Source organism: Nonomuraea sp. B19D2 (assembly GCF_040137845.1).
Classification (GTDB): Bacteria; Actinomycetota; Actinomycetes; order Streptosporangiales; family Streptosporangiaceae; genus Nonomuraea.
Genome location: NZ_JBEFAK010000055.1, coordinates 1 through 52529 on the forward strand (window position 1 = coordinate 1; position 52529 = coordinate 52529).

Here is a 52529-nt window from a genome sequence, read left to right on the forward strand (position 1 = left end):
GTTCGTGCGCAAGGTCACAGCCACACGGATCAATATACGGAGTTGATCTATCTACCGCTCAAAGATTCGACAGAAGGGCTTACCCCCATGGCTGAAGCCAGGGGTCCGCGCCCTAGATCTCCGATCGCTCCGCCAACGGGTACGTCCGATCGATGACCGGGGTGATCTTCCCCTGCTCGATGAGGCCGCGGAGGGCTGCCAGATCGTTCCGGTCAGAGCCGGCCGGCGGTGAGATAGATCGGATTGCCCGCTTCCATGCGGGTGCCGGCCGCCGACGCCGGCCTCCTCCTGGGCAGGCGCCGAGCACCCCGAGACTCACCGTGCTGGGGTGCCCGGCTCAGTCCCGAGCGTACGGCGCTGCTTCACGCATGCCGCGCCACGTTAGGGCAGGAGGAAGAAGATCTTTGCGCGGGTGCGATGCGCCCGCCGTACGGACTGCAGCGTATTGCCGCTGGTCAGGGGGTTGAGCGCCACCCGCCTGCGCGGGTGGCGGTCCTGCCCGTTAGGGTGAGTGAGTATTCACCAACCGAGGAGGGCGACACCGATGAGACTCGCGGTCTTCGGCGCGACCGGCGGCACGGGACAGCAGCTCCTGCGCCAAGCACTCGACCTCGGCCACGAGGTCACCGCCGTCGTGCGGGACGCGTCCAGGTTGCCCGCCGAGCTGCGCGACCGCCTGGACGTCGTCGAGGCCGACGTGATGAACCCCGACGCCATCGTCTCGGCGGTCAAGGGCCGCGACGCGGTGCTGACGGCTATGGGCGCGCGCCACCGCGGCCCCACCACGGTGCTGTTCGACAGCACCGCCTCCCTGATCAAGGCCATGACGCGGGTGGGGGCCCGGCGGCTGCTGATGGTCAGCGCCAGCGGCCTGGTCACCGACGCGGGCGACGGCCCGTTCACGCGGTACGTGCTCAAGCCGCTCATCGTGCAGCGCATTTTTCGCCACAACTACGCCGACCTGGCCGCGGCCGAGCGGCTGCTGCGCGCCAGCGATCTGGACTGGACGATCGTCCGGCCCTCGCGCCTGACCGACGGCGGGCGCAGCGCCCGCTACCGCACGGCCCGCGACCTCAACATCAGGGGCGGCATGAGCACCACCCGCGCCGACCTGGCCCACTGCATGCTCGGCCTGGTCGGCGACCACACCTCCATCCGCCACGTCATCTCGGTGGCGTCCTAGCCCGGTCTATCCGGTGACGAGCGCCGAAGGGTCGCGCTCGGGCGGTCCGGCGGGCCACCACGCGCCGTCGCGCAGGGTGAAGGGGTACCAGCGGCCGTCCCGGCCGTAACGCAGTTGCAGGGGGCCGAGGGTCCAGCGGTTGCGCCACGCCTCCACCTGCGGCGGGTGCTCGCCCTCCCATCCGGCCTCCAGCAGGGCCTGCGCTCTGGCCAGGTCCGGGCGGGGCGGCGTCCAGGGGCGCTCGAGCACGTCCAGGCCGTGCGTGCCGCCGTACCTCCATGCCTGCACGGCCGCCTCGAGTCCGAGGTCGAGGTCGTGGTCGGCGGCCAGGCGTACCCGGTCCTGGTACTCGGTGAGCTCCGGCAGACGCCCGTGCAGCAGCAGCTCGCGTGCCCGGGAGGCGGCCGAGGCGGCCAGCACCCGCAGGGCGGCCACGTCCACGCCCGGCGTCCGGTCCGCGGGCGGGTCCAGGGCGGGCGCGGCGAAGGCGACCTCGAGCGGCGGGGGCTCGGGCAGCGGTGGCACGCCCGCCGCGAACGCCTCGCCCGCCGCCACGCCCTCAGCCTCCTGCGCGGCCGGTGTGTCGTCGCCGGGAGTGCCGCGGCGCTGGAGCGCCTCGACCAGCTCCCGCTCGCCGCGCCCGCGCATCAGCAGCAGCACGAACGGGTCCGCGTCCAGCAGCCACGACGCCTGGTAGCACAGCGCGGCGGCGTGCTTGCAGGGGTGACCCCAGTCGGGGCAGGAGCACTCCGGCTCCAGGTCGCCGACGGCGGGCAGCAGCGGCACGGCGGCGTCCTCGGCCGCTTCGACCAGGTCGTGCGGCATGTCACCGTCGAGCAGGGCGGCGATGTGGCCGCTCTTGGCGGCGACCTGGTCGAGGAAGCGTTCCCAGGCGGCGTCGGTGAGCTGCTCGACGCGTACGACGGTGTCGTACTCGCTCTCGGTGACGGCGGCGATGCGCCCGGGGCTGACGGTGATGGGCCCGATCTGGCCCGTCTTGGCGTACGCGCGGCCCTTGCGCAGCAGGACGTGGTCGAGCGAGGTGTCCTCCACGGCCTTGACCCAGGCGCGCCCCCACCAGGAGGTGGCGAAGCGGGCCCCGGCGCGCTGCGGGGGGAAGGCGGGAAATCCACGTGCGGCGGTCATCTCAGCTCCACGAGAGCAGCGAGTTCGGCGTCGGTCAGCTCGGTGAGGGCGGCCTCTCCGGAGGCGAGCACGGCTTCGGCGAGCGCGCGTTTGGCGGCGAGCATCTCGGCGATGCGGTCCTCGATCGTGCCCTCGGTGATCAGGCGGTGCACCTGGACGGGCCGGGTCTGGCCGATGCGGTAGGCGCGGTCGGTGGCCTGGTCCTCGACGGCCGGGTTCCACCAGCGGTCGTAGTGGATGACGTGGTCGGCGCGGGTGAGGTTCAGGCCGGTGCCGGCGGCCTTGAGCGACAGCAGGAACACCGGTGCCCGGCCGTCCTGGAAGCGCGCGACCATCTCCTCGCGGCGGGCGACCGGGGTGCCGCCGTGCAGGAGCTGGGTGCTCACGCCCCTGGAGGTCAGGTGCCGTTCCAGGAGACGGGCCATGGTGACGTACTGGGTGAAGACCAGCACCGCGCCGTCCTCGGCGACGATGGTGTCGACGAGCTCGTCCAGCAGTTCCAGCTTGCCCGAGCGGCCGGTCAGGCGCGGCTCGCTCTCGTGCAGGTACTGGGCGGGGTGGTTGCAGATCTGCTTGAGCCCGGTCAGGAGCTTGACGATGAGGCCGCGCCTGGCCATGCCGCGGGCGTCGGCGATCTGGGCCATGATCTCGCGTACGACGGCCTCGTACAGGCCGGCCTGCTCGGTGGTGAGCGCGACGGGACGGTCGGTCTCGGTCTTGGGCGGCAGCTCGGGCGCGATGCCGGGGTCGCTCTTGCGGCGGCGCAGCAGGAACGGCCCGACCAGCCGCGACAGGCGTTCGGCCGCCGCGCTGTCGCCGGATTCGACGGGTTTCGCCCAGCGTGCCCTGAACCTGGCCAGCGGGCCCAGCAGCCCCGGCGTGGTCCAGTCGAGGATGGCCCACAGCTCCGACAGGTTGTTCTCCACGGGGGTGCCGGTCAGCGCGACGCGGGCGGCGGCGGGGATCTCCCGCAGCGCCTTGGCGGTGCCGGAGGCGGGGTTCTTGACGTGCTGGGCCTCGTCGGCCACCAGCAGGCCCCAGGGGTGCGCGGCCAGGCGGGCCGCGTCCATGCGCATGGTGCCGTACGTGGTCAGCACGAACCCCTCCTCGGCCAGCGTGCGGCTCGAGCCGTGGAAGCGGCGCACGGGCACGCCGGGCGCGAACCTGGCGATCTCCCGCTCCCAGTTGCCCAGCAGCGAGGCCGGGCACACCACGAGCGTGGGGCCGGTGCCTGAGCGGTGCAGATGCAGGGCGATGAGCGTGATCGTCTTGCCCAGGCCCATGTCGTCGGCCAGGCAGCCGCCCAGGCCGAGTGAGGTGAGCCGGGCCAGCCAGCGCAGCCCGGCCAGCTGGTAGTCGCGCAACGTGGCGGCCAGCCCGTCGGGCGGGTCGGCGTCGGCGGGCTCGGACAGGCGTTCACGCAGCTCGCGCAGCCAGGCGGTGGGCTCGACGGCGACCTGCTCGCCGTCGACCTCGACCGTGCCGGTCAGGGCGGCCCCGAGGGCCTCGATGCCGGTCAGGGGCTTGAGGTCGCGCTGGCGGGCCTTGCGGGCCAGGTCGGGTTCGATGAGGACCCATTGGTCGCGCAGCCGTACGACGGGGCGGTGCGCCTCGGCCAGGCGGTCCATCTCCTCGGCGGTCAGGCGCCGGCCGCCGAGGGCGAGCTGCCAGTCGAAGCTGGTCAGGTGGTGTCCGCCGAGGAACGACGGCATGTCGGACGGCTTGCTGTCGCGTTCGCCGATGACGGCGCGGGCGCTCAGGCCGCGTACGAGGGCCTTGGGCCAGTGCACCTCGACCCCGGCGGCGGCCAGGCGCTCGGCGGCTCCGGCCAGCAGGTCTTCGACGTCGCCGTCGGTGAGCGTGAGCTCGTCGGGCACGGCGCTGTCGAGCAGGCGCTCCAGGCGGGGCCAGGTACGGGCGGCGCGGCGCACGGCCAGGGTGGTCTCGATCCTGGCACGGGGGCCGAAGCCCGGGTCGTGGCCGCGCCACAGGTCGGCGGCGTCCACGACGAGTGCGGGGTCGGCCAGGCTGTGCAGCTGGAGGACGGCGCGGAACTCGGCGGCGGCCAGGTCGTCGGCCTCCAGCCGCAGCGACAGCCGTACGCCGGAGTCGAGCCCGGCCGCCACCTCCTCGGCCCAGGGGCGCAGGTGCGGCACCTTGACGGGCTTGGCGGCGGCGTAGGCGGTCAGTCCGGTGGCCCGCACGGCGCCGGGGGAGCGGGGCATGGCGTCGGCGACCGCGTCGAGGAACGCCCGCACGAGCGGCTCCGCCTCGGGCAGCCACACCTCGCCCGGCTGCTCGTCACCGGTCCCGGCCGGGCCGGGTGGCCCGTCGAGGGGGAGGGCGCGGGCGGAGGCGGGCATGGCGGCGGCCAGTTCGCGGATGCGCTGGGCGTCGGCGGCGTCCAGCGGGCCGGCGCGCCAGGAGTCGTGATCGCCCGCCGTCACCCCCGGCAGGATGCGGCCCCGGGTGACGAGCTGGAGTGCCACCAGCGCGACCGCGCCCCAGAAGCGGGCCGCCGGGTGGGCCTGCGCGGCCACGCGCGCCCTGGCCAGCGCCGCCACCGCCTCGCCCACCGGGACGAGCCTGGCCGCGACCTGCCGGGTGCCCCCGTGCGGCTCGGCCACCGTCACCGCGGACGGCCCGTCCGGGTCGAGGAAGACCATGTGCCCGGACCTGGGTGGGTCGCCGGGTTGGAAGACTGCCGAGTGCCGTACGAGATCCGTCATCGAGCTCACGGCCGTACAGTGTACGGTACGGCGGGGTGGGGTTTCCCACACCTTCCGATCAGAAGTCCACCTCATTCCCGGCATATCCGATCATCCCTAGCCTTGAGCCTATGACTGATTGGCTGGTTGGACTGATGGAGAGCCTTGGAGCGCCTGGGGCGGGGCTTGCGATCGCGCTGGAAAATCTGTTCCCGCCCCTCCCCAGCGAGGTGATCCTGCCCCTGTCGGGCTTCACCGCCGGCAGGGGGCAGATGGACCTGCTGGACGTGCTGGTGTGCACGACGCTCGGCTCGGTCATCGGGGCGCTGGCGCTGTACTGGGTGGGGGCGCTGCTGGGCCGCGAGCGCACGCTGGCCATCGCCGCCAAGCTCCCCCTGGTCAAGCCGTCCGACATCGAGAAGACCGAGGCGTGGTTCCTCAAGCACGGCCGCAAGACGGTGTTCTTCGGCCGCATGATCCCCCTCTTCCGCAGCCTCATCTCGATTCCGGCGGGCGTGGAGCGGATGCCGCTGGTGACGTTCACGCTGCTGACGAGCGCCGGCAGCCTCATCTGGAACACGATCTTCGTGATGGCCGGCTACCTGCTGGGTGACAACTGGTCGGTGGTGGAGACCTATGTGGGCGTCGGCACCAAGGTGGTGATCGCGGTGGTGGTGCTGGCGATCCTGGTGTTCGTCGGCGTGCGGCTGGCCGAGCGGCGCAGGGGCAGGCATGCGACTCGCCGCTGAGGGGCTGCGACTGCTGGGCGCGGTGGCGCTGGGCGCCCTCACCGCGCCGGCCGAGCTGGTGTTCCTGCTGCTGGCGCTGCCGTTCCTGGGCAATCCGAACGTCGGCGCGGCGGCCCGGCGGCTGGCCCGCCTCGAGGCGCGCCGCCTGCGCCTGGACCCCGACGCCCTGCAGGAGGGCAGGCCGTTGCCCTACCTGGCCGCCCGCGTCCCGGTGGGCGTGCTGGGCGGGCTGGTGATCACATTGCTCGTGTACGGGGCCGGCGCGGCGGTCCTCATCCTCGCGGCGTGGGGCCGCGGCGAGCCGTTCGACGGGATGCTGCCGTCGATCCCGCTGGTCGCCTACTTCGTGGTGGGCGGGGTGGTGCTGCTGTTCCTGGACCTGTCGGGCGTGGTCGGGGTGCACGCGCTGGAGCGGCGGCTGGCGCTGCGGATGCTGGGTCCCGACCCGACGCAGGCGCTGGAGCGCAGGATCGCCGAGCTGGCCGAGAGCCGGGCCGGGATCGTGGCCGCGGTCGACTCCGAGCGCCGCCGCATCGAGCGTGACCTGCACGACGGGCTGCAACAGCGCCTGGTGGCGCTGTCGATGCTGATCGGCCGCGCCCGGCGGGGCCGCCCCGAGCTGCTGGGGCAGGCGCACCAGGAGGCTCAGCAGGCGCTGGCCGAGCTGCGCGAGGTGGCCTGGCGGGTCTACCCGAGCGGCCTGGACTCCCTCGGTCTGGGCGAGGCTCTGGCGGGGGTGGCCGAGCGTTCGGGTGTTCCGGTGCGGGTAGCCTGCGACCTGCGGCGTCGGCCGCCCATGGCGGTGGAGGCTGCGGCGTACTTCGTGGTGTGCGAGGCCGTCACCAACGCCGCCAAGCACGCCGGCGCCACGCTCATCACGGTCGAGGTGCACGAGGAGGACGCCGCGGTGGTCGTACGGGTGCGAGACGACGGCGCGGGCGGCGCGCAGGCGTCGGGCGGCGGCCTGTCCGGGCTGGCCAGGCGGGTGGCGGCGCTGGACGGCACGTTCGAGGTGCGCAGCCCGGCGGGCGGGCCGACGACGATCACGGCGGTGCTGCCGTGCGGGTGATCCTGGCCGAGGACTCCACGTTGCTGCGCGAGGGCCTGGTACGGCTGCTGCTGGAGGAGGGCCACGAGGTGCCGGCCGCGGTCAGCGACGGCGACGCGCTGGTGGCGGCGGTGGCCGAGCACCGGCCGGACATCGTGGTGGTGGACGTACGCATGCCGCCGACCCACACCGACGAGGGTCTGCGGGCGGCGCTGGAGATCAGGCGGCGCTGGAGCGAGGTCAAGGTGCTGGTGCTGTCGCAGTACGTGGAGAAGAGGTACGCCACCGAGCTGATGAGCGCGGACGTCGAAGGCGTCGGCTACCTGCTGAAGGACCGGGTGGCGCAGGTGGGCGACTTCCTGGACGCGCTGGAGCGGGTGGGCGCGGGCGGGGCGGCGTTCGATCCGGAGGTGGTGCGCCAGCTGCTGGCCCGCACCACGCAGGTGGACCCCCTGGCGCGGCTGACGGCGCGGGAGCGGGAGGTGCTGGAGCTGATGGCGCAGGGGCTGACCAACGCCTCGATCGCCCAGGGGCTGCACGTGTCGCAGAGCGCGGTGGAGAAGCACGTGAACTCCCTGTTCGACAAGCTGCGCCTGTCGCACACGACCGGTTACAGCCGGCGCGTGCTGGCCGTGCTGCACTTCCTGAAGTCCTGACAATCAAAGTCGTCTTGACAATCTTATTTGTCGGTGGAATGGTTGGGGCATTCCACCGACGAAGGGAGCTGAACCCGCCATGAGCAAGACCGTCGCGGCCAAGCTGCTCATCAAGCCGGAGTCCAAGGTGTGGATCTCCGACGCCGCACACCTGCCGCTCCTCGGGCCGCTGCCCGAGGGCGCGCGCCACGTCGAGGACCTCGAGGAGGCGGATGTGGCGCTCGTCTTCGCCGCCGACGCCGCCGCGGCCCGGCAGGTCCTGGACCGGCACCACGACCAGGTCACCACGCCGCCGGTCGTGTGGGTCGCCTACCCCAAGGGGAACAAGGCGGACATCAACCGGGACACGCTGTGGCCGATCGTGGGCGAGTACGGGCTGCGTCCCAACGGGCAGGTGGCGGTGGACGAGGTGTGGTCGGCGCTGCGCTTTCGCGCGCTCAAGGACGGCGAGGCCCCCTTCACCGGCGGCAAGCAGGGATAGGCGCGCCTGGCTGGTTGACGAGTCGCGCCCCTGATCTCGTCGCGGAACCGTCCACGGGTCGGGAGTGAATCGTGGTCACGGCGGAACGGCGCTCGCACGCTGTAGACGCGTCCGCGGAATGGGTGCGGGCGGAGAGCATGCTCCGCCTGGGTTGCTTCTCGTGGGTCAGACCGGAGAAGGTCCTTTCTGGCATGCAACGCTGCTCAGGAACGGTGGTGTCGTCTCGGCCCCGCAGGTCGCACTCCGGTGAGCGCGAGGTTGAGCAGCCGGTCGGCCTGTGCCATGCCGTCGGGTTCCTGCTCGACGGCCAGGGAGATGGCGTTGGCGAGCTTGAGCAGGTCTGTGATCGATACGTCCTCCCGTACGGCGCCCGCCTGGCGGGCGCGGGCCAGCAGGCCCTCTCCGGCGTTCACGATCATGGTGTGGCAGGTGGTGCCCAGGGTGGGGTCGCCGTCTTGGGCGCCCCTCATCAGCGAGGCGGCCAGGCCGCGGTTGGACACGGCGTGTGTGGCGACGGCGCGAAGCCAGGTCACCAGCGCCTGCTCCGGATCCGGCCCGGCGGCCAGGTCGCCGGCCGTGGCGCACAGGGCCTCGACCTTGTCCCGGAAGACGGCCTCGAGCAGCCGTTGCCGGGAGGGGAAGTGCCGGTGCAGCGTGGCCGAGCCGACGCCCGCGCGCCGGGCGATCTCCTCCAGGGACGCCTCGGCTCCGTGCTCGGCGATGGCCTCGGCGGCCGTGGCCAGGATGCGGTCGTAGTTGCGGCGCGCGTCCGCACGCATCGGCCGCGCGGGCGACGTCGTACGGCTGTCCTGCGACATGTGATCTCCGGCGAGCTTGCGGAAACGGGGTGACCCTCCATATCGTACTGACCCAGAACCGGAGGGATCCCCCATTTAAGTGGGTGCCCTCCGCATGCCTACTTTCTGGAGACATTTCGTGAAGACGATCGTGGTGGTGGGGGCGACCGGCCTGCAGGGCCGGGCCGTGACGGCGCGTCTGCTCGCCGACGGCTGGCTGGTACGAGCGGTGACGCGCGATCCGGACGCCGCTGGGCCCCGAGCGCTGGCGCGGGCGGGTGCCGAGCTCGTCCGCGCCGAGATGGACGACGTCGCCTCGCTCATCGCCGTGGCTGAAGGCGCCCACGGCCTGTTCAGCGTGCAGCCCACCGTCGGCTCCCCGGGCACGCCGGCGGGCTTCTCCGCCGAGGACGAGGTCCGCTGGGGCGGCAACGTCGCCGAGGCGGCACACGCCGCCGGTGTGCGGCATCTGGTCTACGCCTCGGTCGCCGGTGCGGGCCGCCACAACACCGAGCAACTGCCGCAGAACGTGGTGAGCAAGTGGCGGATCGAACAGCACATCACCCGGCTGGGCCTGCCCGCGACCTTCCTGCGGCCGGTCTCGTTCATGGAGAACTACACCGGCTCGTACCATCTGCACGACGGCGCCGTGGCCACCGCGTTCGCCGCCGACGTGCCGCAGCAGATCATGGCCGTCGACGACGTCGGCGTCTTCGCCGCCCTGGCCTTCGCCCGGCCGGGCGAGTGGATCGGCCGGGCGGTGGATCTGGCAGGCGACGAGCTGACTCCGGTACAGATCGCCGCGGCCATCTCCACGGCCCTCGGCCGGCCGCTGCCGTACGTGCAGCTTCCGCTCGAGGTGATCGCCCAGGCCGGCGAGGAGTTCGCCTTCGCCTACACCTGGCTCAACGAACGCGGCTGGCGCGCCGACGTCTCCTTCGCCCGCGCGCTGCACCCCGGCTTGCTGGACCTGCGTACCTGGCTGGCCCGGACCGGAGCGGCCCAGATCGCCGGCTTCCTGGCCGCCCAGGACCGATGAGCGCCCCCGACCTCGGACGGGTCGGCATCTGGGCGGGCGAGATGGACCGCTGTCCCGCCCCCGTCCTGCGCCGAGCGGCCGCGCTGATCGAGGACCTCGGCTACCCGGCCCTGTGGTTCCCCGAGACGACCGGCCGCGAGGCGATGGCGCAGGCCGCCCTGCTGCTGTCGGCCACTCGGCAGACCGTCATCGCCACCGGCACCGCCAGCGTCTACGCCCGGGACGCGGTTACCACCGCAGCCGCGCAGCGCACTTTTGTGGAGGCATTTCCCGGCCGGTTCCTGCTCGGTCTCGGGATCAGCCATCCCGCCCTGGTCACCGGCGTGCGCGGCCACCGCTTCGGCCCGCCGCTGGCGACGATGCGCCGCTATCTGGACGCGATGGACGCCGCCCCGTTCGGCCCGCCGATCCTGGCACCGCCTCGGGTCCTGGCCGCGCTGGGCCCCAGGATGCTCAGGCTCGCCGCCGAACGAGCGCGCGGCGCCCACCCGCTGGGCATGCCGGTCGAGCACACCCGCCACGCAAGAAGCCTGCTCGGACCGCGGCCGCTGCTCGCGGTCACCCAGCTCGTGGTCGTGGATCCGTCCCGTTCCCGCGCGGCCGAGCTGGCCCGCACCCACGCGGCCGCCGCCCTGCCCAACCGGCTGACGCTGCTGCGCGGGCTGGGATTTCACAACGCCGGGGCCCTTGACGATCGGCTGGTCGAAGCGCTGGTGGCCACCGGCGGCCCTGAGGACATCGCCCGGCGGGTCGGTGAGCACCTCGACGCCGGTGCGGATCACGTCAGCCTGCACGTGCTCACGGCCACACCGGATCAGCCGCCACTGCGTCAATGGGAGGAGCTTGCCGCACAGCTGTTGTGAGCCGGCACTTCGTCACCTGGCCGGCGCGCTCCGGCAAAGCCGACGCACCACACGCAGGAGTGCCGGCAACGAGATCAGCGCCGCTTCAGCACGCCGACCAAGCTCGTGAGGCTGTCTTGGCCATGGCCGGCGGTGACGCCTTGGCGAAAGATCTTCAGGACGGCGGCCGGAAGTGAGCCGTCCACGCCGGATGCCTGTGTGGTGTGCAGCACGTGTTCCAGGCTCGCCACGCCCATGGAGATCCGGTCGACGTCCCCCTCGTGGTGGCCCGCGGTGATGCGTGGCGCGTAGAACTCCAGGAAATAGCGGAGGTCCATGGTCTTCACGGCGTGCGGCAGGAAATCCTCCGCCGAGATGCCGTTGGCCTCCGCCACCGCCTGGCCGTGCAGGTAGCCTGCCAGCGCCGTCCAGAACATGCCGATCCCGATCTGGTAGTACAGCGCCGCCAGTCCCTGGTCCTCGCCGAGGTATTCGATCCCGGTCAGCACCTCGAGGGCGGGCCGGTGCGCCTTGATGGCGTCTTTGGGGCCGCTGTAGTACGTCATGGCGTCCGGCGTGCCAATGCCTGGAGGCGGCACCTGCACGCCTCCGGTGATCTGCACGGCCCCGCGCTCGGCCAGCCACGCCGCCGCCTGTCGTGCCCTGTCCGGGGTGTCGGAGGTGAGGTTGGCCAGGGTGCGTCCGGCCAGGGCGGTACGCGGGGCCTGCGCGAGGATGGCATCCATCGCGTCGTAGTCGGTCAGGCTCAGCACGACCAGCTCGTTGGTGGTGAGCGCCGCCTCGACGGATTCCGCTCTCCTCGCGCCCCGCGCCACCAGCTCCTCTGACCTGGCAGGCGTGCGGTTCCACACGGTCACCTCGTAGCCGCTGTCGAGGTAGGCACTGGCCATGGCCTGCCCCATGGGGCCCAACCCGATCACCGTCACGGACTTCATCCGGCTCTCCTCGCCACTAGAACGAACGCTCTATCCAGACGGCACGGTAGCACACGACTAGAACGAACGCTCTATCCAGTACGATGGGAGCCATGCGGACCAAGCACGAGATCGGCACCCGGGAGCGGATCGTCCGGACAACCTCTCGCCTGATGCAGCGGCAGGGGTACGAGGCGACGGGCCTCAAGCAGATCTCCCAGGAGGCCCAGGCCACACTCGGCTCGGTCTACCACTTCTTCCCCGGCGGCAAGAAGGAACTGGCGGTCGAGGCGGTCCGTCACGGGGACAGAGAGTTCGCAGAATTCCTGCGCGCGGCGTTCGACCAGGAGGACGATCCGGCCGCGGCGATCGTCGCCTGCACCCGCGACCTGGCCAAGGGGCTGCGCGAGTCCGGCTGGCTGGACGGCTGTCCCGTCACCACCACGGCGCTGGAGAGCGCCGGCCGGGTGCCCGAGATCCAGCAGGCGGCAGAGAACGCCTACGACAACTGGCGCACGCTGGTCCGCGACAAACTCGGCCGCGCCGGCTTCGCCGACGACGTGGCGCACGACCTCGCCCACAGCGTGATCAACATGCTGGAGGGCGCGGAGCTGGCGGCGCAGGTGTCCCAGGACGAGGCGCCGCTGGAGATCGCCGGCAGGCATCTCGCACGGCTCATCGACTCCTACCGGCGGGGTTGAACCGGTCCGGCCGGTGCGTCAGGCGCGGCCTTGCTGGACACTTCGTTCGGGCTCGCACCGTCAGGCTTGTGCCCGTCGTGCCGGCTCTCTGAGCGCCTCGGTGGTCGCCATGCCATCATCGCCGCGCCCTTCGTCCCGGCAACCCGCGCCTCCGTCTGGCTGATCTCGAGGGGAGCCGGGCTTATGGGCTGGTTGAGGCTGTGGCGTCAGGGGACGCCGCTGGGGACGAACGCAGGTCCGGCGTGATGGCGGCCACCACGGCGACGGCGCCGAGGCACAGCAGGCCGCCGCCGATCACGGCTGCCGTCCCCGTGGTGGCGTCCGCGACGAGGCCTGCGCGCAGGTTGCCGATGTCGGGGCCGGCTTGCCCGACGATCTGTTCGGCGGCGCCGACCCGGCCGAGTAGTTCGTTCGGGGTGTGCAGCTGGACGATGGTGCTGCGGGACACCACGGTGATGGTGTCGGCGGCGCCGGCCAGGACGAGGAAGGCGAGCCCGATCCACGGGTGGGGCGACATGCCGAACAGCGCGAGGGCCGCGCCCCATGTGGCGGATCCGCCGAGCATGACCAGGCCGGGGCGGGGGAGCCGGGTGAATGTCCCGGACAACAGGGAGGCGGCGACGCCGCCGACGGCTATGGCGGTGAGGAACAGGCCGAGGGTGCGCGGATTGTCGCCGAACCGTTCTGCGTTGATCAAGGGGAACAGGCTGATCGGCATCGACAGCACGGTGGTGGCCAGGTCCGTGAGCAGGGCGCCGCGGACGACGGGAGTGCGGGCCAAGAAGAGCAGGCCGTCCGCCACTCCGCGCAGGCCGGGGCGGGAGGGCTCGGCTCCGGGGCTCATCCGCGGCAAGCCGAACGCACCGTAGAGCGCGGCGCCGAAGGTCAGCGCGTCGATCAGGTAGCAGCCGCCGACTCCCAGCCAGCCCACGATCAGCCCGCCCAGCGCGGGGCCCATCAGCATGGCGCCCTGGAAGGCGATCCGGTTCAGCGCCAGCCCGGCGGCCAGCTGGTGCTTGGGCAGCAGGTGCGGGATGAAGGTGCGCGAGGCCGGGCCGCCGCCGGCGGCGAAGCAGGATTGCGCGGCGACCAGCGCCAGAACCCCGGCGGCCGGCAGGTGCCCGAGGAAGCCCTGAAGGGCGAGCAGGAGCGAGCAAACAGCCAGTCCGCCGGTCGTGAGCAGGTAGACCTTGCGCCGGTCGACGCGGTCGACGAGCGATCCGGCGAAGAGCCCGAGCACGACCAGCGGAATCGCCCCGGCCAGGCCGACGGCGCCGGTCCAGGCGGTGCTCTTGGTCGTCTGCCAGACCTGGAACATCACGGCGACGAGCGTCATCTGGCTGCCGAACCCGGACAGGGCCTGGCCGATCCATAACCGCCGGAACTGCGGTGACGACCGTAGCGGGGTCACGTCGAGCAGGGTGTGCTTCAGCCCCATGCGGGGTCCTCCGCCAGCTTCTCGGCGATCCGGTCGTGGAAGCTCTTGCGCTCGAGGGCCTGCTCGATGTCGGCGACGACGCGGGAGAGCGGATAGGGAAGCTCTGCCTCGAGGTCGGCGACGGCGGCCTCGGTGGCCCGCCACTCCGCCGCCAGGCGGCCGATGATGCTGCGGGCGTTGTCGGTGAGTGTCACCTTCTTGCTGCGCGCGTCGTCGCCCGCGATGGTCTGCACCCAGCCGGCCGCGCGCATGGCGGCGACCTTCTGGCTGAGTGCCGAATGCGTCCGTCCGACCGACTCGGCCAGTTCGGTGATGGTCATGGGCCCGCAGGCATTGAGCCGGAGCAACTCCATCACGAAGCTCGGCTTGAGCCCTTCGATCTGCCCCTCGGAGTAGATCTGGGCGATGTCGGCGTCCATGGACGCTTGGAGAAGTCGCAGAGGGCGCCAGAGGCTCTGCTGGGTGGGATCGAGCGCTTGAGGGTCGGCCATGAGGATGATTGTAACAGAGCTTATATAAGTACTGTTGGATTTACGGTGCCGTGCAGACAAGGGTTGATCGCGGTGGCCGGGCGGAGCCTGCGGGCGGTGTCGGCGAGATCATCCGGCGGTGCGTTCGGCGTGGCGGAGCGCGCGCAGGCCCGGGAGCGTTATGGCGCCCAGGCGGGCGCCCGTGCCCGGCTCCAGGCGCAGCACCTGCTCGCCGGCCCCGGCCAGCAGCTCCCCTTCCAGGTACGCCAGCCCGCGCGTCTGCCCCGGCAGGTCCCAGGCGGCCTGCGGCGCGAGGGTGGCGCCGTCGGCGGCCAGCAGCCGGTTGCCCGCCGCCATGAACAGCCGCCCGCCCCCCGCCGCCGCGAACGCCTCACCCGGGCCGCCGGCGTCCGGGTCCCGGACCGGCGAGGAGGCCGGGGCCGGGCTCAGGAGCTTGGCCAGCAGCCCCGATCGGGTGATCGTCAGGTCCTGGGTGGAGGCCGAGACCACGCGTCCGGTGGAGGCGTCGAACACGTACAGCCGTGTGCCGTCCACCGCCAGCGCGTGCGCCTCGGGCGGGCCGAGCCCGAACGGGGCCGGCAGGTCCAGGCAGTACGCCCAGCGCTGGTCGAGGTGCAGGACGTGCACGAAGGCGTGCGCTCCTGGGCTGAGGTCCTTGCCCGCGGCCAGGTCCCGGGTGTGCAGGTGGGCGTCCTGGTGGGTGTAGAGGGTGTAGAGGATGTTCTGTCCGGGGTCGAGTACGGCCTGGCGGCCCTGGCCGTGCATCTCCTCCTCCCGCCCTGGCGGGATCTGCCGCTTGTCGCGCGTCAGCAGGGCGCCCATCGTGCCGTTGTCCAGGTCGTACACGCGTACCCGGTAGCGGTCGGGGGCCTGCGGGGGCAGGCGGTCCAGGACGTACATCGCGCTGCCGTCGGTGGAGAAGGCCTCCGGTTCGATGTTGCCGTCGAGGTGGAGCGTGCGCTGCGGTCCGGCGCCGGCCACGGTGATCGTGGTACGGGTCCGCGGGCCCGGCGGCGGGCCGAGCGCGGCCAGGTCGGCGGAGACGGCCTTGACCTGTAGAGCGGACGTCGGCAGGTCGTCGAGGAGGGTGCCGTTGCCGGCCTGGTAGGTGCGCAGGTGGCCGTCGTGCAGCTGGTAGAGCCTGGCCCAGCGGGGTTCGGCGACCGTGCCGGGGTAGGTGGCGCGGACCGTGCCGCCGGCCAGGTCGGCGACGGCCAGCCCGGCGGCGGTGTCGGCGAACAGCCGCCCGGGCAGTGGGGCCGTCGCGGGCGGAGGCTGGGGCCGCTCGTCCGCGGCGCAGGCCGACAGGACGGCGGCGGCGCCGCACAGGAGGAGCGCTTGGCGTCTGGTGTAGGGAGCCATGTCATGCCTACACCGCCCGCGCCGTCGAGGTTCCGCCGCCGGGAAGGGGTGTCAGGTCCGGGGGCGCAGGGTGGCCAGTTTGCGCAGGCTGTGGCGGACGAGGGCGGCGCAGACGGGACGGATGAGCGGCCACAGGGCCCGGCCCAGCGGCCCGAGGGGCAACTGCAGCCGCTCGGCCCAGACGACGCGGCTGCCGCCGTCTTGCGCCCGTACCCGGATGACGCCCTCGCCGCGCACGACGCGGCCGGTGTGGGTGACGCGCACCAGCGACGGCGGCTCCCAGCGGGTGATCGTCATCGTGTCCAGGAACCCGAACGGCCTCACCCCGGTGTAGGCCTCGACGGCGTGCTCGCCCACCTGCCGGGCATCGGTCATGAACATCCACTCCCGGTGCCGCTCCCAGTCGGTGATCATCGCGAACACCTGCTCCGGCGGTGCCGGCACGTGGACGGCGGCGGCCACGTGCACGGGTCTCATCGGGACTCCCCGGGGTGCGGGCCCGGTGCGGCCGGCGGCCAGTGTCTGAGCAGGACGTCGAGCGCGTCCAGGGTCCTGGACCATGAGATGTCCACGTCGCGTGGGTGGCGGCCGAACCGGCCCGTCGTCTCCAGGGACACATATCCGTGGAAGGTGCTGCCCAGCAGCCGTACCGCGTCCGTCTGGTCGGGGTCCGGCAGCTCGTAACCGCGCAGAATCGCCCGGGTCAGCTCCGCGTGCCGACCTGCCGCGACAGTGGCCGCCGTCTGCGGGTCGAGCTCGATCTGCGCCGCGGCGTACCTGCCCGGATGCTCCTTGGCGTAGTCCCGGTAGACGTTGGCGAAGGCCACCAGCGCGTCCTTGCCCGCGCGGCCGGCCAGCGCGGCGGCGGCCCGGTCGGCGAGCTCGGTCAGGGCCAGCTCGGCCACCCTTACCCGCAGGTCCTGCGCGTCCTTGAGGTGTGCGTACAGGGCGGCCGGTTTGACGCCGAATCCGCGCGCGAGCGCCGAGACGGTCACGTTCTCGAAGCCGATCTCGTCGGCCAGGTCGGCCGCCGCCCGGGTCAGGCGTTCCGCGGTCAAGCCCGCACGTGCCATCGGTCGTCCTCTCACACAAACTTACAGGCTTTAATTATTTGCATAATACCCTTAAGGATGTGTAGCCTCCCCGCCCATGAGATCAGTCACTGAGCGCGATATCCGCACGTCGTTCGTCAACTGCTCCAAGGGGGAGAGCAAGCGTCTCCACCTTCCCAGAGACTTCACCGACAGCTCGTGGGAGGACCTCGACTTCCTCGGGTGGCGAGATCCGGGCGCGCCCGAACGCGCCTACCTGGTGGCCGAACGCGACGGCGGCCTCGTCGGGATCGCGCTGCGGGTGACATCGAGTGCGTCGCGAGGTTTCACCTCGCGCAGCATGTGCTCGCTGTGCCTGACCACGCACACCAGCGGCGGCGTGGCGCTGATGACGGCGCGCCGGACCGGCGAGGCAGGCCGGCAGGGCAACTCGGTCGGGCAGTATCTCTGCACCGACCTGGACTGCTCCCTGTACGTGCGCGGCAAGAAGGAGGCCGCGGGGGACGGAGTCGTCGATGAGTCCCTTACCCCGACGGAGAAGGTCGCCCGCACCCGGGCCAACCTGTCGTCCTTCCTGGACAAGGTGGTCGGGTGACCGCCCCGTTCAGGCGGGGGCGCGTCCGGCCAGAGCGTGCTGCGCACGGTGCTGTTGAGGCCGTCCGCTCCCACGACGAGATCGGCCTCGATCTCCTGCTCGCCTTCCGCTGTCCGGTGGCGGACGCTCGCGCCGGTCGCCGTCGTGCTCACCCGGTGACCGTGGCCCCCGTACGGGCGGTCCCGGCGGGAACGTGCTCGGCCAGGAGCCGGTGCAGATCGGCGCGGTGTCAAGCTTCGGGTCGAAGCGCCGCACGTACTCCCCGTCGGGCAGGCGCAGGTTGGCAGGTTGTAGGCGGCCTGTGACGGCGTGGCGATGGCGGCGGTGATTCCGCCGATGCCGCCGCCGGACACGACCACCGACCCCTTAGACATCGCGCTCGTCGTTCCGCTGGAACGCCCCGGCCATCCACGCGAACGTCTCGCGCGCCGCCCGCAGCCGGCCCGCGCGGGCGCTGCCGGGCTCGAACATGTCCATGCCTTTCTGGGCGACGTCGGCGAACGAGGCCAGGGTGGCGATCCGCCGCTTGATCACCTCCGGCCAGGCGTCGTCGTCGACCCGGAAGTACGTGGTGCGCTCGCCCTGCCCGGCCCGGCGGCGTACCAGGCCGGAGGCGGTGAGCAGGTTGAGGTTCGTGGTCAGGGAGGCGCGGCTGGCCCCGATCGCCTCGGCGATCTGCGTGGCGGACTGCTCGGGCGGGTCGCACACCATCAACCAGCCCAGGATCCGGCCTGAGATGGGTGGGTGTCCGTACTGCTCGGCGAAGAACGTGGCCACCTCTTCGACCCAGGCACGCAGTTCGTCATGCTCCGGCTCTGCCACCGCCTCACCTCCAGGCGCGCCGTCTTATGCTAGTTGAAACTAGCATAAGACGGCATTGGGCGTTCGAGACGATGTTGACCTCAAGTTGACTTGATGTTGCAGGCTGATGGCCATGAGTCAAGAGACAGCGGTAGTGCTCGGGCCTGGTGGGATGCTGGGGACGGCCTGGATGGCCGGACTGGTCGCCGGGTTGCGACGCGAGGGACTCGACCTTGCGCAGGCCGATCTGATCGTCGGCACATCGGCGGGGGCGATCGTCGGTGCGGCGCTGGCGGCGGGGCACGACCTGGAACGGCTCGCGGTGCTTCCCGACCCGGATGGCGAGCCGGCGGCCAAGACGGATCACGAGCGGCTGGGCCAGGCGTTCGCCGTCCTCAATGACTCCGCGCTGGAACCGGCTGCGGCTCTGCGCCGGGTCGGCCGGCTCGCGCTGGCTGCCGAGACCGGTGCCGAGGAGGCGTACCTGGCGCGGATGGAGTTCCTGATCGGGGGCCGCGAGTGGCCCCAGGGCAGGAGGCTGATGATCCCCGCGGTGGACGTCGAATCCGGCGAGCCGCTGGTGTGGACCGCATCCAGCGGCGTGGCGCTGGTGGCGGCGGTGGCTTCGAGCTCCGCCTTCCCCGGCAGCGCCCCGCCGATCACGATCAACGGCCGGCGCTACATGGACGGTGCGCTCCGGTCGGGCACCAACGCCGACCTCGCCGAGGGCGCACGGGCGGCGATCGTCGTCGAACCACTGGCCCACCTGTTCCCCGCGGACACGCCAGCGCACGGCGCGGTGGTTCGGCTCGCGCCGGATCCGGCGGCGCAGGAAGCCCTCGGCGTCGATCTCGGCAACCGTGCCGCTTGGTCGCCGGTCTACCAGGCAGGCCTACGGCAGGCGCCCGAGGCCGCCAAGCTCATCGAGCCGGTCTGGGTGCGGTGACGGGCCGCGTGGCCTGTCACCGCGAGATGATGCGTTCGAGCAGGGGCGGGCTCCAGTGGGTGCCGTAGGCGGCCTGCAGTCGTGACAGTCGCCAGTCGTTGCCGGTGACGATGCGGCGGCAGAAAGGCGTGTCACAACGGCAGGTCATCGACCAGGCTTCGACGCCGGTGTGCGTGGCGTAGTCGATGGTGAGTTCCTCGCCTGGGCTGATGTCGCGCCGTGCGATCAGCGTTGTCGCGTCGCGGTGCCAGAGGCTGGGGTCGCAGGAGTGGTTGCCGTAGCGCACCGGGTGAGCGGGATCGACAAGCAGGTGGATGCCTTCCTCGACGGTGAGGCTGCTGTAGGGCGGTGTGAGGCGGGCCAGGGTCTCATCGCTGATGACGCGTCCGCCGAGCCGCATCACGACCTCGTTCTGGCGGATGTGGTTGATGGCGAACAGGCCGGTGCCGTGGATCGGGGAGAGCTGGGGCTGAGCGCTTGGGGTGAGCCAGCATTCAGCCTCGTATGTCCGGCTCATCATGGGGCGTCCTCCCTTGTGCAGTGGGCGCGGGCGGGCTCCTGGTCAAAAGCCGCCGGTCTGGCCCAGTTCAGGATGCCGCCGTGCGTGGCCAAGCGGGTGAGCGGACCGGTCAGGAATCGAGAAGCGCCGGTCAGCAGGCCGCGACTAGCGTGACCGGCATGGACTTCACCGTTCACCAAGACACACCGGGTGGATGTGAACCGCGACTTTCAGGAGTGACCATGACCGGCTCTTCCACCCAGGGGATCAAGACCGTGCTGCATCCCGTGTCCGACCTGGCAGAGGCCAGGGCGGTGTACGCCGCCCTGCTCGGCGTCCCGCCGCAGACCGACGAGTCCTACTATGTCGGCTTCGAGGCGGAGGGCCAGCACATCGGGCTGGTGCCGGGCGGCGGGCCGCAGGGCATGAGCTCGCCGGTGGCCTACTGGCACGTGCTGGACATCGAGGCGAAACTGGCCGAGGTGACCGCCGCGGGCGCCACCGTGAAGGAGCCGGCACACGACGTCGGCGGCGGCCGCCTGGTGGCCACCGTCACCGACCCCGACGGCAACGTCCTGGGGCTGCTCCAGGACCGGTGAGTGCCGGCCATGGCCCGGCGCCGTCGCGACAGCGAAGGCCACGCCTGCCGGCACCCGCAGATCAGGTGGGCAGCGGGCCGTTGCCGCGACCGCACCGACGAACGAGAACCGACATAATGCTCGAAACTGGTCACACGCCAGGCGACGCAGACGGAGGCGGAGCCCACGGACGCGGCTCCGCCTCACAGATGGAGAGACGATGAGCATGACCACGAGGACGGACACGCAGTCGCCTGCGCCGCACCTTGCCGACAGCCACGATCTGATCCGCGTGCACGGCGCGCGCGAGAACAACCTCAAGGACGTCAGCATCGAGATCCCCAAGCGCCGGCTGACGGTGTTCACCGGTGTGTCCGGCTCGGGCAAGAGCTCGCTGGTGTTCAACACGATCGCCGCGGAGTCGCAGCGGATGATCAACGAGACCTACAGCGCCTTCGTGCAGGGCTTCATGCCGACGACGGCGCGGCCGGAGGTCGACGTACTCGACGGGCTGACCACCGCGATCATCGTCGACCAGCAGCGGATGGGCGCCGACCCCCGTTCCACCGTCGGCACCGCCACCGACGCCAACGCGATGCTGCGCATCCTGTTCAGCCGGCTCGGGCAGCCGCACATCGGCTCCCCCCAAGCCTTCTCCTTCAACGTCCCCACGGTGCGGGCGAGCGGTGCGATCACGGTCGAACGCGGCGCCCGCAAGGCCGAGCGGGCGAGCTTCACCCGCATCGGCGGCATGTGCACGCGCTGCGAGGGCCGGGGCACCGTCTCCGATCTCGACCTCACCCAGCTCTACGACGACTCCAAGTCGCTCGCCGAGGGCGCCTTCACCATCCCCGGCTGGAAGTCCGACAGCTTCTGGACGGTACGGGTCTACGCCGAGTCGGGTTTCGTCGACCCGAACAAGCCGATCCGCGACTACACCAAGAAGGAGCTCGACGACTTCCTCTACAAGGAGCCGACCAAGGTGAAGGTCGACGGCGTCAACCTCACCTACGAGGGGCTGATCCCGAAGATCCAAAAGTCGTTCCTCTCCAAGGACCGGGAGGCGATGCAGCCGCACATCCGGGCCTTCGTGGACCGGGCGGTCACCTTCACCACCTGCCCCGAGTGCGACGGCACCCGGCTCAGCGAGGAGGCCCGCTCCTCCCGGATCAAGGGCGTCAACATCGCCGACGCCTGCGCGATGCAGATCAGCGACCTGGCCGCATGGATCCGCGGCCTCGACGAGCCGTCGGTCGCGCCGTTGCTCGCCGCGCTGGCGCACACGCTCGACTCGTTCGTGGAGATCGGGCTGGGCTACCTCTCGCTGGCGCGGCCGGCGGGCACGCTTTCGGGCGGCGAGGCACAGCGCGTCAAGATGATCCGCCACCTCGGCTCCTCGCTCACCGACGTCACCTACGTCTTCGACGAGCCCACCATCGGTCTGCACCCCCACGACATCCAGCGGATGAACGCCCTGCTGCGGCGGCTGCGGGACAAGGGCAACACGGTCCTCGTCGTGGAGCACAAGCCGGAGGCGATCGCGATCGCCGACCACGTCGTCGACCTCGGCCCCGGCGCCGGCACGGCGGGCGGCACCATCTGCTATGCGGGGACCCTGGGGGGCCTGCGGGCCAGCGGCACCATCACCGGCCGCCACCTCGACGACCGGGCCGCCCTCAAGGAGTCGGCGCGCAAGCCCACCGGCACGCTGGAGATCCGCGGCGCCACCCGCCACAACCTCCAGGACGTCGACGTCGACATCCCGCTCGGCGTGCTCTGCGTCGTCACCGGCGTCGCCGGCTCCGGCAAGAGCTCGCTGATCCACGGCTCCATCCCCGCCTCCGCGGGCGTCGTCTCGGTCGACCAGACGCCCATCCGCGGCTCACGACGCAGCAACCCGGCCACCTACACCGGACTGCTCGACCCGATCCGCAAGGCGTTCGCCAAGGCCAACGGCGTGAAGCCGGCGTTGTTCAGCGCCAACTCCGAAGGCGCCTGCCCCAACTGCAACGGCGCCGGCGTGATCTACACCGACCTGGGGATGATGGCCGGTGTCTCCACCACCTGCGAGGAGTGCGAGGGCAAGCGGTTCGACGCCTCGGTGCTGGAGTACCGCCTCGGCGGCCGCGACATCAGCGAGGTGCTCGCGATGTCGGTGACCGAGGCCGAGGAGTTCTTCGGCGCCGGCCAGGCGCGCACGCCGGCCGCGCACGCCATCCTCGGCCGGCTCGCCGACGTGGGGCTCGGCTACCTCAGCCTCGGCCAGCCGCTCACCACGCTGTCCGGCGGCGAGCGGCAGCGGCTCAAGCTGGCCACCCACATGGCCGACAAGGGCGGCGTGTTCGTCCTTGACGAGCCGACCTCCGGCCTGCACCTCGCCGACGTCGAGCACCTGCTCGGCCTGCTCGACCGGCTGGTCGACGCCGGCAAGTCGGTCATCGTCATCGAGCACCACCAGGCGGTCATGGCGCACGCCGACTGGATCATCGACCTGGGCCCCGGCGCGGGCCACGACGGCGGCCGGATCGTCTTCGAAGGCACTCCCGCCGACCTTGTCGCCGCCCGTTCCACCCTCACCGGCGAGCACCTCGCGACCTACGTCGGCGCCTGACCGAGGCCCTCGCGGACACCTCTGCGGGGTGGGTGGTGGACGGGGTTTACAGAGGCGCCGCGGGTGTGCGGCGGCGTGCCGTGGTCAGGTGGTGGAGCAGGGCCAGAATGGTGATGCCGGCGGCGGGCAGCCCCAGCAGGGCGGGCGCGAGGGCGAGCCACTCCTGCGCCAGTCCACCGAGGCCGCCGCCGAGGGCGACCCCGATGTAGATGGCCGAGGAGTTGAGGCCGAGCAGAACGGGGGCGGCCGCCGGGCTGAGGGCGATGAGCCGGTGCTGCTGGGGTACGACGATGACGCCCACGGTCGCACCCCAGATCGCAGCCCACACCAGGGTGGACACCAGGGCGGCGGTCACCACGGGGGTGAGGGCCAGGGCAACGGCGGCGATGACGAGGGTCCCGGTCAACACGTGCGCGGGGTTGTGCCGGTCGACCAGCCGTCCGGCGATGATATTTCCGGCCAGCGTGCCGATTCCCCAGGCCAGCAGAATGACCGTGAGCAGCGACTCGGAGCCGCCGGTCGTCCCCTGGAGGGCCGGGCCGATGTAGGTGTAGAGGGTGTAGACCCCGAGGAAGACCAGCGTGGTGACAGCCAGAAGTCCGAGGACCCGGCCCTGCTTGAGCGGGCGCAGCCGATCGCTCAACGAGGCGGCGGGGAGTTTCACGCCGGGTAGGCCGCTGACGATTCCAAGGGCTGCGATGAGACCGATACCGGCGACGGCCCACAGGGTGATGTGCCAGTCCGTGCGGCCGATCAATGTGCCGAGGGGAAGGCCCAACGCCGTCGCCAACGTGAGGCCGCCCAAGACGAAAGCGAGTGCCCTGCCTCGGCGGTCTGGGGGTGCGATGGCCGCCGCGGTGCTGGAGGCGGCGGAGGTGATGATCCCGGCCCCGATCGCGGTGACGATGCGGGCGATCATCACCACCTCGTAGCTGGTGCCCAGAGCGGTGACGGCGTTGCCGACCACGAAGACGCTCAACGCGATGAGCAGTGCAGACCGCCTGTCCAGTCCACTGGTGAGCGCCCCCATCACCGGCGCGGACAGGGCTAGCACCAGGGCGAACACCGTCACCAACTGCCCGGCGGCGGGAGTGGAGACCCGCAGGTCGGTGGCGATGGCAGGGAGCAGGCCCGCGATGACGTAGCCGTCAGTGCCGACGGCGAAGGTCGCCAGGGCCAGGGGAAGAAGTCGTTTCAACACCGGGTGGATCCCGCCTTTGCAGAGGATTCTCGGAAGTGACTGGGCGGGAGCCTAAGCGAATATATGGATGCTTGTCCATGTATCCATGTGTTGCTAGTGTGCGGGCATGGGGAACCCAAGGGGCGGCGATGCGTGAGGTGTCACAGCCGGCGACTGAGGCCATCCGACTGGTCGAGGTGCTGCGCGCGTTGGCCGATCCGGTGCGGCTGGAAATCGTCCGGCGACTCGATCAGATGGGCGAGGACGCCTGCAACTCGATCGGCGGGGAGATCGACGTGCACCAGACAACGCTGTCGCACCACTACCGGGTGCTGCGCGAGGCCGGCGTGACGTGGACGACTGTGCAGGGCCGATCCCGGCTGGTACGGCTGCGCCGGGACGACCTCGACGCATTGTTTCCCGGCCTGCTCGACTCCGTACTGATCGCAGAGCGCCGAACATGCGAAACCGCGCCCGCCGACACCGTCGGGACGCCATAGGACGGCGAGGCCCACCCGGATGAGCCGGCACAGTTCGCCGGCGAAGGCGTCACGTTCGGCCTCGTCGCCGCACAGGGTGAACAGCTCCCCGAACCGATCCACGATCAGCAGGGTGCAGGAGTCCGCCGGCCGGGGGTGCGGTTGCGCCATCGGGCGGGCCGTGGGCGTCAGGTAGCGCACCGCCGCGGCCCGGTCCCGGCCGCTGAACCGGTTGGTGCAGTGCACCTCCTCTGCGAGGTCTTTGAGTGGTTTACCCGCTTCGATGCGCCTTCGGCGGATTTCTGCCCCGAACGCAGGGGTGTCCTCGCCCTCTGGCTGCCGCATCCAGACCTCCGCCCGCGGCCGCGATCGACACGGCCGCAGAAAACCTGTTCCGTCCGGCCCGGTTCTGATCCATCATCGAGTCGACGGGAACACGCTCCGTCATCGGATCGTCACTCAGGGAAAGGGTCGCTGATGAACAAGCTCACTGTGCGCGCCTGGAGTGGCCGCTGGGCCGTCGTCGCCGCCGCCGTGGCCGCGCTGGCCGGACCGCAGGCGGCTCCACCCGCCCACAGCGTCTCCGCGGCCACCGGCGCGATCAGCGCTCAGGCCAGGAAGGCCTGCCCGGCGGACCACCTGTGCGTCTGGGAGCGCCTGATATCGGGGTGGCTCGACCGTCGCGGCAGCGACTACCTCTACCGGGACCCGTTCTCCCGCCCGCAGCTCAACAACTTCGCCGACCGCAAGCTCTACAACGTCACCGGCGCGAAGAACAACACCCGCTTCGACATCAAGCTGTTCACCGGGCCGAACGGCACCGGCGACTCGCGCTGCCTCAGCCCCGGCCGGGCGCACGCCGTTCACGACTCGCAGATCACCAACACCTGGCAGTCGGTCATCATCTACACCGACGACCGCGCCTGCGACTAGTGATCCCATGACTCCCGGCGCGGCGACCCCCCTTGCGCCGCGCCGGGACCCCTCCGGTGAAAGGGGGCGCGGTCAGGCGTGCCAGTCGGTGACCCCGCCCGGCACCGGCGCGCCCGGGTCGTACGGGGTGCGGGTGAAGATGAACGTGTTGAGGTCCAGGTGGCCGGGCGCCACCCGCAGTGTCTCCCCGGCGTAGTAGCCGTCCAGCCCCAGCCACGTCCCGTCGGGCTGGGGCACGAACCGCGAGGCCCGCCCGCTGCCGCCGACCGGCTCCAGCGACAGCCCGCGATCGGGCAGCAGCCGCAGCGTGTACGGCTTGGGCCCCCAATGCCACAGCCCGGTCAGCGCCAGCAGGTCGGGATCGGCCGCGACCGGCTGCCACTCCTCGGGCAGGCGCGGCTCGTACTGCTGCAGGATGTCCAGCAGGTCGGTCAGCAGCGTGCCGGTCATCCCGGTGGTGGTGTTGGCCATGAACAGCACTCCCACCCCGTCGGCGGGATCGGCCCACACGGTGGCCAGGAACCCCGGCATCGACCCGGTGTGGCCGGCCAGGCGCCGCCCCGAGAGGCGGGCCAGCTGCAGGCCGAGCCCGAAGCCGCCGGTCCAGGCGTCCCCGTCGTCCACGCCGGCCGGCTCGCGCATCTCGGCGACGGTGTCGGGGCTCAGCACGTCGCCGGTGTCGCCGCCGACGAACGCCGCCCACCGCGCCAGGTCGTGCGGCGTGGACCACAGCTGCCCGGCCGGTCCCATCGCGTCGGCGTCGTGCTCGGGCTCGGCCAGCACGACGTCGGCGTACGGGTGGACGGCGTAGCCGGTGGCGTGCGGGACGCGCGGCCGGGCGGTGGTGTCGTTCATGCCGAGCGGGTCGAGCACCTCCGCCTGCAACGCCTTGAGCCAGGTGGTGCCGCGTGCGCGGGCGACGAGCTCGCCGAGCAGGGCGAAGCCGACGTTGGAGTAGTGGAAGCGCCGCCCCGGCCGGTGTTTGAGCTCGCCGGGCCCCAGGCGTTCGAGCAGGTCGGTGACGGGGACGCCGGGGGTGCGCTCCCACCAGTCGGTGGGCGGTTCGGCGGTCAGGCCGGCGGTGTGCGACAGCAGCTGGGCGATGGTCAGGTGGCCCAGCGGCGTGCCGGGCAGGTGCTGCTCCAGCGGGTCGGACAGCCGCAGCGCGCCCTCGTCGCGCAGCCGCATGACCACGACGGCGACCATGCTCTTGGTGATCGACCCGATCCGGTACTGGGTGGCGGCGGTCGGCGGCGCGCCGTCCACCCGGCCGCGCCCGCCGAACCACGCCGGCCGCCCGTCGCGCACGATCGCCGCCACCAGCGACGGCACCCTGCATTCGGCCTGCTCGACGGCCAGCCTGCGCAGCAGGGCGCGCGCCGTCGCATCTCCCACCTGGCTCATGGGCGACAAGAGTAGCGCCTGGCTGGGCATCAGCCGCGGGCCGACGGATGTGTGCCCGGTCGTGGTGGTGGTGGCCGGCGTACCGGACGACGTCGGCGCCGGCGGGGGAGCGGGGCGGCGTTGACGACATTGATCGGCGATCCGATGCGCACGACGTGCCGATGAACGCTGACAATGCGAATACCAGGACACATATTACGTCGTCAATGTTATTGATGCGCCTCCTCGAGCGGCCGGGCGAACCCGAAAGCGGTGCCCAGAAAGGCGTACAGCCGACTATCATTTGGGCGCCGCCGCCGGCGCCTCAGGAACGGCACGACGAACCCCCTATTTCACCTGAGGAGAGGGTCCATTGTGCTTACTTGCGGTGCGCGGCCTCGTACTTCTCGACCACCGAGGACGCGATACGGCCACGCTCGCTGACCGGCAGGCCGTGGGTCTTGGCCCACTGCCGGATCTCGGCGGACTTCTCACGGCTCATGGCGCGCGCGGCGCCACCTGCTCCGCGCCGGCCACGGCCACGCTCGGCACGAACAGGGCGTGCGGCGTTGATGAAGGGAGCAAGTGCCTTCTCAAGCTTGTCGCGGTTCTTCCCCGACAGATCGATCTCGTAGTTGGTCCCGTCGAGAGCGAACTTGGTCGTGCCCGACGCCTCGCTGCCGTCGATGTCGTCGATGAAGATCTCTTGAATCTGCTTAGCCATGCTGACGCTCCAATGCGTTTTTGCCGCCAGGCATCTGTTACATGCTCCAATTTACGCTTCCCCATTATGAAGAAACCGGTCAGCAGGTGGTTCGTATCCTTCTCTTTACGGCTTGCAGGGCAAAGCCTTGGCGGAAGAGCGCGCCGCCTGCCGGCGGCCGGCGGGTGTTGTCGCTCTTCGGATTTCTCCGGATGGAGCACGGTCTCCGGCGCGGCGTCACCGACGCCCCCTCACGACCGGGAGCGCCTATTGTCCGGCCATTCCTCTACTCTGACCCGGGAAGCGATCCAGCAGGAGAGGGTGAACGGTGAGCGAAAGTGCGGCTAGTGCCCCCGGTACCGAACTTTCCGCCGTGCTCGAGCGCACTGTCCGCAAGTGAGTAACGTGTGATCGTGCGTACCCTCCCAGGTCAGGACTTGATCCCCGCGATCGGCTACATCCGCGTGTCGATGATGCTGGAAGAGAAGATCTCCCCGGACATCCAGCGGGCTGCGATCAAGGAGCTGGCCCGCCGCCGTGGCTACCGGATCGTCGACTGGGTCCCGGACTTGGACGTCTCCGGCCGGACTTTCCAGCGGAAGATCATGAAAGTCATCGCCGACATCGAAGAAGGCAAAGCCAAGGCGATCCTCGTCTGGAAGTACAGCCGCTTCGGACGCAACCGGACCGGCAATCAGCTCAACCTCGCCCGCGTCGAGAAGGCCGGCGGTGAGCTGGTCTCCGCGACCGAAGAAATCGACGCCCGAACAGCGGTCGGCAAGCTCACCCGCGGCGTGCTGTTCGAGCTGGCCGCGTTCGAGTCCGACCGAGCCGGTGAGCAGTGGGGCGAGGCATTTCAGAACCGTCTCGCCCGCGGACTTCCTCCGCTCGGCGCCCCCCAGTTCGGGTACATCAGGCGCGGTCGGGCCCGTCACCCGCTTTACCAGGACCGGACCCTCGCTGCGCCCGAGGACGGGCCCGAGCGCTACGAGCCCGATCATGCAAGCGGTATGGCTGGCCTGCTCGCGGAGAGCTACGACCGGTGGATTGCCGACCGGAACTTCTCCCGCCTGGCCGACTGGCTGAACGCTCGCGGTGCTCGGACGACGGTCGGCGGGCTGTGGAGACCGGGGGAGCTGGCGCGGGTGATGGACCGGGGTTTCGCAGCCGGTCTGATCTGTGTCCACCATCGCGACTGCCGGTGCGCCAAGCCGTCGAGCTGCCGCAAGAAGGAGTACCACCCCGGCGCGCACGAGGCCATGATCAGCATGGAGACGTGGGAGACCTACCGGAGGTACCGAAAGATCACCTCGGCTCTGCCACCACGTGCCAGGAATGCCGTCTACCCGTGCTCGAAGCTGCTGAAGTGCGGCTACTGCACCGGCGCTATGTACCCGCTTAAGGTCCACGCGACCGGCCGCATGGGGTGGGTGTGCAGCTCGGTCTACCGCAAGCGCTACGGCGTGCCACGCTGCGGCACCCGGTTCGTGACGATGGAGGCCGTGGAGGAAGCGATCCAGCAGGTGCTCGTCGAGTGGCTGCCAGACATCGAGGCCGCAGCCTCAGCGGCGGCGGCTGGCCTGCGGGAGATCCCGGGAGTCGAGGACTCTCGGCCGGAAATGCTTCGCCGTGAGCTGGAGCGGATCGACAGGGCCCTCGAACGGCAGACGGAGCTGCTGATCAACGAGGTGATCCCGCAGTCGTCGTACGAGCCGCTGCGTGACAAGCTGCTCAGCGAACGCGAAGAGGTTCTGGACTCGCTCACCGAATTCGAGGACCTACCGGAACCGATCGACCCGATGGACTGCGTGCCGGTGATCGAAGGGCTCGTCCAGGAGTGGGACAGCCTGCCTGCTGATCGGCTGCGGAACATCCTGGCCGAGGTGATCGGCCACGTGGACGTGTACCGGCAGGATCCCGCGACGGCGTGGATCATCGTCCACTCGGCGTGGGGGGAGACCAGGCGTCACGAACTGACCGGCCGCTTCAGAAAATGGCAAAGCCGGGAGCCTGTGGGGTAATCCGGCGACCTTCGCAAAGGAAAACTATGGGCTAAACGAGAAACGGCCCGCAGTGCGGGCCGCCCCTGAAGTAACCAACTTCATCGCGTTGCTATCCCTGCTCGCTTGCCTGGCAGCGATCCCGAGCGGGGTGCTTCGCGTTGCCCCCGTGGGGGCCTTGCTTTCGGAGTTCAAGATAACACGCCTGTCCCCGGTTTGCGAACAAACCGAAATGGGGGCGCGTCGCCGCACGTCGGCGCACGCCCCCATCGCTCCCGTCCCCATGGATGGCCGGAAAATTGCACCCACCCGCGCCGCATGGCTCGACGCGGTGGACTACCTCGCCCGTGCCGCCTGCAACCAGCAGCGGCACCGCAACCTCATGCGCCTGGCATGGCAGCTCGCCACCCGCACCGACGTCACCATGATGACCGCGCCCAAGCGTGGCGCCACCTGGGATGTGCTCGCCGAAGAGGTCGGCGTATCCCGCCGCACCATCGCCTACCTCCTCGCGTGGATGCGCGACCGCCAGCTGCTCATCACCGTCACCACCGGCTCCACCCCCCACACCCGTCCCGGCAGCCTGTGGGGCCGGAAGGACGACGGCTTAGGCAACCTCGCCGCCGAGTACGCCCTCACCATCCCGGCCGAGCTACTGGCCGACGACGTCGACGACCTCGAGGCGCGGGAGCCCGCAGAGGAGGAAGCGATCCCGTGGCCGGTCGAAACCGTCGCTAAGCGCCCCACGTTTTCCCACGTCAGCGAGGGTGTGGAAGATCTTTGCACCCCCGCTGTTTGGGGTTGCTCTTTGGGAGGATCTTTCCCCGACGCGGGCGCGCGCGACAGCTCCGAGACCACGGACCCATCCCCCTCGTGGTCACGTCTGGCAACGCCTGGCAGCAAGAGAGACCAGATCGCGGCATGCGAGCGGCTCCGCCAGGACAACCGGCTCACGCTCGGCATCCTGTCGGCGAAGGACCTGCGGTCGCTGCTGCGCCCCCTGTTCGTTGCTGGGTTTACCGTCGCCGATGTGGAGCACGCGCTGAACCGGATGCCGGACGGGCAGCGCTGGGGCGACATCGACCCCGGCCGCCTGGCGGGCACGGTCGAGCGGAAGCGGGGGATGCGGGCGCGGATCCGTCACCGCGTGGGCCTGTGGGTCGACGCCGACGGCACGCCGTTGACGCGGTCGGCATCGCAGCAGGCTGAGGACGCCGAGGTTGCGATGTGGCGGGCCCAGGAGCGTCGACTGGCCGTCATCTGGGGCACGCCCAACCCTGAGCCGGTCGACAAGGCCACGCCCATGGTTGGCCTGGCCGAGCGGCGGACACCACCCGCGGAGTACTTGTCCGCCAGGGCGGCGCTGTGGGCCCGGTTAAAGGAGGGCGCGTGACGGGCAGTTCGCCGCTGAAGGTGCCTGCGCACCTGCTGGACCTGGCTGGCCGGTTCTTCGAGGCCGGATGGACGGATGGGGACGTGCTGCACGCGCTGAACAACTCGCCGGATGGGTCGCCGCTGTGGGGCGACCCGACGCGGTGGGAGGTGGCCAAGGCCCGGCTGCGGCTCTGGATGGACGAGTCGATGCAGCCGATCCTGTCGCGATCGCAGCAGGTCGCCCGCGCTCACTCGGCGAGAATGCGAGCGCAAGCGCTTGCGCGAGCGGCGCGGGCCGAGGCTGAGCATCGGGCGTCGACGGATCCCGCGGCCGCGGCCGCACGTGCAAGGGAGATTGTGGCGAAGGTGCTGCCAGCCGCCGCTGAGCCGCTGGCCGTGCGCGCGGGGAAGACCGGGACGCGTGAGGACCGGGAGCGGTGGCGCCGGTTGGATGAGACTGCGGCGGCTGCGGTGGTGGCTGGTGCGGCGGTTGAGACGTGGGAGCCGGAGCCTGAGCCGGTGGTGGATCCGGGGGAGGAGGCGTGGCGTCGGGCGGTGGCTCGGGCGCGGTGGGAGCGCGCGAACCGCAAGGGCGAAAGCGGCACCGGTTGACAAGCAAAAGGGATGAAGCTTGGGGAGTCCTTCGCGGAATCGCACGGCTCACTGCACGCGCCCAGGCCAGCCGCAGCGCTAAGACGGCTGGGCCTGCTCCTCGGGCGGATCGTCAAGGAAGCGGGCAGGCGGGATTGCGTACCTCTTCGCTGCCGCGGAGTCGTACTGCGCCCTGGTCAGGTTCGCGCCGGTCAGGGTCGCATCGATCAGGCTCGCGCGGGTCAGGTCCGCGTCGGTCAAGTCCGCGCGGGTCAGGTTCGCGCTGGTCAGGGTCGCACCGATCAGGCTCGCGCCACTCAGGCCCGCGTCGGTCAAGTCCGCGCGAGTCACGTACGCGTCGGTCAAGTTCGCACCGCTCAGGGTCGCGTCGGTCAGGTCCGCGCGGGTCAGGATCGCGCGGGTCAGGATCGCGCGAGTCAGGTCCACGTTGGTCAAGGTCGCGCCGCTCAGGGTCGCGTCGGCCAGCTCCGCGCCGGTCAGGACTGCGCCGCGCAGGTCCGCGCCGCTCAGACGCGCGCCGCTCAGATCTGCACCGCTCAGGGTCGCGTCGATCAGGTCCGCGTTCGTCAGGTCCGCGCCGCTCAGGTCCGCGCCGCTCAGGTCCGCGCCGCTCAGGTCCGCGCCGACCAGGTTCGCGCCGGCCAGGTTCGCGCCGGTCAGGTCGACGCCCAGCATGTCTGCCCGGCCGATTACGGCAAGAGCGGCCTGAACGTCAGCTGGTACCTTGCCGATGTGCGCAACCTGCGTCGTCCCATCTTCTGCCACTTGAGCAGCTGGCTGGCCGAGCTCGGGTTCGTACTCGCGTACGAAGGCGGTAAGGACCTCCTGAACGGTGCCATGGTCGCGTGCGGAGTCACGGGCGATGCGCTCAAGTGCGTAGATGCCACCGATGCGGATGTGCAGGTTATCGGAGTCGCCGAGCTGCTGAATGGCTTTGGTGTATCGGTCAGTCACCTGGCCTTGCTCGGTCAGTTCCAAAGTGCGTGTTGAGGTTTGCTGGGTCAACTCGACGGCACGGCGCGCCGTCTCAGCATTGCGGGCTGTGTAGTAGACAGCGGCCAGCGCAACCAGGCCGGTGGCAATCGCGAGTGCCCTCCCACGTACGGCGTCGGCCGCGGCCGCGAGGTCCTTCGCCGGCAGTTTGGTGACGTCCACATCGAGGTCGACAACCCATCGGGCACCGGGCCCCAGCACCCAGACGAGACCGGCGAGGAGCAACACCGCAGCCACGAGCAGGAGCGTGCGCTGGGAGGGCAGGCGTCGACGCTTGTCCGTCATGCGCTGAGCCTAGAAGCAGGGCCTTGCTGAGCGGTTGTGATCGGCTCAATTCACTCTTGTGAGCGGGTCCGGGGGAGGAACCGCGGTGTCAGGCGGTGGCTCGGGGCGGTGGGAGCGTGATAGCCGACGTGCGAAACGCCGGCGGTTAACGAACAAACAGCCATGCCCTGCCGTAACGGTTGAGGAACCGCGGCACCGCCCGCACTTAGGAAGAGATCCAATAGGGACATGAGAGCCAGACAGGCGCGACTACCAGCCCGGCAGGTCCTTACGGCGGCGACCGCAACGAGGGCACGTCGAATGGCTAGAACCGCAGAACCTGCTCCTCCGCCTGCCGATCCCCGCCCAGGGCAGTGGGCGCGCCGGTGGATGCGCCGATTACTGTGGCTCATCCCCCTGCTGGTGGGGATTACCGGGGCCGCTGTCGCGGCGACCAACGAGAACATCCCAGGCTGGGGACGCTGGACCCTGGCCGGTATCGCCCTTGCCGGCGCCGCCGTCCTCGGCATCGCCGTTCTCATCGGGCCGGCTGCCCGCCGCCTGGCAGGTGAACAACACCCGCTCACCCAGGCCGAACGCGGCGAGATGACCGCCACAGAACGCGTGGAGGCCGTCAATTCCGCCCGCCACACTCTGATTCAGGCCGCCACGGGGCTGGTCGTCATCGGCGGTGTTGTCTTCACCGCACAGGGCCTGTGGTACACAGCGCAGTCCCTCGACGCCTCCCTGCAGGCCCAGCGGACCGCCGAGCAGGGGCAGATCACCGACCGGTACACCAAGGCTGCGGAACAACTCGGCTCCAGCAAGAGAGCAGTTCGTCTGGGCGGGCTGTACGCCCTGGAACGGCTCGCGCAAGACTCCCCGCGCGACCACCAGGCCGTTTACGACGTGCTTGCCGCGTTCGTTCGCGAGTACGACCCGAAGTCCAACATCGACGACGATGGTCGGCCTCTGGCGCTCACCGCTGACGTGCAAGCAGCCTTGACCGTCATTGGCCGCCGAGACGTTGCCCGAGATACGCATGCTCCCAGCTTCCTCCGAATCCGTACCCCTCTCGCCGGCCTGTTCCGAGCGAACCTGGACGGCGCGGACCTGCGCAGCGCGCAACTGTTGTACGCGGACCTGCGCAGCGCGAAACTGCGAAACGCAAACGCGGTTAACGCAAAAGTGCGGGACGCAATCCTGACCGACGCAGACCTGACCGACGCGGACCTGGCCTTAGCGGACCTGACTCGCGCGGTCCTGACTCGCGCGGTCCTGACCGACGCGGACCTGACCAGCGCGGTCCTGCGCGGCGCGATCCTGACGGGCGCCGACCTGACGGGCGCCGACCTGACGGGCGCCGACCTGAGGGGCGCCGACCTGACGGGCGTACGGGGAATCACAGAGGACGAAATACGAAAAGTGGCCCGGATTGATCAGACCACGACATTCTGATTGCATCTGGGCGCCAAGGGCCTGATCGGCATGCCAGCGACGCTGCGTCGTACTCGGATCTCCGGTCGGCGAACCACGTCCTCTCATCGCACGAATCGGAGCGATGAGCCGTGAGCTCACGCCCTCCATTGGCGGAAGCGCTCTTGCTTGCGTCTACGCATGGCCAGAGTCGCGTGTGAGCGCTTCCGAGCGCGTTTCCCACACGACGGGTCGCGACGCTCCTCGAAGCGCTCAGGATGCTCTGAGACGCGCGTTTCCCAACGTCAAAGGGTCGTTTTGCAAACGAAACGAACTTGTGCCAAGATGATCTCAGCAAAACACAACTTGACCTGCGGAAACGCGGCGGAAAAGAAGCGGCGGCACACCGCCCCTCACCGACACCGTCCCGGCACCACTCACGCAAGCGGAAAGGCAAGCATGACCATCACCACACCCCAGGCGGCGGCCGAACTCCCCACCACCGCCCAGATCGCCGAGACCATGCTCAACGTCCTCCGCCACCTCGGCACGGCTCAGGACCGGCGCATCTCGCCTGACCAGTACGACCGCGTCGCCGACCAGCTCATCGAAAGCCTCGCCTCCCTGCTGCAAGAGATCGACTGGCCGCGCGGCATGACTCTCGAAGCGATCCACCACGCCATGACCCACGGCACCACGCTGCGCCAGGCAATGTACGCCTGCCAGACCGGCTGACCCACCCCTGCGGCCCCGGCGCCCACCCACCGCCGGCCTGCTACAACCAACCCAACCCGGCCGTTGTCGCAAGCGCTAAGGCTTGCGACACGGCATAGCCCTAAGGAGAACCGGCCATGGCACCGAAGCCCACCCTTGAGCAGACCGACGCGATCGAAACCTTCATCCCCGGCGACAAAAACATGGTCGTCCTGGCCGGGGCTGGCTGCGGCAAGACCACCCTGCTCAAGATGGCGGCGCGCGCCGTCCCGAAGCGCAAGGGCCTGTACATCGCGTACAACAAGGCCATCCAGGTCGAGGCGCAGAAGTCGTTCCCCGACTCCGTCACCTGCAAGACCTCGCACGGCCTGGCGTTCGGTGCCGTCGGTCGCAAGTACGCCCACCGGCTGAAGGGGGCGCGCGTGAAGTCCGAGGACGTGGCCCGCCTGCTGAAGATCAACAGCCCGATCTACACGCCGAACGCGATCATCCCCCCGGTCCACGTCGCCCGGATCGTCATGGCCACCGTCACCGCGTTCACCCGCAGCGCCCGAACCAACATCCTCGCCCAGCCGGTCCCAGCCATTCCCGGCTTCACCGACCCCGAGACGAGGGCGACGCTCGCCGCCGAGATCCCGCACCTCGCGCAGAAGGCGTGGGACGACATCTGCGACCCCCGCGGGCAGCTGCCCTTCTCGCACGACTGCTACCTCAAGATGTGGTGCCTGTCCGAGCCGCAGCTCCGCTACGACTACGTGCTGTTGGACGAGGCGCAGGACAGCAACCCGCCCGTCGCGAAGGTGGTCGAGCAGCAGCGGCACTCCCAGCTCGTGCTCGTCGGCGACGACTCCCAGTCCATCTACGGATGGCGCGGCGCAGACAACGCCATGGCCGGGTTCAACGGCGTCCGCAAGACTCTGAGCCAGTCGTTCCGTTTCGGCGAGGCGGTTGCCGAGGAGGCAAACGTGTGGCTCGAACTCCTGGACGCCCCACTGCGGCTGCGCGGCTTCGACCAGATCAGCTCTCGCATCACCGAAGTAGCCGAGCCGGACGCCATCCTCTGCCGCACCAACGGCGCGGCCATGGCCCAGGTCATGGGACAGCTGCAGGCCGGCCGCCGCGTGTCCCTCGTCGGCGGCGGCGACCAGATCCGCAAGCTGGCCGAGGCGGCGATCCAGCTCAAGGGCGGGCGCGGCTGCTCCCACCCCGAGCTATTCGCCTTCAAGACGTGGGGAGAGCTGCAGGACTACGTCGAGGAAGACGAGGGGGCCGACCTGCGGCCGCTCGTCAACCTGATCGACGCGCATGGCCCCGACGTCGTGCTCGACACCGTGTCGAAGCTCGCCCATCCCGACTACGCCGACGTAGAGGTGTCCACCGCACACAAGGCCAAGGGCCGCGAATGGCACCGTGTTCTGGTAGACGACTTCCCCGAGCCGAAGCCCACCTCTGACGGCAAGCCCGGCCGCATCTCCCGCCCGGACGCCATGCTCGCCTACGTCACCGTGACCCGCGCACAGTACGAGCTCGACAACACCGGCCTGGCATGGATTCACGAGTACGTGTAAACCTCCGCGCCTGACGCAAGCACTTCCGCATGCGTCACGCGCGCCATCCCCTCTCGACAAGGAGACCCCGTGGCGAAACTCGCCGACATCGTGCGCATGAGGACGTACGGCAAAGGCCGGTACGAGGCCGAGATCCCCGGCTTCGGCCGGTTCGAGGCCGAACGCCCCCGCCGCCGCCACCGAGGCCGCGGTGTCCGCCTTCCAGCTGTTCCACCTCATGGACGACCACATGAAGGTCGAGTACATCCCGTGCAACGACGGGATCACCATGTTCCACTGCTGGGCCACGCCGCACGGCTGGGCGTGGCAGATCGTCAAGCTCGCCGAGGGCGGGCGCAAGGCGAGCCTCGGAATCGAGTCGCGCGACGGTGCGACGAAGACGTGGGAGCAGTTCCTCGACCGGATGCGCGACTGGGCGGCCGACTACGACGGCACCAACTCCGCGCCCGCAGCCACCTCCTGACCATGCCCCTGGCCGACCGGCGTCCGCCGGCCGCGGCCAACCCTCCAACCCGAAAGGGACCGACATGTCCAACGCGGACCGCCGCCACATCACGATCATCCTGGACCGCTCCGGCAGCATGCAGGGCGTCAAGGCCGACACCGAAGGGGGTCTGCGGGCGTTCCTCGCCGAGCAGGCCGCCAACCCGGGCGAGACGTTCGTGTCGCTCTACCACTTCGGCAGCGACTACGAGGCGGTGTACGAGTTCCGCCCCCTGGCCGACGTTCCCGACTACGAACTGCACCCGCGTGGCATGACTCGTCTGCTCGACGCCATCGGCAAGACCCTCACCAGCATGGTCACCCAGTTCGACGCCATGCCCGAGGGCGACGTGCCCGGCAGCGTCTCCGTCGTCATCCTCACGGACGGCGAGGAGAACGACTCCAAGGAGTGGCGCTCCCGCCGCCAGATCCGCCACCTGATCGAGGGCCTGCAGAACAAGGGCTGGACGTTCATCTTCCTCGGCGCGGACCAGGACGCATTCGCTGCGGCCCGGGACGTCGGCATAGGTGCCGACACGACGCTGTCGTACTCCTCCCACCGCACCAGCGAGACCATGACCCGCGCCGGGCGGCTGGTGTCGCGCGGCGGCGGCGGGTTCACCCAGGACGACCGCGACGCCACCCGCCACTAGCTCTGACGGGGCCGATCCATATTGGCCGCTGGCCCCACCCAGGGCCAGCGGCCATCACGCAAGCACAACCGCTATCGAGGAAGGCCAACCAGCCCATGGGAAGCACCACCCGTAGGACCAGGCGGCGCCCCCGCGCCAACTTCACCCCTGAGCAGCGCGCCGAGTACGCCGCGCGGAAGCAAGCCGACAAGCAGGCCGCCATCGCGGCCCGGGAAAGCGCGGCGGCGCTCCTGGCCCAGAGGCCCGACCTGCTCGACCCCTTCCGGATCTACGCGAGCCGCGTCATGGGCCACCGCACCCTCGGCAACGCCCTCGGCATGATGGCTCAGCGCCCCGACGCCATCCGTGTCAACTCGGCGTTCTTCTGGGCGCGGGAGGGGCGGGCGGTCCGGTCCGAGGCGCAGCCGATGTGCGTCCTGGCGCGCCGCAAGGGCAACAAGATCGTCGAAAGCGAGAACCCGGACACCGGGGAGACCGAGGAGACCGTCGAAGGCAAGTGGTCCGGCTGGACCGCCGAGCGGGTGTTCGACGTCCGCGACACCGTCCCGGCGAAGAAGCCGTGCGAGCACTGCGGCACCGAGCCGGGCGGGACCTGCCCTGGCTCGTGCGCGGTGTACGTGCCGGTGGTCGGCCCGGTCCCGACGCGGGAGGAAGTCGCCGAACTGCTCGACGAGATCCTCCGCGACGAGGGCGGTTTCGACCTCGACTTCCTCGAGGCGGCGGCCGACGGAGCGGAGGACCTGGACGACGAGGCCGACGAGTGACCCGCCCGCCGAACCCGGCCACGAAGACCGGCCGAGCCCAGATCGCGAAGCAGTCCCGCCGTCACGGCTACTTCCACAACCGGGACACCTTCACGATCGCCGTGAACTGCCCCCTGTGCAGCGAGCGAGTAAGCGGCGACCAACCCGGCTACGGCGAGAGCGTTACCAAGGCGCTCGACGCCCTCATGAACACCCACCTCCTGCACAACTGCCCGAAGGGACCGCAGCAGCCATGAGCACCACCACGGACATCACTCTGGAGAAGCGGTACGTCCTGGCCGGGATGCCCGGCTGGGGCGAGCACGACCACCTCATCCGCACGCAGGGCCTGGCCGTCGTCAACGCCCCGCGGCCCGTCGCCGGTGACCTCACCTGGGTGGGCGAGCTCGGCTACGGCCGCTACTACGCGGCCGGGAAGCTGGAGCAGATGGCCGAGGGCTGGCGTGCGGACGATGCTGTCCTCCTGGTCGAGGTCACGCCGCAGGCCATCGTGCGGCGCGTCAAGGCGTACGTCGACAGCTACGGCTCCAGCCTCGACAAGCTGGCCGCGACGTACGAGGGCGCGGTCGGCGACGTCGCCCACGAGATGGGCCTGCCGTGGGACGACGCCTGGTTGCAGGTGCCGTTCCTCCCGGCCCCCATAGGTGTCAAGGCCGTCAGCGGCCTCCCGGTGTGCGAGCACAACGTCACGGCGCAGGCGTGGATTCTGCAGGTCGCCCGGCCTGGCACCCCGCTGCCGGAAGACGTGGAGATCGGCATCGTCGGCAAGGACGATCCCGAGTCCCTCCTGCGGCTGAACGCCCGCGCCGCCGCCATCGAGGGCAAGGCGGATCACTACCAGCTCTCGTGCCTGCACAAGGACCTGTGCCGCACCGCGGACGACCCGATCGGGGGAAGCCTGCGATGAGTGAGGCCACGCTCGGGCTCACGTGCGACGCTGCGCCGACCGTGTTCCTCCGCATGTCCCTGGCCTGCCCCTACAGCAGCTGCGGGGGCGACTCGATCGTGGAGACGACCACGGACGGCGACGAGAACCCCGTCTACATCGCCCACGACCACGTGATCAGCGCATCCACTGCTCTGGACGAGCGCACCGCCGGCCACGAGGGCTTCAAGTGCTCCGACTGTGACCGGCCGGTGTCTCTGCCGCCTGGCTGGACCTTCCAGCGGTCTTAGCCCGGCCGCTCACCCGCCCGTGGGGCGGCGGCCACCCACCGCCGCCCCCGCCCAACCAACCCACGGAGATCCTGATGGCCAAGCGGCGCGTACGCCCCACGTCCAAGGAACAGTTCCAGCTCGACCTCTTCGCGATGGAGATCGGCGAGCCCTCGATCCCCACCCTGCCCCCGCCGGCAACCGACAAGACCATCAACCTGTCTGGCCTCGCTGCGGCTGCCGCAGCCACGTCCCAGCCCGAACCTGAACACGCGCCCGCGCCGACGGCAGCGCCGACTAGCAGGCCACGCCTGAGAAGAACTCCTCCTGTCGCCCCGGAGCGGCTGGCCGAGCGCGTCGCGCAGGCGTGGCACAGCCACTATGGCGGCAGCGACCTCGACATTCCGCTCGGTGTCGTCGCTGCGCTCACCCTCGTGCGGCAACGCGACCCGGAGGGGCCGTCGTTGGAACAGCAGTTGCTCGCCCTCGATCCGGACGAACTTCTCGGCGCGCTGCGGGAGATCTGGGCCGTCGCCTGGATCGCCCAGCCGTACCTGATGGAGGTGGCGGCGCCGCTCCGCTGGTGGCTCAATCAAGAGAAGGACCCATACAAGGAGGTCGTCAAGGCCGCGCACGCAGTGGCGCAGGCCGCCATCAAGGCTGGCCTGCTAACCATCACCGGTGACCCAGACCCGATGTGGCGATCCCAGGCCGACGTGCTGAGCCCCCTGCTGACGGAACTGCGGTCCAAGGGCAGCCGCGACGCGCTCGGCGAGTTCCACACCCCAGCGTCGGTCTCCGACGCGATGGCCTCGATGCTGCTGCAGCCCGGCAGTATCAAGCCGGGAATGCGGATCTGCGAGCCCGCCGCCGGCACTGGCGGCATGGTCCGCGCCGCTGCTCTCAGGCTGCGCGAGCTCGACTTCAACCCTCGTGACTTCTACTGGGTGATGGGCGAGCTGAACTCGACCGCCGCGGCGTGCGCAGCCGTCAACTCGGTCGTGTGGGACCTCGGTCCGAACGTGCTTATCCACGTCGGCGACACCCTCGCCGTGGGCGACATCGAACGGGTGGCGTTCGAGCACCGCAAGGCCGTGTTGGAACACCACCAGCAGCTCATGGATGTCGCCGCGTTCGCAGCCGCCGTGCAGCAGGCCCAAGACCTGCTCAACAAGGTGACCTCGGCCGCTTGACCTTCATGCAAGCGGAACAGCTAGCGCTATCTTCGAAGGAGCTTCCTATGACCTGGAACAGTGGGCCCTGCATCGACCCCGTCCCCGAGGCGATCGTCGCAGCGCTCGACGCAATCAACGCCCAGGTGGGTTGGCCCCGTGGGCGCCCGGACCCATGCGTGGGGCACATGGTCAGCGACTACCGGCCCATCGACGGCATCGACGTCTCCATCGGCAGCGAGTCCGTAGAGGTCTCCGTCGCAGGGGTGAAGGTCGGTACCGGGAAGCGGTGGGGCGGCTTCGGCAACGCCTCCATCAGCTGCCTCCTTCCGCACGACCCCGACTCGCTCGCCTACCCGTGGGTCACCGCCCTGCACCAGGGCGGCGCGATCAACGCCTTCCAAAGCCATCTGCTGAGCAGCCACGGAACCCACCGCTACAGCTGCAGCTCCCTGTCGCCCCGCGACCGGTGGTGCCGCATCTGCCGAGGCGACACGACCTCGTGACCACCAACCCCCGACGACCTCGAAGGACCCTCTCATGGCTGACGACCCGAACCGGATGCTGACCGTCACCCTGACCAGCGACGTCTGGGACCACCTCTGCGACCGGCTCGGCGACTACGCCGATCAGGCCGAGGAACGCCCGTGGCTGGGCGACTGCCTGGACTGCGACAAGGCCGACCCCGGCATGTGCCCTCAACACCAGCAGGCGGCCGAGTACGGCGCGCAGGTCCGCAGTTGGCGCGACCAGATCGTTGACCAGCTCGCCGACCAGCTCGCGACGACGGCCGACCTGGTGCGGCGGACGGGGCTGCCGCTGGACACCGAACTCGGCCACCTGCCGATGTCCTTCGCGCTCCGGAACCTGCTGGGGCGGGAAGGCATCTTCACCCTCGGCGACCTGGCCCCCTACAGCGACGACGCCCTGAACGGGATCAGGCAGTTCGGCCCGGCAAGGCTCCGCGAGCTTCGGGCCGTGCTGAGCAGGGCGGCCGAGAACTCCTGATGGCACCGCCGCTCTACCTTGCCCCGCCGTCGACCCGGTCAATCCGGGCAGAGATCGCTGCTGGCCGGCTGGGCGCGATCCTCAACCCGGCCAGCGGCAACCAGCTGCCCGCGAAGGGGCTGTTCGGCGTGGACAACGCGGTGTTCAGCGGCAAGTACCCCTCCGACGTGGACTACCTCCGGTTCCTGGAGCGGTTCATGGACGACGCCGACAGGTGCCTGTTCGTGACCGCGCCCGATGTGGTGGGCAACGCGTTCGCCACCGTGGCGCGGTCACGGCGGATGCTGACGGAGATCCGCCTCATGGGGTTCCCTGCCGCTCTCGTCGCGCGGGACTACATGGAGGTCTGTCCCCTGTGGGATTGGGACGACTTCGACTGCCTGTTCATCGGCGGGTCGACGGAGTGGAAGCTGTCACCCGCTGCGGAGAACCTCGGCAGGGTCGCGAACTCGCTTGGCATCTGGACTCACGTCGGCCGGGTCAACTCCCTGACGCGCTACCGCTCCGTCGACTGGGCCCGCTCCGTCGACGGCACCTACCTGCAACGCGCAGGTCCCGACCAGGCGCTGCCGACCATCCTCCGCTGGCACGACGCACTCCGCGACGACGACCCGCCCAGCCTGTTCGACCCACCTGCGGACGACCTCGACCCGTGGGACGGCGGATACGACCCCGCGTCATGGCGTAAGCCCGCACCTCAGAAGCGGCGACCCACGCCGCGCCCCAAGCCCGATCAACTCACCCTGCTGTGAAGGGGACCACCATGGACAACACCCTGTTCGACCCGCCGCCGGCCACCGACACGGCCGCGGCCGCGCGAGGCTGGACGACGGTCACCCGGCAGAAGGTGACGGTGACTGTCGAAGACGAGTTCGCCGCCGCCGAGCCCATCGTCCGGCCGGGTCAGCGCGACTTCTTCCCCCGCAACGCCATCTACCGGTGGGTGTGGACGCCCGAGGGCGGCTGGACGCTCAACCTATACGAGCTGAACGGACCCAACAGGAAGGCGAACGGCGAGGTCGGCCTGATGACCGTGACCGAACGGCGTCACGGAGCCGCCCCGGAGTCGTGGGCGCACCTACCTGACTGGCTGTACCTGGCCATGGTCGCCTCCAAGCCCGACTGGGAGCCGCCCGCAGCCACGCTGCAGCCCGACGAGGGCGCGGTCGAAGCCGTCATGGCAGCGGCCGACGAGCCCCGCGTACGCGCCGACGACGACTTGGAGAGGGGGCGGCCATGGTGAGCCCCGCCGCCACGGCCGCAGCCGCCAGCCGCCACCGGCGAGCCGCGCGGAAGGAACAAACTGCGGAACTACTGGACCTCGGCGTCACCAACCCAGCTGAGATCGCGAGCCGTACCGGCGTCCATACGCGCACCATCCAGCGTTACCTACGGGAGCTGCAGGGCAACGTCGACCGGCGAGGGATCGTGTACCCGGAGGTCAAGCCGCTCGTGCTGGCCCACCTGCGCAAGTACCCGCATCTACGGATCACCTCGTGCTCTCTCGCTAGAGCCCTCAAGATCCCGGACACGTTGCGCGGCCGCGTCAACAACTCGCTGCGGAGCCTCGAACGCGACGGCCTCGTGCGGCATGAGATCTGCACTCGCAAGGATGGCGACTATGGCAGTGCCGTGAAGGTGACCCTGTGGTCGCTCGCCGAGCAGGGGCAGCCCGATGGACAGTGAGCCGCGCGGCGCGGCCTCGCGCGAGGCCGCCAAGCAGCAGACCCCGGCCGGGCAGCAGCGCGGCATGTGGGGCATCTACTTCGGGCAGCCGGGCGCGCGCGACCAAGGCGCCTTCGTCTCCACCGCGCCCGAGCACCGGCCGACCCTCCTGGCCCGCGTGGTCGACGAACCGTCCTGGCACCAGCTGTACCGGGGCGCGTGCCTCGGCTGCGACTGGGAGGGCGAGACGCGACCTCGGTACGGCGACGCCGTCGAGGACGCGCACGATCACGCGTGGCCCAGGTGGCGGAACCTGCCCGCGGTGAAGCTGCCGAAGTCGAATTACGAGAGATGGTTGACCGAGATCAAGCGGGCGTACCCGCCCGGCTGGCTGGAGGCCGGCGGCCCGATCGTCACCGTCCGCACCGACTCCCGGTTCTCCCGCCACCAGCCCGGCAAAGCGCCGGGCGGCGGCTACGACCTGGCCGCCACGTACTACCAGGCGAAGAAGCAGCGGAACAATTCACCCCAAGAGACCCTTGATCTGGAATTCCCCTCCGGGGGTGCCGAGTGACTGCATGGATCTGGCTGTACGAGCGCGGGGTGTCGCCGTACGCCGAGGGCGTGACCTCCTACCGGTATGACGTGCGCACCGTGGCGCACGCTCGGGAACTGGCGGCCGCGCTCCACCCGGACGCGCCGCCGCTGGACGCGCTGGTCGTCGTCGACTGCGAGTACGGCGAGTGCGGGCGGCGGCTCCTGATCTCGGACTCTCAGGCTGACAGCATCGAGCGCGGCCGGGAGGTGGCGGCGGGAAACTGGCTGCGAGGCGGCTGGTATCAAGGGCTGTACCGTGGCCGCCTCGCGGATATCTGTCAGTGGCATTACGAGGTGGACCCGGGGACGAACAGGTCGTACAAGGTGGGCACGCTCGCGGCGAAGAAGCGGGAGGCCGAGATGGCGCCGGTCGGCGGCGACCAGCTCGACCTGTTTGGGGGTGTGCTGTGACGCGAGCCCCGGCGCGGACCCGCGGGGCGGGGCGGTATTTGCGGTTGTCAGGTGCCGGGGGTGTGCCGGTAGAGCGGGATGCCATGCTTGAGCAGCCATGCCCTGAGGGCGGTCTCGACCATGTCCTGGGGGCCAGTGCCAGTGCTCAGGCAGGCGACGGTAAGCCGGTCGTCCGTTTGGTGGGTGATCCGCGGACCGATGGGCACGTCGTCGACCTCTTCCTTGGACCGGCGGGTGCGCCTCTTGATACTGCGTTCCCGCTTGGGGCGGGTACCGTCCGGGCTAAGGGGAGGTTTGGCGTCAGCGGGGATGCCGAGGAAGTCGAGGTAGTCGACGAGCGCGGCTTCGACGATGCCGGAGATGCCGAGGCCGGTTTCCTCGTTGGCGTGGCTGAGGCGTTCGTTGGTGTGGTAGCTGATGCGCACGGCGAGCGTGGGTTTGTCCTTGCGCTTTTTGGTGCGCATGCGAGATGCCGCTTGCTGTTCCGCTTGCTTGACCAGTGCCTTGCGGGCGGCGGCTGCTTGGGTTGAGCGGGCCATGGGCGGCGGCATCTCCTTGGCGGGCGGGCGTGCTGTCGTTCACTACCTTTCCGTGCTTCGGTTCTTTCTGCAAGTGACGTTGCTTGCGTCTCGGCGGCCAAGGGGGCGGCGAGCGCCACCAGGGAACGCCCGTGGCGTGACACTGAGAGCGTGCGCACGCGACGCTCAGAGCCAGCGTGAACGTTGTGGATCATGGTTTGCGGGCCACTGATCGTTCCGCGCGTCGCTGCCGCTCAGGGAGCGTTTCAGCACGCTCTAAGGGTCGTTGCGAAAACGAAACGAACGTGCAAGAATGGCGCAAGATCCAAACGAAAGCGAGCGTGAGCCAACCCAACTCACGCAAGCAAAAACGCATGCACCAACCAACCCAGGAAGGCAGGCCGTGACCCCCACCGCCTCGGAGAAGACGCTCGACCGTATCCGCAAGGCCCTCGCCGTCGCGGAACACCCCAACACCGGCCCGGAAGAAGCCGAGACCTATCGCGAGCGCGCCTACAACCTCATGGCCAAGTACGGCGTCGAACGCGCGCACCTCGCCGCCGCCGGACAGATCACCGACGAACTCACCAGCTGGGCCCTCGTCGTCGACGGGCCCCACCAGCCCGAACGTATCCAGCTCCTCGCTGCCGTCACCAACGCCAAGACGTGCCGCGTCCTGTCGTGGAAGGTCGCCGACGCCACCTACCTCATGGTGTCCGGCTACCAGAGCGACATCGACGCCGTGCAGATGCTCTACGTCTCCCTGGCCCTGCAGATGACGAAGGAAGTCAAGAACGTCACCGCTGCCAGGCGGGTAGCCGCCGCCCGCAAAAGCTTCATGCTCGGCTTCGCCTCCCGCGTCGGCGAGAAGCTGCGCGAGGCGAACAAGGCCGCCACCGCCGAAGCCCCCACCAGCAGTATGGGTACCTCCACCGCGCTCGTCCTCCGCGACAGGCAGGCCGCCGTGGACAGCTACTTCAATCGGCAGGCCCCGAACACGCGCTCCCGCAAGGGCCCGAAGATCGGAGACGCGCACGCCTTCCTCGCTGGACGCGAGGCGGGCGACCGCGCTGACATCGGCGGCGGCCGTCGCCTCGACTCCACCGGCCAGCGCGGCATCAGCTCCTAACCCCGCCAGCGGCGGGCGCCACCCAGCGCCCGCCACCCGTTCCAACCCAGCCCCGAAGGAGATAACCGTGGAGAACACGGAATCGACCTGCACCGACTGCGGCGGTCCCATCCGCAACCTGGCCGCAGACGGCCGCCCCGACGTGTGGCAGCACACCACCGACACGGACCGCCGCTGCTACATGCCGACCCCGCCGTACCAAGTCGAGGAGGCCCTTCCTCGCGAAACGCGCAGGATCCGCATCCGGTTCGAGGAGCTGGTCACCTACGACGCGGAGATAGAGCTCGAGGTCCATGCCGGAGTGACTCCGCAGGAGCTGTCCTCCTACCTCACCGACCACGAAGACTTGTGGCTGGAAGAGATGGAGAAGCACGAGTACGGCTCCAGCGACCGGGTTGTGCTCGACGAGCACTCGTTCTTCGCCGATGACGCCGGCTACCTCGCGAACCTGGCGGTCGGTATCGAGGAGTGCCCCAAGTCGATCCAGAGGTGGCTGACCATCACATGTCCGGTCTGCGGAGTCCAGCCCGCCGAGGACGACACCCGGCACCAGAACATCGGCTGGTTCGTCGGGATCGCCTGCAACGGCATGCGTGTCGTCAACCCTGAATGGATCAGCATGGACGGCACCCACTGGGAGGACTGGACCGAGGTCCAGACCACTGATGCAAGCGGAAATGCGGGCCTCTGATGGCGCGGATCGTCGTGAAGATAGAGCCGGTCGAGGTCGACGGCAAGCCCCGTCACCAGGCCGTCTGCTACACCGTCGGCTGCACGCTCGGCGTCGACGGCGGCCCGTGGGCCAGCCAGCTCAACTCGGTCAAGGCCGGCGCGGAGGAGCTGGCCCGCATCCACCGGAGCGACCACCGCAACGCCGACCGTAAGCCGATCAGCACCAGCTCGGCGGCGCCACCCGTGCGCGACACCCGGCGGCCCGACTGACCCCCAGGGTGGCCCGACCACGCGCCGGGCCGCCCGCCCCACCGCCTCGGAGAACCCAATGCGCCATGCAACCCTGACCCCGCCACACCGCACCGTGCCGATGGACTACGTCGACGGCGACACCAGCAACGTCGTCCGCGGCTTCCGGTACGACCTGGCCGCGCTGTGCCGGGAACACCACATCCCCCGCAAATACATCACCCCCTACGTCAGTCGGTGGAACCGCGGCTTCGTCATCCAGGGCACCGACTACATCACCGACCGCACGAGCGTCATCCTGTGGACCCGGCAAGGCCGCTGGCAGAAATTCCGCCTCAAGGCCGGCGCCGCCGAGTACCGCACGCTGATGGACCTGCGCGACTACTCCCAACTGCTGGAGGCGATCGAGGCGGACTACCCACCGGGGAGCCTCACGGCTGAGCTGACGGCGACGCTCACGCAGATCCTTCAGCTCTGGGTCGCCGCGAAGGAGCAGGGCCAGAACAGCCTTGACCTGCGGCCGGTCGACGAGATCGTGGCCGCCCGGCTCAACCCGTTCGTCAGGGCGTGGCTCGACAACAAGCGTGACTGGTGAAGTGCGTCGAGTGCGGCCAGAAGAACATCCCCTGGACCAGGCAGCACGTTTACGAACACAGCCTCTGTCAGCACCCCATCTGCATCTACTCCCAGCCCTGCCAGGACATCCATAGGCGGACCTGCGTGAGCTACTGCCGCGACGTCGGCCAGAAACCTGAACCCCACCCGCGCGACCTCGCCCGCCAGCCCGAGGAGAACGCCAAGCCGAAACAGCTCGACCTGTTCGCCGAGCTGTGACCCCATAGAAGGGAAACCCGTGAAGTACGTATATCTGGACACGGAGACGACCAGCCTCGACCCCGAATTCGGCTCCCTCTGGGAGGCCGCTGCGATCTTCCGCGACACCTACTTTCCCGACGCCGGAGACCAGGAGTTCTGGTGGCAGGTGAAGCCTGATCTCACCTACGCCGACCCCAAGGCATTGCAGATCGGCAAGTACTACGCCAGGAGCCAGGTCTGCGCCCTGCAGGTCGGCTTCGGCGTGCAACTGGTGTGCGGGTCGGAGTTCGCCGATGCCCCTGGGGGCCGGGTCATGAAGAACGTGACGGCGGGCGAGATTGCTCTCAGCCTCGCCCGGCTCCTCGACGGCGCGACGATCGTGGCGAACAACCCCCGCCATGATCGGGACTTCCTGCGCAAGTTCCTGCACGCTCATGGGCAGGCGTTCACGGCATCGCACCGGATGGAGGACGTCCGGGCCATGCTGACCGGCTACGTCTGCGGCCGTCTGTCCGCCTACGACGGCAAGGTGGACGAGGCGTTCGCGCCCGACGTCGCCCCGTACGTGCACGACTGGGTCGACGGCGCCACGGACGTGCTGGCCTGGGAGATCGTCGGCGTCCTCCAGAAGGAGGCCGACCGGCACACCGCGCTCGGCGACGCCCGCTGCGTGCGAGTTGTGCACGACGCCATCACGCAGGGAGTCCGCAGGTGACGCCCGCGAACACCTTCGTCTACTGGGGGCCTGGCGGCTACCTGGAATGGGCCGTCGACCCGGCCGCGAGGGTCGTGGTCGATGGCGGGCACTAGGTGATCGGCGGCAACACTGGCGGGTTCCGCGGCTTCGGCGGACGCCGTTTCGACATCGCGTTCTTCGACGGCCGGACGGCTACGACGCGCAACCTCTGGCACCAGGGAACCGTGCCGGCCGAGTGGAGGCACCGGTACCCGGACAACGCCCGCTTCGTACAACCCCAGGAAGGACTACAGGCATGAGCTACGGAGACGACTGCTCGGCCGCCCGCGATGCGCAGCGGGCCGCCGACGACGCGCGGCATGAGGTGGACATGCTGTCCCGCACCGTGGACTCCAACCGGTGGGCGTCGGAGAACCGCGACGGGGCCCTGGAGGGGCGCCTTCGCGAGTTGGCGTGCCAGATCGGCGACCTTCAGGGGACGATCCGCGAGCTGGAGCAGCGTCTGCAGGCGGTCGTGAGCCGATGAGCAACCGCCCGCGCGGGTGCATCACTCGCGATGAGATTGCCGAGGTGGCCGGCCTGCTGTGCGCCAGGTCGGGTGCCGCCGAGCGGGCCTACGTTCAGGCCACCACGATCAACGGCGAGTTCGAGAACCCGATCGCCCTGACCCGGGCGTGGGTCGAGGTCCGCGAGGTCCAGGAGCAGGCGCGGAAGGACGCCGCCCACTATGGCGACGACTGGCAGGACCACATGCCCTACCGGCCGGACCTGTTCGACGTCGATTACCACGACTACGATTTCGAGGCCGACAAGGGCCGGAAGACCTACACCTTCATCGAGGACTATGACGAGGCCGAGGACCGGCGCGTCGCCCTCGACATCATCCGGAGGTTCGCCCGCCGGTTCCCCCTCACCACCGCTGAAAGGAACTCTCTGTGAGCGTCGACCTGACCCATCTGGGTCTCACCGACGACCAGGTGCGCGAGCTGGTCAAGCTCGCTGCCGCGGCCTGCGCCGCCACGGCCTGGGACGAGTCGAACCCGCTGAACTGGGCTCTGGACTTCTTCGACCAGCCGGAGTCCCTCGTCGAGCTCGGCGTCGCCGTCTGGGACCGCATCGACGACAAGTACGGGGCGGTGTGATGGCCGCCACCACTACTCCCCAGCCGCCGAAGCTCAGCCCAAGACTCGAGGCGGCCTACGCGATGGTCGACGAGATGGCGAGGGCCGGCCTGTCCGCGACCATGAGCGAGCGCGACCGGCTCGCCCTGGCCGAGCGGCTGCTCGAAGCGGTGAACCGATCGGGCCTGCGTATCGTCGAGAAGCAGAAGCCCGAGCCCGAGCCCGAGCCGCCCACGGTCATCACGTCGAGCAGGCACGAACACCGCGCCCGCCCCCGCAGGTCACGGTTTGCCGTCCTTCGCCTCCTCCGGCAGGCGCGGATCGCCGGGAAGCCACTCCTCGTACTCCTCCGCGCGGGACACCCACGCCTTGGTGTCGTGCGAGTGGATGCCCTTCGGCTTCCGCAGGGCGATCGTGCGGGAGAACGCGCCGGGCATGGTGATGTCGCCGACGTTGTCCTCAATCCCCGTGATCGCGACCAAGCAGCGGATCGTCCCCACGGGATCGTCTGCTGCGGCGGCGATCGGCGAAACCGCCGCCGACTTGTGTTCGAGCTGCACGCTCACCTTGGGGCCCCCTCCCGGCGCACGAACCGGGGCAAAGTGCCCGAAGCTGGTGTTAACGTCGCCCGCCGAGAGCAAAGCGTTCTGGTGCGACTACTTAACGTGAACGGCAGCCGCCTCAACGAACGTCTGCACCGCTTGCCTAATGCCCTTCTGGCGCAAGTCGAGTTCTTCTGCGGATTCGACCTTGTACAGGCCCCTGGTGAGCTCAAGCGCTGTGCGCGCCAGGCCGATGACCTGCTCATCATCCGTTACCAACATGACCTTCGCTAGACCTTCGTAGGCCGCAACACGACTCGTGGTCTTGGCGGCCCGCGCTTCCTTGTAGGCGAGCGAATCGGACGTCCCCTCAGCGCGGGCTGCCCACTGGTCAGCGTTCTTGCGCCGTAAGTCGAACACCGCGCCGGCGTAGGTGCTGTAGACCGTCATGCGTTCCTGCCGTAGCCGCTCATCGCGAGCGAATCGCTCCGCACGGCGGCTGGCCCGACTCTGGAAGATGTAGGTCAGCGATGACCCGAGGAGAGTCCCCATTACTGCGATCAGAGAGGTGAGTACGCTCTGCATACAGCCAGTCGAGCATGGACTCCACAGCGGGGAAACCGTTCAGGCGCAACAGGCCGGAGCCCGCTGCGCCTGAACGCCGAATCAGGCGTAGGTGAACGCGGTCGCCTTCGTCACCGCCCCGGCGTCCGTGGGGCAGCTGCCAGGGAGGACGTACCGTAGTCCGATGATGCGAGCCGTATTGCTAGCAATAGCTGTACGGCTCGCTGCCCCTCTTGGACTTTGGAAGGACTGCGTTGCCCGAGACCACGAACCCGCTGTGCATCGGCCCTCGCTGCGGATGGGGTGAACCCCGCCAGGCAGCGAACGGGCGTCTCATCTGCGCGACCTGCACGACGAGGCTGCGCCGCGACCTGGACATCGCCCCGCTGCTCATGCGGTGGCTGGAGCAGTACAAGACGCCGGGCCAGGGCGGCGGGGACAAGGTGTCCGGATCGCAGGAAGCCGGCACGCCGCCGCGGCTCGATGTGCTGTCGATGCTGCATGAGGGGGCGACGCCGATCCACGGCGACGATGACGACCAGATCGGGCCGCCGTCGATCCCGTCGACGTTGAAGAACTGGGCGTGGCTGATCGCCGAGCACCGGGGCCTGATCTCCCCGCAGCGGGCCGACGTCGACGAGCTGTCGGCGTGGCTGCTGCGGCACCTGGACTGGGCGACCGGCCAACCGTGGATCGACGACATGATCGGCGAGGTGGGGGCGTTGCGCCGGTGGGCACATGGGCTCGCGCCGTGGGCTGTCCACGTGCAGGAACTCATCGGGCCGTGCCCGTCGTGCGGCCTGCGGGCGCTGATCCGGGTGGCGGGGGAGCGGTACATCGAATGCGACGCGCGTGAGGACGTGGGCGGGTGCGGCAGCTTGTGGACCTGGGAGGAGTACGAGGAGCACGTGGCCGAGCTGGTGGGGCGGCGCCGCCAATCTCGGAAGGTTGGTGCGAAAACGAAACGAGGCATGGCAGAATGATGTTCATGAAGAACCCGAACCCCGGGCGGCTCCCCCCGAAGGAGCAGAGGGCCGCTGCAGAGCAGGCCCTCCTGGAGGCGGCCCGCGCCTACTATGCGGCCATCGAGGAGCCGACCAGGAAGTTCAACGAAGCCCTCGCGGCCGCGGCGGGCCCGCCCGAAGGCGTGCCCGCCAGCGACAAGAAGTCCCTGGTGACGCGCCGCCGCATGGTGGAAATCACCAAAGAGGCCGATCCCCAGGGGGAGGGGTTCTCTCTCTACACCATCCTGAAGGTCGTGTCAGACCTCACGAGGCAGGACGAGTAGATTTCCCGTCGAACTGTTATTGGGAAGCTCCGGCCGCCGCCGGAGCTTTCTGCGCTTCAGGGCTCGACGGCGCGAAATCGCCGAGGGATTCATGGCCGGGGATCGCGATCGAGTCCCGAATGTCGATGCCGTGCTCTACCCCGAGCGCGTACGCCTGCTTGGTTTCGCCTACCATGCGCTGGAGGGTCCGCAGCGCGACCAGCACCACGGCGTTGATGGTCGCCACGATCGCGAAGCTGTGCAGCCACAGCAGATAGACCGCGGGATAGAGCACGTTCGGGTTGAGGGCGACCCAGCTGGTGGCAGCCCCCGCCGCGATCCAGCCGAACACGGCGACGGTCACGGATATTACTAAGGCGCGATCGGTGCGCAGCATAAGAAATCCCCCAGTGCGGTGGTGACGTTGAGTTATGGCTACAGCCAATGCTTTGTTGCGTAGTGGATCAGCTGTCCTCGGGTGGACACACCGGCCAGCTGGCGCATCCGCGCGATGCGGCGGCCCACGGTCCGGGGTGAGGACTCGCACACGCGGGCAATCACCCTGTCGGTCTCGCCGGCGACGACCTGCTGCAGGATCTTGCGGTCCTGCAGGTCCAGGTCTGCGGGCGCGCTGGAGATGTCGACGTTGTACGGGATTGCCTTCTCCCACTCCTCCTCGAAGCGGGCGATCTGACCGGCGAGGAGCGGGGCCGACTCGATCATCAGCATGGGCAGGCTGCCCCGCTCCTCCGCTGGTGTTAGCGCTACC

General features: G+C 69.9%; 65 protein-coding genes and 3 pseudogenes (1 of these 68 running past the window's edge). 45 read left to right on the plus strand and 23 right to left on the minus strand.

Annotated features, from left to right (window positions below):
- Positions 1–544 precede the first annotated feature (544 nt).
- A complete protein-coding gene (locus ABN273_RS50755) occupies positions 545–1183 on the plus strand; it encodes an NAD(P)-dependent oxidoreductase (RefSeq protein WP_349456887.1) in 639 nt (212 codons plus the stop codon).
- Between the two features lie 6 nt (positions 1184–1189).
- Here the strand turns inward: ABN273_RS50755 and ABN273_RS50760 are convergent, their stop codons facing one another.
- Together ABN273_RS50760 and ABN273_RS50765 are read right to left on the minus strand one after the other, a co-directional pair.
- Positions 1190–2329: an SWIM zinc finger family protein gene (locus ABN273_RS50760; protein WP_349456889.1), complete on the minus strand. Its 1140-nt coding sequence runs from the start codon at positions 2327–2329 to the stop codon at positions 1190–1192.
- Positions 2326–5058: an SCO1167/SCO6262 family helicase gene (locus ABN273_RS50765; RefSeq protein ID WP_349456966.1), complete on the minus strand. Its 2733-nt coding sequence runs from the start codon at positions 5056–5058 to the stop codon at positions 2326–2328. The genes ABN273_RS50760 and ABN273_RS50765 overlap by 4 nt, the downstream gene beginning before the upstream one ends.
- A 110-nt stretch (positions 5059–5168) precedes the next feature.
- On the opposite strand from ABN273_RS50765, the gene ABN273_RS50770 reads away from it, so the two are divergent.
- The 4 genes from ABN273_RS50770 (at position 5169) to ABN273_RS50785 (ending at position 7971) form a co-directional block, all read left to right on the plus strand.
- Positions 5169–5786, plus strand: a complete 618-nt coding sequence (locus tag ABN273_RS50770) for a DedA family protein (RefSeq protein WP_349456890.1) — start codon at positions 5169–5171, stop codon at positions 5784–5786.
- Complete coding sequence (locus tag ABN273_RS50775; protein ID WP_349456891.1) at positions 5770–6855, plus strand: sensor histidine kinase; 1086 nt, start codon at positions 5770–5772, stop codon at positions 6853–6855. Before ABN273_RS50770 ends, ABN273_RS50775 begins: the two co-directional genes overlap by 17 nt.
- The gene (locus tag ABN273_RS50780; protein WP_349456892.1) at positions 6846–7490 is read left to right on the plus strand and encodes a response regulator; all 645 of its coding nucleotides are present in this window, start codon (positions 6846–6848) and stop codon (positions 7488–7490) included. The genes ABN273_RS50775 and ABN273_RS50780 overlap by 10 nt, the downstream gene beginning before the upstream one ends.
- A 79-nt stretch (positions 7491–7569) precedes the next feature.
- A complete protein-coding gene (locus tag ABN273_RS50785; protein ID WP_349456893.1) occupies positions 7570–7971 on the plus strand; it encodes a hypothetical protein in 402 nt (133 codons plus the stop codon).
- Positions 7972–8174: 203 nt separating this feature from the next.
- Here the strand turns inward: ABN273_RS50785 and ABN273_RS50790 are convergent, their stop codons facing one another.
- Positions 8175–8789: a TetR/AcrR family transcriptional regulator gene (locus ABN273_RS50790; protein WP_349456894.1), complete on the minus strand. Its 615-nt coding sequence runs from the start codon at positions 8787–8789 to the stop codon at positions 8175–8177.
- Between the two features lie 118 nt (positions 8790–8907).
- Between ABN273_RS50790 and ABN273_RS50795 the strand changes: the two genes are divergently transcribed.
- Positions 8908–9807 (plus strand): NmrA/HSCARG family protein, encoded by a 900-nt coding sequence (locus ABN273_RS50795; protein WP_349456895.1) that lies wholly within the window; start codon positions 8908–8910, stop codon positions 9805–9807.
- A complete protein-coding gene (locus tag ABN273_RS50800) occupies positions 9804–10670 on the plus strand; it encodes a TIGR03620 family F420-dependent LLM class oxidoreductase (RefSeq protein WP_349456896.1) in 867 nt (288 codons plus the stop codon). The genes ABN273_RS50795 and ABN273_RS50800 overlap by 4 nt, the downstream gene beginning before the upstream one ends.
- 74 nt (positions 10671–10744) lie before the next feature.
- Here the strand turns inward: ABN273_RS50800 and ABN273_RS50805 are convergent, their stop codons facing one another.
- Entirely contained in the window at positions 10745–11158 is a 414-nt protein-coding gene (locus tag ABN273_RS50805; RefSeq protein WP_349456967.1) for an imine reductase family protein, read from the minus strand.
- Positions 11159–11161: 3 nt separating this feature from the next.
- Positions 11162–11611, minus strand: a pseudogene (locus ABN273_RS50810) (NAD(P)-dependent oxidoreductase); the annotation flags it as partial.
- 86 nt (positions 11612–11697) lie between these two features.
- On the opposite strand from ABN273_RS50810, the gene ABN273_RS50815 reads away from it, so the two are divergent.
- Positions 11698–12285, plus strand: coding sequence for a TetR/AcrR family transcriptional regulator (locus ABN273_RS50815; protein ID WP_349456897.1), 588 nt, complete (start codon positions 11698–11700; stop codon positions 12283–12285).
- A 181-nt stretch (positions 12286–12466) separates the two neighbouring features.
- Here ABN273_RS50815 and ABN273_RS50820 read toward each other — a convergent pair whose 3' ends face one another.
- The 5 genes from ABN273_RS50820 to ABN273_RS50840 all read right to left on the minus strand — a co-directional run bounded on the left by ABN273_RS50820 (position 12467) and on the right by ABN273_RS50840 (position 16649).
- Complete coding sequence (locus ABN273_RS50820) at positions 12467–13723, minus strand: MFS transporter (protein WP_349456898.1); 1257 nt, start codon at positions 13721–13723, stop codon at positions 12467–12469.
- A complete protein-coding gene (locus tag ABN273_RS50825; RefSeq protein ID WP_349456899.1) occupies positions 13714–14214 on the minus strand; it encodes a MarR family winged helix-turn-helix transcriptional regulator in 501 nt (166 codons plus the stop codon). The genes ABN273_RS50820 and ABN273_RS50825 overlap by 10 nt, the downstream gene beginning before the upstream one ends.
- Before the next feature lie 108 nt (positions 14215–14322).
- On the minus strand, positions 14323–15576 hold the full coding sequence (locus ABN273_RS50830) for a hypothetical protein (protein WP_349456900.1): 1254 nt from the start codon (positions 15574–15576) through the stop codon (positions 14323–14325).
- A gap of 51 nt (positions 15577–15627) precedes the next feature.
- Positions 15628–16053, minus strand: a complete 426-nt coding sequence (locus ABN273_RS50835) for an SRPBCC family protein (protein WP_349456901.1) — start codon at positions 16051–16053, stop codon at positions 15628–15630.
- Entirely contained in the window at positions 16050–16649 is a 600-nt protein-coding gene (locus tag ABN273_RS50840; RefSeq protein ID WP_349456902.1) for a TetR/AcrR family transcriptional regulator, read from the minus strand. Before ABN273_RS50840 ends, ABN273_RS50835 begins: the two co-directional genes overlap by 4 nt.
- A gap of 76 nt (positions 16650–16725) precedes the next feature.
- Between ABN273_RS50840 and ABN273_RS50845 the strand changes: the two genes are divergently transcribed.
- Positions 16726–17223: an FBP domain-containing protein gene (locus ABN273_RS50845; RefSeq protein ID WP_349456903.1), complete on the plus strand. Its 498-nt coding sequence runs from the start codon at positions 16726–16728 to the stop codon at positions 17221–17223.
- 83 nt (positions 17224–17306) lie between these two features.
- Here ABN273_RS50845 and ABN273_RS60005 read toward each other — a convergent pair.
- Both ABN273_RS60005 and ABN273_RS50850 read right to left on the minus strand, forming a co-directional pair.
- Positions 17307–17597: pseudogene (locus ABN273_RS60005) on the minus strand (hypothetical protein); the annotation flags it as partial.
- Complete coding sequence (locus tag ABN273_RS50850; protein WP_349456904.1) at positions 17590–18045, minus strand: GbsR/MarR family transcriptional regulator; 456 nt, start codon at positions 18043–18045, stop codon at positions 17590–17592. The pseudogene ABN273_RS60005 and the gene ABN273_RS50850, both read right to left, overlap by 8 nt.
- 112 nt (positions 18046–18157) lie before the next feature.
- On the opposite strand from ABN273_RS50850, the gene ABN273_RS50855 reads away from it, so the two are divergent.
- On the plus strand, positions 18158–18970 hold the full coding sequence (locus ABN273_RS50855) for a patatin-like phospholipase family protein (protein ID WP_349456905.1): 813 nt from the start codon (positions 18158–18160) through the stop codon (positions 18968–18970).
- A 16-nt stretch (positions 18971–18986) separates the two neighbouring features.
- Here the strand turns inward: ABN273_RS50855 and ABN273_RS50860 are convergent, their stop codons facing one another.
- Positions 18987–19490 (minus strand): SET domain-containing protein, encoded by a 504-nt coding sequence (locus ABN273_RS50860; protein WP_349456906.1) that lies wholly within the window; start codon positions 19488–19490, stop codon positions 18987–18989.
- A 221-nt stretch (positions 19491–19711) separates the two neighbouring features.
- Here ABN273_RS50860 and ABN273_RS50865 point away from each other — a divergent pair, with 221 nt between their 5' ends.
- A complete protein-coding gene (locus tag ABN273_RS50865; RefSeq protein ID WP_349456907.1) occupies positions 19712–20068 on the plus strand; it encodes a VOC family protein in 357 nt (118 codons plus the stop codon).
- Positions 20069–20267: 199 nt separating this feature from the next.
- On the plus strand, positions 20268–22658 hold the full coding sequence (locus tag ABN273_RS50870; protein ID WP_349456909.1) for an ATP-binding cassette domain-containing protein: 2391 nt from the start codon (positions 20268–20270) through the stop codon (positions 22656–22658).
- Between the two features lie 46 nt (positions 22659–22704).
- Here the strand turns inward: ABN273_RS50870 and ABN273_RS50875 are convergent, their stop codons facing one another.
- Positions 22705–23859, minus strand: a complete 1155-nt coding sequence (locus ABN273_RS50875; protein ID WP_349456910.1) for an MFS transporter — start codon at positions 23857–23859, stop codon at positions 22705–22707.
- A 233-nt stretch (positions 23860–24092) separates the two neighbouring features.
- On the opposite strand from ABN273_RS50875, the gene ABN273_RS50880 reads away from it, so the two are divergent.
- Complete coding sequence (locus ABN273_RS50880; protein ID WP_349456968.1) at positions 24093–24338, plus strand: ArsR/SmtB family transcription factor; 246 nt, start codon at positions 24093–24095, stop codon at positions 24336–24338.
- Positions 24339–24362: 24 nt separating this feature from the next.
- Here the strand turns inward: ABN273_RS50880 and ABN273_RS50885 are convergent.
- Positions 24363–24662, minus strand: a pseudogene (locus ABN273_RS50885) (nSTAND1 domain-containing NTPase); the annotation flags it as partial.
- Positions 24663–24794: 132 nt separating this feature from the next.
- Here ABN273_RS50885 and ABN273_RS50890 point away from each other — a divergent pair.
- Positions 24795–25250, plus strand: coding sequence for a hypothetical protein (locus tag ABN273_RS50890; RefSeq protein ID WP_349456911.1), 456 nt, complete (start codon positions 24795–24797; stop codon positions 25248–25250).
- Between the two features lie 72 nt (positions 25251–25322).
- Here ABN273_RS50890 and ABN273_RS50895 read toward each other — a convergent pair whose 3' ends face one another.
- On the minus strand, positions 25323–26654 hold the full coding sequence (locus ABN273_RS50895; RefSeq protein WP_349456912.1) for a serine hydrolase domain-containing protein: 1332 nt from the start codon (positions 26652–26654) through the stop codon (positions 25323–25325).
- On the opposite strand from ABN273_RS50895, the gene ABN273_RS50900 reads away from it, so the two are divergent.
- Positions 26653–26778 carry a hypothetical protein gene (locus ABN273_RS50900; protein WP_349456913.1) on the plus strand — a complete coding sequence of 42 codons (126 nt, stop codon included), beginning with the start codon at positions 26653–26655 and terminating at the stop codon, positions 26776–26778. The two genes, ABN273_RS50895 and ABN273_RS50900, sit on opposite strands and share 2 nt — an antisense overlap.
- Positions 26779–27012: 234 nt before the next feature.
- Here ABN273_RS50900 and ABN273_RS50905 read toward each other — a convergent pair whose 3' ends face one another.
- On the minus strand, positions 27013–27357 hold the full coding sequence (locus tag ABN273_RS50905) for a histone-like nucleoid-structuring protein Lsr2 (protein ID WP_349456914.1): 345 nt from the start codon (positions 27355–27357) through the stop codon (positions 27013–27015).
- A 392-nt stretch (positions 27358–27749) separates the two neighbouring features.
- Between ABN273_RS50905 and ABN273_RS50910 the strand changes: the two genes are divergently transcribed.
- The 3 genes from ABN273_RS50910 (at position 27750) to ABN273_RS50920 (ending at position 31322) form a co-directional block, all read left to right on the plus strand.
- A complete protein-coding gene (locus ABN273_RS50910) occupies positions 27750–29357 on the plus strand; it encodes a recombinase family protein (protein ID WP_349456915.1) in 1608 nt (535 codons plus the stop codon).
- 157 nt (positions 29358–29514) lie between these two features.
- Entirely contained in the window at positions 29515–30729 is a 1215-nt protein-coding gene (locus tag ABN273_RS50915; protein WP_349456916.1) for a hypothetical protein, read from the plus strand.
- Complete coding sequence (locus tag ABN273_RS50920) at positions 30726–31322, plus strand: hypothetical protein (protein ID WP_349456918.1); 597 nt, start codon at positions 30726–30728, stop codon at positions 31320–31322. The genes ABN273_RS50915 and ABN273_RS50920 overlap by 4 nt, the downstream gene beginning before the upstream one ends.
- A gap of 78 nt (positions 31323–31400) precedes the next feature.
- Here ABN273_RS50920 and ABN273_RS50925 read toward each other — a convergent pair whose 3' ends face one another.
- Positions 31401–32600 (minus strand): pentapeptide repeat-containing protein, encoded by a 1200-nt coding sequence (locus ABN273_RS50925; RefSeq protein WP_349456919.1) that lies wholly within the window; start codon positions 32598–32600, stop codon positions 31401–31403.
- Positions 32601–32969: 369 nt separating this feature from the next.
- On the opposite strand from ABN273_RS50925, the gene ABN273_RS50930 reads away from it, so the two are divergent.
- From ABN273_RS50930 to ABN273_RS51010, 17 genes are all read left to right on the plus strand, one after another.
- Positions 32970–34037 (plus strand): pentapeptide repeat-containing protein, encoded by a 1068-nt coding sequence (locus ABN273_RS50930; protein WP_349456920.1) that lies wholly within the window; start codon positions 32970–32972, stop codon positions 34035–34037.
- A 417-nt stretch (positions 34038–34454) separates the two neighbouring features.
- On the plus strand, positions 34455–34730 hold the full coding sequence (locus ABN273_RS50935; RefSeq protein WP_349456921.1) for a hypothetical protein: 276 nt from the start codon (positions 34455–34457) through the stop codon (positions 34728–34730).
- Positions 34731–34846: 116 nt separating this feature from the next.
- Positions 34847–36277: a UvrD-helicase domain-containing protein gene (locus tag ABN273_RS50940; RefSeq protein ID WP_349456922.1), complete on the plus strand. Its 1431-nt coding sequence runs from the start codon at positions 34847–34849 to the stop codon at positions 36275–36277.
- A 190-nt stretch (positions 36278–36467) separates the two neighbouring features.
- A complete protein-coding gene (locus ABN273_RS50945; RefSeq protein WP_349456923.1) occupies positions 36468–36740 on the plus strand; it encodes a hypothetical protein in 273 nt (90 codons plus the stop codon).
- Between the two features lie 64 nt (positions 36741–36804).
- Positions 36805–37413 (plus strand): vWA domain-containing protein, encoded by a 609-nt coding sequence (locus ABN273_RS50950; RefSeq protein WP_349456924.1) that lies wholly within the window; start codon positions 36805–36807, stop codon positions 37411–37413.
- A 95-nt stretch (positions 37414–37508) separates the two neighbouring features.
- Positions 37509–38177: a hypothetical protein gene (locus ABN273_RS50955; RefSeq protein ID WP_349456925.1), complete on the plus strand. Its 669-nt coding sequence runs from the start codon at positions 37509–37511 to the stop codon at positions 38175–38177.
- Positions 38174–38413, plus strand: a complete 240-nt coding sequence (locus ABN273_RS50960) for a hypothetical protein (protein ID WP_349456926.1) — start codon at positions 38174–38176, stop codon at positions 38411–38413. Before ABN273_RS50955 ends, ABN273_RS50960 begins: the two co-directional genes overlap by 4 nt.
- Entirely contained in the window at positions 38410–39084 is a 675-nt protein-coding gene (locus tag ABN273_RS50965; RefSeq protein WP_349456927.1) for a hypothetical protein, read from the plus strand. Before ABN273_RS50960 ends, ABN273_RS50965 begins: the two co-directional genes overlap by 4 nt.
- The gene (locus ABN273_RS50970) at positions 39081–39353 is read left to right on the plus strand and encodes a hypothetical protein (protein WP_349456928.1); all 273 of its coding nucleotides are present in this window, start codon (positions 39081–39083) and stop codon (positions 39351–39353) included. Before ABN273_RS50965 ends, ABN273_RS50970 begins: the two co-directional genes overlap by 4 nt.
- Before the next feature lie 74 nt (positions 39354–39427).
- Positions 39428–40525 carry an N-6 DNA methylase gene (locus tag ABN273_RS50975; protein ID WP_349456929.1) on the plus strand — a complete coding sequence of 366 codons (1098 nt, stop codon included), beginning with the start codon at positions 39428–39430 and terminating at the stop codon, positions 40523–40525.
- A 47-nt stretch (positions 40526–40572) separates the two neighbouring features.
- Positions 40573–41010 (plus strand): hypothetical protein, encoded by a 438-nt coding sequence (locus ABN273_RS50980; protein ID WP_349456930.1) that lies wholly within the window; start codon positions 40573–40575, stop codon positions 41008–41010.
- Positions 41011–41044: 34 nt separating this feature from the next.
- The gene (locus tag ABN273_RS50985) at positions 41045–41512 is read left to right on the plus strand and encodes a DNA-directed RNA polymerase subunit alpha C-terminal domain-containing protein (RefSeq protein ID WP_349456931.1); all 468 of its coding nucleotides are present in this window, start codon (positions 41045–41047) and stop codon (positions 41510–41512) included.
- Complete coding sequence (locus ABN273_RS50990; protein ID WP_349456933.1) at positions 41512–42264, plus strand: hypothetical protein; 753 nt, start codon at positions 41512–41514, stop codon at positions 42262–42264. Before ABN273_RS50985 ends, ABN273_RS50990 begins: the two co-directional genes overlap by 1 nt.
- Before the next feature lie 11 nt (positions 42265–42275).
- On the plus strand, positions 42276–42755 hold the full coding sequence (locus tag ABN273_RS50995; RefSeq protein ID WP_349456934.1) for a hypothetical protein: 480 nt from the start codon (positions 42276–42278) through the stop codon (positions 42753–42755).
- A complete protein-coding gene (locus ABN273_RS51000) occupies positions 42749–43198 on the plus strand; it encodes a hypothetical protein (RefSeq protein WP_349456935.1) in 450 nt (149 codons plus the stop codon). Before ABN273_RS50995 ends, ABN273_RS51000 begins: the two co-directional genes overlap by 7 nt.
- Positions 43188–43751: a DUF6349 family protein gene (locus tag ABN273_RS51005; RefSeq protein ID WP_349456936.1), complete on the plus strand. Its 564-nt coding sequence runs from the start codon at positions 43188–43190 to the stop codon at positions 43749–43751. The genes ABN273_RS51000 and ABN273_RS51005 overlap by 11 nt, the downstream gene beginning before the upstream one ends.
- Positions 43748–44185, plus strand: coding sequence for a hypothetical protein (locus ABN273_RS51010; protein ID WP_349456937.1), 438 nt, complete (start codon positions 43748–43750; stop codon positions 44183–44185). The genes ABN273_RS51005 and ABN273_RS51010 overlap by 4 nt, the downstream gene beginning before the upstream one ends.
- A gap of 47 nt (positions 44186–44232) precedes the next feature.
- Here the strand turns inward: ABN273_RS51010 and ABN273_RS51015 are convergent, their stop codons facing one another.
- Positions 44233–44724: a hypothetical protein gene (locus ABN273_RS51015; RefSeq protein WP_349456938.1), complete on the minus strand. Its 492-nt coding sequence runs from the start codon at positions 44722–44724 to the stop codon at positions 44233–44235.
- Positions 44725–45106: 382 nt separating this feature from the next.
- Between ABN273_RS51015 and ABN273_RS51020 the strand changes: the two genes are divergently transcribed.
- The 8 genes from ABN273_RS51020 to ABN273_RS51055 all read left to right on the plus strand — a co-directional run bounded on the left by ABN273_RS51020 (position 45107) and on the right by ABN273_RS51055 (position 49408).
- Positions 45107–45832 (plus strand): DUF2786 domain-containing protein, encoded by a 726-nt coding sequence (locus ABN273_RS51020; RefSeq protein ID WP_349456939.1) that lies wholly within the window; start codon positions 45107–45109, stop codon positions 45830–45832.
- Positions 45833–45899: 67 nt separating this feature from the next.
- The gene (locus ABN273_RS51025) at positions 45900–46523 is read left to right on the plus strand and encodes a hypothetical protein (protein ID WP_349456940.1); all 624 of its coding nucleotides are present in this window, start codon (positions 45900–45902) and stop codon (positions 46521–46523) included.
- Complete coding sequence (locus ABN273_RS51030) at positions 46523–46774, plus strand: hypothetical protein (RefSeq protein WP_349456941.1); 252 nt, start codon at positions 46523–46525, stop codon at positions 46772–46774. Before ABN273_RS51025 ends, ABN273_RS51030 begins: the two co-directional genes overlap by 1 nt.
- Positions 46775–46832: 58 nt before the next feature.
- Entirely contained in the window at positions 46833–47348 is a 516-nt protein-coding gene (locus ABN273_RS51035; RefSeq protein WP_349456943.1) for a hypothetical protein, read from the plus strand.
- Between the two features lie 258 nt (positions 47349–47606).
- Positions 47607–48284, plus strand: coding sequence for a hypothetical protein (locus ABN273_RS51040; RefSeq protein WP_349456944.1), 678 nt, complete (start codon positions 47607–47609; stop codon positions 48282–48284).
- A gap of 277 nt (positions 48285–48561) precedes the next feature.
- Positions 48562–48792, plus strand: a complete 231-nt coding sequence (locus ABN273_RS51045) for a hypothetical protein (RefSeq protein WP_349456945.1) — start codon at positions 48562–48564, stop codon at positions 48790–48792.
- Entirely contained in the window at positions 48789–49205 is a 417-nt protein-coding gene (locus ABN273_RS51050) for a hypothetical protein (RefSeq protein WP_349456946.1), read from the plus strand. The genes ABN273_RS51045 and ABN273_RS51050 overlap by 4 nt, the downstream gene beginning before the upstream one ends.
- The gene (locus ABN273_RS51055; protein ID WP_349456947.1) at positions 49202–49408 is read left to right on the plus strand and encodes a hypothetical protein; all 207 of its coding nucleotides are present in this window, start codon (positions 49202–49204) and stop codon (positions 49406–49408) included. The genes ABN273_RS51050 and ABN273_RS51055 overlap by 4 nt, the downstream gene beginning before the upstream one ends.
- A gap of 260 nt (positions 49409–49668) precedes the next feature.
- Here ABN273_RS51055 and ABN273_RS51060 read toward each other — a convergent pair whose 3' ends face one another.
- Complete coding sequence (locus ABN273_RS51060) at positions 49669–49953, minus strand: HK97 family phage prohead protease (protein WP_349456948.1); 285 nt, start codon at positions 49951–49953, stop codon at positions 49669–49671.
- Between the two features lie 90 nt (positions 49954–50043).
- On the minus strand, positions 50044–50514 hold the full coding sequence (gene kilB, locus ABN273_RS51065; RefSeq protein ID WP_349456949.1) for a plasmid transfer protein KilB: 471 nt from the start codon (positions 50512–50514) through the stop codon (positions 50044–50046).
- A 233-nt stretch (positions 50515–50747) separates the two neighbouring features.
- Between kilB and ABN273_RS51070 the strand changes: the two genes are divergently transcribed.
- Positions 50748–51476: a hypothetical protein gene (locus tag ABN273_RS51070; protein ID WP_349456950.1), complete on the plus strand. Its 729-nt coding sequence runs from the start codon at positions 50748–50750 to the stop codon at positions 51474–51476.
- 5 nt (positions 51477–51481) lie between these two features.
- Positions 51482–51781, plus strand: coding sequence for a hypothetical protein (locus ABN273_RS51075; RefSeq protein ID WP_349456951.1), 300 nt, complete (start codon positions 51482–51484; stop codon positions 51779–51781).
- Positions 51782–51797: 16 nt separating this feature from the next.
- Here ABN273_RS51075 and ABN273_RS51080 read toward each other — a convergent pair whose 3' ends face one another.
- Entirely contained in the window at positions 51798–52157 is a 360-nt protein-coding gene (locus ABN273_RS51080; RefSeq protein WP_349456952.1) for a hypothetical protein, read from the minus strand.
- Positions 52158–52195: 38 nt separating this feature from the next.
- Positions 52196–52529 carry the 3' portion of a hypothetical protein gene (locus ABN273_RS51085; RefSeq protein WP_349456953.1) on the minus strand. Its footprint extends 593 nt past the window's final position, so the window shows 334 of its 927 coding nt (coding positions 594–927); its start codon lies beyond the right edge, outside the window — the gene reads right to left on this strand; the stop codon is at positions 52196–52198.

What these genes read in the sequence shown, in the direction of transcription:
- ABN273_RS50755 (WP_349456887.1), top strand. Translation starts at nt 545, where the DNA reads ATGAGACTCGCGGTCTTCGGCGCGACCGGCGGCACGGGACAGCAGCTC.
- ABN273_RS50760 (WP_349456889.1), bottom strand. Translation starts at nt 2,329, where the DNA reads ATGACCGCCGCACGTGGATTTCCCGCCTTCCCCCCGCAGCGCGCCGGG.
- ABN273_RS50765 (WP_349456966.1), bottom strand. Translation starts at nt 5,058, where the DNA reads ATGACGGATCTCGTACGGCACTCGGCAGTCTTCCAACCCGGCGACCCA.
- ABN273_RS50770 (WP_349456890.1), top strand. Translation starts at nt 5,169, where the DNA reads ATGACTGATTGGCTGGTTGGACTGATGGAGAGCCTTGGAGCGCCTGGG.
- ABN273_RS50775 (WP_349456891.1), top strand. Translation starts at nt 5,770, where the DNA reads ATGCGACTCGCCGCTGAGGGGCTGCGACTGCTGGGCGCGGTGGCGCTG.
- ABN273_RS50785 (WP_349456893.1), top strand. Translation starts at nt 7,570, where the DNA reads ATGAGCAAGACCGTCGCGGCCAAGCTGCTCATCAAGCCGGAGTCCAAG.
- ABN273_RS50790 (WP_349456894.1), bottom strand. Translation starts at nt 8,789, where the DNA reads ATGTCGCAGGACAGCCGTACGACGTCGCCCGCGCGGCCGATGCGTGCG.
- ABN273_RS50800 (WP_349456896.1), top strand. Translation starts at nt 9,804, where the DNA reads ATGAGCGCCCCCGACCTCGGACGGGTCGGCATCTGGGCGGGCGAGATG.
- ABN273_RS50815 (WP_349456897.1), top strand. Translation starts at nt 11,698, where the DNA reads ATGCGGACCAAGCACGAGATCGGCACCCGGGAGCGGATCGTCCGGACA.
- ABN273_RS50820 (WP_349456898.1), bottom strand. Translation starts at nt 13,723, where the DNA reads ATGGGGCTGAAGCACACCCTGCTCGACGTGACCCCGCTACGGTCGTCA.
- ABN273_RS50825 (WP_349456899.1), bottom strand. Translation starts at nt 14,214, where the DNA reads ATGGCCGACCCTCAAGCGCTCGATCCCACCCAGCAGAGCCTCTGGCGC.
- ABN273_RS50830 (WP_349456900.1), bottom strand. Translation starts at nt 15,576, where the DNA reads ATGGCTCCCTACACCAGACGCCAAGCGCTCCTCCTGTGCGGCGCCGCC.
- ABN273_RS50835 (WP_349456901.1), bottom strand. Translation starts at nt 16,053, where the DNA reads ATGAGACCCGTGCACGTGGCCGCCGCCGTCCACGTGCCGGCACCGCCG.
- ABN273_RS50840 (WP_349456902.1), bottom strand. Translation starts at nt 16,649, where the DNA reads ATGGCACGTGCGGGCTTGACCGCGGAACGCCTGACCCGGGCGGCGGCC.
- ABN273_RS50845 (WP_349456903.1), top strand. Translation starts at nt 16,726, where the DNA reads ATGAGATCAGTCACTGAGCGCGATATCCGCACGTCGTTCGTCAACTGC.
- ABN273_RS50855 (WP_349456905.1), top strand. Translation starts at nt 18,158, where the DNA reads ATGAGTCAAGAGACAGCGGTAGTGCTCGGGCCTGGTGGGATGCTGGGG.
- ABN273_RS50860 (WP_349456906.1), bottom strand. Translation starts at nt 19,490, where the DNA reads ATGATGAGCCGGACATACGAGGCTGAATGCTGGCTCACCCCAAGCGCT.
- ABN273_RS50865 (WP_349456907.1), top strand. Translation starts at nt 19,712, where the DNA reads ATGACCGGCTCTTCCACCCAGGGGATCAAGACCGTGCTGCATCCCGTG.
- ABN273_RS50870 (WP_349456909.1), top strand. Translation starts at nt 20,268, where the DNA reads ATGAGCATGACCACGAGGACGGACACGCAGTCGCCTGCGCCGCACCTT.
- ABN273_RS50880 (WP_349456968.1), top strand. Translation starts at nt 24,093, where the DNA reads ATGGGCGAGGACGCCTGCAACTCGATCGGCGGGGAGATCGACGTGCAC.
- ABN273_RS50890 (WP_349456911.1), top strand. Translation starts at nt 24,795, where the DNA reads ATGAACAAGCTCACTGTGCGCGCCTGGAGTGGCCGCTGGGCCGTCGTC.
- ABN273_RS50900 (WP_349456913.1), top strand. Translation starts at nt 26,653, where the DNA reads ATGGGCGACAAGAGTAGCGCCTGGCTGGGCATCAGCCGCGGGCCGACG.
- ABN273_RS50895 (WP_349456912.1), bottom strand. Translation starts at nt 26,654, where the DNA reads ATGAGCCAGGTGGGAGATGCGACGGCGCGCGCCCTGCTGCGCAGGCTG.
- ABN273_RS50905 (WP_349456914.1), bottom strand. Translation starts at nt 27,357, where the DNA reads ATGGCTAAGCAGATTCAAGAGATCTTCATCGACGACATCGACGGCAGC.
- ABN273_RS50925 (WP_349456919.1), bottom strand. Translation starts at nt 32,600, where the DNA reads ATGACGGACAAGCGTCGACGCCTGCCCTCCCAGCGCACGCTCCTGCTC.
- ABN273_RS50930 (WP_349456920.1), top strand. Translation starts at nt 32,970, where the DNA reads ATGCGCCGATTACTGTGGCTCATCCCCCTGCTGGTGGGGATTACCGGG.
- ABN273_RS50935 (WP_349456921.1), top strand. Translation starts at nt 34,455, where the DNA reads ATGACCATCACCACACCCCAGGCGGCGGCCGAACTCCCCACCACCGCC.
- ABN273_RS50940 (WP_349456922.1), top strand. Translation starts at nt 34,847, where the DNA reads ATGGCACCGAAGCCCACCCTTGAGCAGACCGACGCGATCGAAACCTTC.
- ABN273_RS50950 (WP_349456924.1), top strand. Translation starts at nt 36,805, where the DNA reads ATGTCCAACGCGGACCGCCGCCACATCACGATCATCCTGGACCGCTCC.
- ABN273_RS50955 (WP_349456925.1), top strand. Translation starts at nt 37,509, where the DNA reads ATGGGAAGCACCACCCGTAGGACCAGGCGGCGCCCCCGCGCCAACTTC.
- ABN273_RS50965 (WP_349456927.1), top strand. Translation starts at nt 38,410, where the DNA reads ATGAGCACCACCACGGACATCACTCTGGAGAAGCGGTACGTCCTGGCC.
- ABN273_RS50970 (WP_349456928.1), top strand. Translation starts at nt 39,081, where the DNA reads ATGAGTGAGGCCACGCTCGGGCTCACGTGCGACGCTGCGCCGACCGTG.
- ABN273_RS50975 (WP_349456929.1), top strand. Translation starts at nt 39,428, where the DNA reads ATGGCCAAGCGGCGCGTACGCCCCACGTCCAAGGAACAGTTCCAGCTC.
- ABN273_RS50980 (WP_349456930.1), top strand. Translation starts at nt 40,573, where the DNA reads ATGACCTGGAACAGTGGGCCCTGCATCGACCCCGTCCCCGAGGCGATC.
- ABN273_RS50985 (WP_349456931.1), top strand. Translation starts at nt 41,045, where the DNA reads ATGGCTGACGACCCGAACCGGATGCTGACCGTCACCCTGACCAGCGAC.
- ABN273_RS50990 (WP_349456933.1), top strand. Translation starts at nt 41,512, where the DNA reads ATGGCACCGCCGCTCTACCTTGCCCCGCCGTCGACCCGGTCAATCCGG.
- ABN273_RS50995 (WP_349456934.1), top strand. Translation starts at nt 42,276, where the DNA reads ATGGACAACACCCTGTTCGACCCGCCGCCGGCCACCGACACGGCCGCG.
- ABN273_RS51000 (WP_349456935.1), top strand. Translation starts at nt 42,749, where the DNA reads ATGGTGAGCCCCGCCGCCACGGCCGCAGCCGCCAGCCGCCACCGGCGA.
- ABN273_RS51005 (WP_349456936.1), top strand. Translation starts at nt 43,188, where the DNA reads ATGGACAGTGAGCCGCGCGGCGCGGCCTCGCGCGAGGCCGCCAAGCAG.
- ABN273_RS51015 (WP_349456938.1), bottom strand. Translation starts at nt 44,724, where the DNA reads ATGGCCCGCTCAACCCAAGCAGCCGCCGCCCGCAAGGCACTGGTCAAG.
- ABN273_RS51030 (WP_349456941.1), top strand. Translation starts at nt 46,523, where the DNA reads ATGGCGCGGATCGTCGTGAAGATAGAGCCGGTCGAGGTCGACGGCAAG.
- ABN273_RS51035 (WP_349456943.1), top strand. Translation starts at nt 46,833, where the DNA reads ATGCGCCATGCAACCCTGACCCCGCCACACCGCACCGTGCCGATGGAC.
- ABN273_RS51045 (WP_349456945.1), top strand. Translation starts at nt 48,562, where the DNA reads ATGAGCTACGGAGACGACTGCTCGGCCGCCCGCGATGCGCAGCGGGCC.
- ABN273_RS51050 (WP_349456946.1), top strand. Translation starts at nt 48,789, where the DNA reads ATGAGCAACCGCCCGCGCGGGTGCATCACTCGCGATGAGATTGCCGAG.
- kilB (WP_349456949.1), bottom strand. Translation starts at nt 50,514, where the DNA reads ATGCAGAGCGTACTCACCTCTCTGATCGCAGTAATGGGGACTCTCCTC.
- ABN273_RS51075 (WP_349456951.1), top strand. Translation starts at nt 51,482, where the DNA reads ATGAAGAACCCGAACCCCGGGCGGCTCCCCCCGAAGGAGCAGAGGGCC.
- ABN273_RS51080 (WP_349456952.1), bottom strand. Translation starts at nt 52,157, where the DNA reads ATGCTGCGCACCGATCGCGCCTTAGTAATATCCGTGACCGTCGCCGTG.